Annotated in this window: 46 protein-coding genes and 2 pseudogenes; 21 read left to right on the forward strand and 27 right to left on the reverse strand. The window is 38.9% G+C overall.

Going from position 1 to position 53,510, the window contains the following annotated elements; all coding sequences use genetic code 11:
* The first annotated feature begins 142 nt into the window (after window positions 1-142).
* The 4 genes and pseudogenes from gacA to AC1M83_RS08465 form a co-directional block, all read left to right on the forward strand.
* Window positions 143-778: a response regulator transcription factor GacA gene (gene gacA, locus AC1M83_RS08450; protein WP_092767334.1), complete on the forward strand. Its 636-nt coding sequence runs from the start codon at window positions 143-145 to the stop codon at window positions 776-778.
* A gap of 18 nt (window positions 779-796) precedes the next feature.
* Entirely contained in the window at window positions 797-2,368 is a 1,572-nt protein-coding gene (locus AC1M83_RS08455) for a sensor histidine kinase (RefSeq protein ID WP_481590444.1), read from the forward strand.
* Between the two features lie 98 nt (window positions 2,369-2,466).
* A pseudogene (locus AC1M83_RS08460) lies at window positions 2,467-2,676 on the forward strand (response regulator); the annotation flags it as partial.
* A gap of 156 nt (window positions 2,677-2,832) precedes the next feature.
* Window positions 2,833-3,801 (forward strand): annotated as a pseudogene (locus AC1M83_RS08465) (sigma-54 interaction domain-containing protein); the annotation flags it as partial.
* 28 nt (window positions 3,802-3,829) lie between these two features.
* Here AC1M83_RS08465 and AC1M83_RS08470 read toward each other — a convergent pair.
* The 4 genes from AC1M83_RS08470 to lptF all read right to left on the reverse strand — a co-directional run bounded on the left by AC1M83_RS08470 (window position 3,830) and on the right by lptF (window position 8,864).
* On the reverse strand, window positions 3,830-5,005 hold the full coding sequence (locus AC1M83_RS08470) for a S41 family peptidase (RefSeq protein ID WP_228143113.1): 1,176 nt from the start codon (window positions 5,003-5,005) through the stop codon (window positions 3,830-3,832).
* Between the two features lie 20 nt (window positions 5,006-5,025).
* Window positions 5,026-6,570, reverse strand: coding sequence for a 2,3-bisphosphoglycerate-independent phosphoglycerate mutase (gene gpmI, locus AC1M83_RS08475; protein WP_092767340.1), 1,545 nt, complete (start codon window positions 6,568-6,570; stop codon window positions 5,026-5,028).
* A gap of 123 nt (window positions 6,571-6,693) precedes the next feature.
* Window positions 6,694-7,764 (reverse strand): LPS export ABC transporter permease LptG, encoded by a 1,071-nt coding sequence (gene lptG, locus AC1M83_RS08480; protein ID WP_035263894.1) that lies wholly within the window; start codon window positions 7,762-7,764, stop codon window positions 6,694-6,696.
* Window positions 7,764-8,864 (reverse strand): LPS export ABC transporter permease LptF, encoded by a 1,101-nt coding sequence (gene lptF / locus AC1M83_RS08485; RefSeq protein ID WP_481590445.1) that lies wholly within the window; start codon window positions 8,862-8,864, stop codon window positions 7,764-7,766. Before lptF ends, lptG begins: the two co-directional genes overlap by 1 nt.
* Window positions 8,865-9,007: 143 nt before the next feature.
* Here lptF and AC1M83_RS08490 point away from each other — a divergent pair, with 143 nt between their 5' ends.
* The 4 genes from AC1M83_RS08490 to AC1M83_RS08505 all read left to right on the forward strand — a co-directional run bounded on the left by AC1M83_RS08490 (window position 9,008) and on the right by AC1M83_RS08505 (window position 11,821).
* Window positions 9,008-10,447 (forward strand): leucyl aminopeptidase, encoded by a 1,440-nt coding sequence (locus AC1M83_RS08490; RefSeq protein WP_092767344.1) that lies wholly within the window; start codon window positions 9,008-9,010, stop codon window positions 10,445-10,447.
* A complete protein-coding gene (locus AC1M83_RS08495; RefSeq protein WP_481590446.1) occupies window positions 10,447-10,854 on the forward strand; it encodes a DNA polymerase III subunit chi in 408 nt (135 codons plus the stop codon). Before AC1M83_RS08490 ends, AC1M83_RS08495 begins: the two co-directional genes overlap by 1 nt.
* Window positions 10,855-10,884: 30 nt before the next feature.
* A complete protein-coding gene (gene blhA, locus AC1M83_RS08500; protein WP_092767349.1) occupies window positions 10,885-11,493 on the forward strand; it encodes a cell division protein BlhA in 609 nt (202 codons plus the stop codon).
* Window positions 11,494-11,602: 109 nt separating this feature from the next.
* Window positions 11,603-11,821: a hypothetical protein gene (locus AC1M83_RS08505; RefSeq protein WP_035263886.1), complete on the forward strand. Its 219-nt coding sequence runs from the start codon at window positions 11,603-11,605 to the stop codon at window positions 11,819-11,821.
* A gap of 44 nt (window positions 11,822-11,865) precedes the next feature.
* Here AC1M83_RS08505 and AC1M83_RS08510 read toward each other — a convergent pair whose 3' ends face one another.
* From AC1M83_RS08510 to glnK, 7 genes are all read right to left on the reverse strand, one after another.
* Window positions 11,866-12,414, reverse strand: coding sequence for a VTT domain-containing protein (locus AC1M83_RS08510; protein ID WP_092767351.1), 549 nt, complete (start codon window positions 12,412-12,414; stop codon window positions 11,866-11,868).
* 111 nt (window positions 12,415-12,525) lie between these two features.
* Window positions 12,526-13,185, reverse strand: coding sequence for a riboflavin synthase (locus AC1M83_RS08515; protein ID WP_092767353.1), 660 nt, complete (start codon window positions 13,183-13,185; stop codon window positions 12,526-12,528).
* A 28-nt stretch (window positions 13,186-13,213) separates the two neighbouring features.
* Window positions 13,214-14,506, reverse strand: coding sequence for a DNA adenine methylase (locus tag AC1M83_RS08520; RefSeq protein ID WP_180028158.1), 1,293 nt, complete (start codon window positions 14,504-14,506; stop codon window positions 13,214-13,216).
* Window positions 14,503-15,600: a bifunctional diaminohydroxyphosphoribosylaminopyrimidine deaminase/5-amino-6-(5-phosphoribosylamino)uracil reductase RibD gene (gene ribD / locus AC1M83_RS08525; RefSeq protein ID WP_180028157.1), complete on the reverse strand. Its 1,098-nt coding sequence runs from the start codon at window positions 15,598-15,600 to the stop codon at window positions 14,503-14,505. The genes AC1M83_RS08520 and ribD overlap by 4 nt, the downstream gene beginning before the upstream one ends.
* A 31-nt stretch (window positions 15,601-15,631) precedes the next feature.
* The gene (nrdR, locus tag AC1M83_RS08530; protein ID WP_092767359.1) at window positions 15,632-16,096 is read right to left on the reverse strand and encodes a transcriptional regulator NrdR; all 465 of its coding nucleotides are present in this window, start codon (window positions 16,094-16,096) and stop codon (window positions 15,632-15,634) included.
* Window positions 16,097-16,234: 138 nt separating this feature from the next.
* Window positions 16,235-17,629 carry an ammonium transporter gene (locus AC1M83_RS08535; protein WP_092767361.1) on the reverse strand — a complete coding sequence of 465 codons (1,395 nt, stop codon included), beginning with the start codon at window positions 17,627-17,629 and terminating at the stop codon, window positions 16,235-16,237.
* 59 nt (window positions 17,630-17,688) lie between these two features.
* Window positions 17,689-18,027, reverse strand: coding sequence for a P-II family nitrogen regulator (gene glnK, locus AC1M83_RS08540; RefSeq protein ID WP_004650081.1), 339 nt, complete (start codon window positions 18,025-18,027; stop codon window positions 17,689-17,691).
* Window positions 18,028-18,299: 272 nt separating this feature from the next.
* Between glnK and AC1M83_RS08545 the strand changes: the two genes are divergently transcribed.
* Window positions 18,300-18,527, forward strand: a complete 228-nt coding sequence (locus AC1M83_RS08545) for an accessory factor UbiK family protein (protein WP_481590447.1) — start codon at window positions 18,300-18,302, stop codon at window positions 18,525-18,527.
* Between the two features lie 89 nt (window positions 18,528-18,616).
* On the forward strand, window positions 18,617-20,101 hold the full coding sequence (locus tag AC1M83_RS08550; RefSeq protein WP_092767363.1) for a YifB family Mg chelatase-like AAA ATPase: 1,485 nt from the start codon (window positions 18,617-18,619) through the stop codon (window positions 20,099-20,101).
* Between the two features lie 43 nt (window positions 20,102-20,144).
* On the opposite strand, the gene AC1M83_RS08555 is transcribed toward AC1M83_RS08550, so the two are convergent.
* Window positions 20,145-20,885: a TorF family putative porin gene (locus AC1M83_RS08555; RefSeq protein ID WP_180028850.1), complete on the reverse strand. Its 741-nt coding sequence runs from the start codon at window positions 20,883-20,885 to the stop codon at window positions 20,145-20,147.
* Window positions 20,886-21,573: 688 nt separating this feature from the next.
* On the opposite strand from AC1M83_RS08555, the gene AC1M83_RS08560 reads away from it, so the two are divergent.
* On the forward strand, window positions 21,574-22,887 hold the full coding sequence (locus AC1M83_RS08560; RefSeq protein WP_481590448.1) for an OprD family outer membrane porin: 1,314 nt from the start codon (window positions 21,574-21,576) through the stop codon (window positions 22,885-22,887).
* A 101-nt stretch (window positions 22,888-22,988) separates the two neighbouring features.
* Here AC1M83_RS08560 and ppa read toward each other — a convergent pair whose 3' ends face one another.
* Window positions 22,989-23,525, reverse strand: a complete 537-nt coding sequence (gene ppa / locus AC1M83_RS08565; RefSeq protein WP_180028851.1) for an inorganic diphosphatase — start codon at window positions 23,523-23,525, stop codon at window positions 22,989-22,991.
* A gap of 121 nt (window positions 23,526-23,646) precedes the next feature.
* Window positions 23,647-24,045, reverse strand: coding sequence for an MAPEG family protein (locus tag AC1M83_RS08570; RefSeq protein WP_481590449.1), 399 nt, complete (start codon window positions 24,043-24,045; stop codon window positions 23,647-23,649).
* Window positions 24,046-24,145: 100 nt separating this feature from the next.
* Between AC1M83_RS08570 and AC1M83_RS08575 the strand changes: the two genes are divergently transcribed.
* Window positions 24,146-24,529, forward strand: a complete 384-nt coding sequence (locus AC1M83_RS08575; RefSeq protein WP_035268065.1) for a hypothetical protein — start codon at window positions 24,146-24,148, stop codon at window positions 24,527-24,529.
* Window positions 24,530-24,567: 38 nt separating this feature from the next.
* Here AC1M83_RS08575 and AC1M83_RS08580 read toward each other — a convergent pair whose 3' ends face one another.
* Complete coding sequence (locus tag AC1M83_RS08580) at window positions 24,568-26,241, reverse strand: long-chain-fatty-acid--CoA ligase (protein ID WP_481590450.1); 1,674 nt, start codon at window positions 26,239-26,241, stop codon at window positions 24,568-24,570.
* A gap of 150 nt (window positions 26,242-26,391) precedes the next feature.
* Window positions 26,392-28,608: a DNA topoisomerase IV subunit A gene (parC, locus tag AC1M83_RS08585; protein WP_481590451.1), complete on the reverse strand. Its 2,217-nt coding sequence runs from the start codon at window positions 28,606-28,608 to the stop codon at window positions 26,392-26,394.
* A 244-nt stretch (window positions 28,609-28,852) separates the two neighbouring features.
* Between parC and AC1M83_RS08590 the strand changes: the two genes are divergently transcribed.
* Window positions 28,853-30,583 carry a hypothetical protein gene (locus AC1M83_RS08590; RefSeq protein WP_092767373.1) on the forward strand — a complete coding sequence of 577 codons (1,731 nt, stop codon included), beginning with the start codon at window positions 28,853-28,855 and terminating at the stop codon, window positions 30,581-30,583.
* A 34-nt stretch (window positions 30,584-30,617) separates the two neighbouring features.
* Here the strand turns inward: AC1M83_RS08590 and niaP are convergent, their stop codons facing one another.
* The 4 genes from niaP to AC1M83_RS08610 all read right to left on the reverse strand — a co-directional run bounded on the left by niaP (window position 30,618) and on the right by AC1M83_RS08610 (window position 34,894).
* Window positions 30,618-31,937, reverse strand: coding sequence for a niacin transporter NiaP (gene niaP, locus AC1M83_RS08595; RefSeq protein ID WP_481590452.1), 1,320 nt, complete (start codon window positions 31,935-31,937; stop codon window positions 30,618-30,620).
* A gap of 143 nt (window positions 31,938-32,080) precedes the next feature.
* Entirely contained in the window at window positions 32,081-32,725 is a 645-nt protein-coding gene (locus AC1M83_RS08600) for a trimeric intracellular cation channel family protein (RefSeq protein WP_035268119.1), read from the reverse strand.
* 61 nt (window positions 32,726-32,786) lie between these two features.
* The gene (locus AC1M83_RS08605; RefSeq protein WP_481589185.1) at window positions 32,787-33,254 is read right to left on the reverse strand and encodes a YchJ family protein; all 468 of its coding nucleotides are present in this window, start codon (window positions 33,252-33,254) and stop codon (window positions 32,787-32,789) included.
* A gap of 53 nt (window positions 33,255-33,307) precedes the next feature.
* Window positions 33,308-34,894, reverse strand: a complete 1,587-nt coding sequence (locus tag AC1M83_RS08610) for a TerC family protein (protein WP_481590453.1) — start codon at window positions 34,892-34,894, stop codon at window positions 33,308-33,310.
* Between the two features lie 349 nt (window positions 34,895-35,243).
* Between AC1M83_RS08610 and AC1M83_RS08615 the strand changes: the two genes are divergently transcribed.
* Window positions 35,244-35,870, forward strand: coding sequence for an LOG family protein (locus AC1M83_RS08615; protein ID WP_481589187.1), 627 nt, complete (start codon window positions 35,244-35,246; stop codon window positions 35,868-35,870).
* Between the two features lie 89 nt (window positions 35,871-35,959).
* Here the strand turns inward: AC1M83_RS08615 and AC1M83_RS08620 are convergent, their stop codons facing one another.
* The gene (locus AC1M83_RS08620; RefSeq protein WP_481589188.1) at window positions 35,960-37,801 is read right to left on the reverse strand and encodes a choice-of-anchor I family protein; all 1,842 of its coding nucleotides are present in this window, start codon (window positions 37,799-37,801) and stop codon (window positions 35,960-35,962) included.
* A 164-nt stretch (window positions 37,802-37,965) separates the two neighbouring features.
* On the opposite strand from AC1M83_RS08620, the gene mdtD reads away from it, so the two are divergent.
* The 5 genes from mdtD to AC1M83_RS08645 all read left to right on the forward strand — a co-directional run bounded on the left by mdtD (window position 37,966) and on the right by AC1M83_RS08645 (window position 43,142).
* On the forward strand, window positions 37,966-39,357 hold the full coding sequence (gene mdtD, locus AC1M83_RS08625; RefSeq protein ID WP_179998909.1) for a multidrug transporter subunit MdtD: 1,392 nt from the start codon (window positions 37,966-37,968) through the stop codon (window positions 39,355-39,357).
* Between the two features lie 88 nt (window positions 39,358-39,445).
* A complete protein-coding gene (locus tag AC1M83_RS08630) occupies window positions 39,446-40,210 on the forward strand; it encodes a glycoside hydrolase family 25 protein (RefSeq protein ID WP_481590454.1) in 765 nt (254 codons plus the stop codon).
* A gap of 99 nt (window positions 40,211-40,309) precedes the next feature.
* On the forward strand, window positions 40,310-41,320 hold the full coding sequence (locus AC1M83_RS08635) for an MBL fold metallo-hydrolase (protein ID WP_481590455.1): 1,011 nt from the start codon (window positions 40,310-40,312) through the stop codon (window positions 41,318-41,320).
* A 42-nt stretch (window positions 41,321-41,362) separates the two neighbouring features.
* Window positions 41,363-42,424: a DNA polymerase IV gene (gene dinB / locus AC1M83_RS08640; protein WP_180028858.1), complete on the forward strand. Its 1,062-nt coding sequence runs from the start codon at window positions 41,363-41,365 to the stop codon at window positions 42,422-42,424.
* 364 nt (window positions 42,425-42,788) lie between these two features.
* On the forward strand, window positions 42,789-43,142 hold the full coding sequence (locus tag AC1M83_RS08645) for a RidA family protein (RefSeq protein ID WP_481590456.1): 354 nt from the start codon (window positions 42,789-42,791) through the stop codon (window positions 43,140-43,142).
* Between the two features lie 44 nt (window positions 43,143-43,186).
* Here AC1M83_RS08645 and AC1M83_RS08650 read toward each other — a convergent pair whose 3' ends face one another.
* Together AC1M83_RS08650 and AC1M83_RS08655 are read right to left on the reverse strand one after the other, a co-directional pair.
* Window positions 43,187-43,732 (reverse strand): DUF2726 domain-containing protein, encoded by a 546-nt coding sequence (locus AC1M83_RS08650; protein WP_481590457.1) that lies wholly within the window; start codon window positions 43,730-43,732, stop codon window positions 43,187-43,189.
* A gap of 429 nt (window positions 43,733-44,161) precedes the next feature.
* A complete protein-coding gene (locus AC1M83_RS08655) occupies window positions 44,162-46,558 on the reverse strand; it encodes a YgiQ family radical SAM protein (RefSeq protein WP_035268131.1) in 2,397 nt (798 codons plus the stop codon).
* Between the two features lie 326 nt (window positions 46,559-46,884).
* Here AC1M83_RS08655 and AC1M83_RS08660 point away from each other — a divergent pair, with 326 nt between their 5' ends.
* Both AC1M83_RS08660 and AC1M83_RS08665 read left to right on the forward strand, forming a co-directional pair.
* Window positions 46,885-47,910, forward strand: a complete 1,026-nt coding sequence (locus AC1M83_RS08660) for an alpha/beta hydrolase (RefSeq protein WP_481590458.1) — start codon at window positions 46,885-46,887, stop codon at window positions 47,908-47,910.
* A gap of 489 nt (window positions 47,911-48,399) precedes the next feature.
* Window positions 48,400-48,942 carry a type 1 glutamine amidotransferase domain-containing protein gene (locus AC1M83_RS08665; RefSeq protein ID WP_180028861.1) on the forward strand — a complete coding sequence of 181 codons (543 nt, stop codon included), beginning with the start codon at window positions 48,400-48,402 and terminating at the stop codon, window positions 48,940-48,942.
* Window positions 48,943-48,983: 41 nt separating this feature from the next.
* Here the strand turns inward: AC1M83_RS08665 and AC1M83_RS08670 are convergent, their stop codons facing one another.
* From AC1M83_RS08670 to AC1M83_RS08685, 4 genes are all read right to left on the reverse strand, one after another.
* Window positions 48,984-49,295 (reverse strand): ankyrin repeat domain-containing protein, encoded by a 312-nt coding sequence (locus AC1M83_RS08670; protein WP_481590459.1) that lies wholly within the window; start codon window positions 49,293-49,295, stop codon window positions 48,984-48,986.
* Between the two features lie 31 nt (window positions 49,296-49,326).
* On the reverse strand, window positions 49,327-50,148 hold the full coding sequence (locus AC1M83_RS08675) for a hypothetical protein (protein ID WP_481590460.1): 822 nt from the start codon (window positions 50,146-50,148) through the stop codon (window positions 49,327-49,329).
* Window positions 50,149-50,258: 110 nt separating this feature from the next.
* Window positions 50,259-51,608, reverse strand: coding sequence for an aromatic acid/H+ symport family MFS transporter (locus tag AC1M83_RS08680; protein WP_481590461.1), 1,350 nt, complete (start codon window positions 51,606-51,608; stop codon window positions 50,259-50,261).
* A 372-nt stretch (window positions 51,609-51,980) separates the two neighbouring features.
* Window positions 51,981-53,231 carry an esterase-like activity of phytase family protein gene (locus AC1M83_RS08685; RefSeq protein WP_481590466.1) on the reverse strand — a complete coding sequence of 417 codons (1,251 nt, stop codon included), beginning with the start codon at window positions 53,229-53,231 and terminating at the stop codon, window positions 51,981-51,983.
* Window positions 53,232-53,510 lie beyond the last annotated feature (279 nt).

A 53,510-nucleotide genomic window follows, 5' to 3' on the forward strand; every position in this document is an offset into this window, starting at 1 on the left:
ACGTGATTAATATTAAACCACGTGATTATGCACAGTATTTTAGTAAAGATTAGGAATAGCATTGCTATTTTTGTTAGTCCAATGCAAGCAATTTTTGCATCATGTAACAAAAAAGTAAGAATAGATTTCAGAGGAGGTGTTTGTGATCACGGTATTAGTGGTAGATGACCATGAGTTAGTTCGTACAGGTATTTGTCGTATGCTTGAAGATCAAGCAGATATTCAAGTCATTGGTCAAGCAGAGTCCGGTGAAGAAGCAATTAGTCTTGTTCGTCAACACCACCCTAATGTCGTCTTGCTCGATGTGAACATGCCTGGTATCGGTGGCGTAGAAACCACTCGCCGTTTATTACAAACAGCGCCTGACACCAAAGTTCTCGCCGTCAGTGGTCTAGCGGAAGAACCCTATCCATCACTACTGTTAAAAGCCGGGGCTCGTGGTTATATCACGAAGGGAGCTCCGATCACAGAAATGGTGCGTGCAATTAATAAAGTCATGCAAGGTGGTAAATACTTCAGTGCAGATATTGCTGAACAGCTTGCGAGTTCTTATTTATCTGATACACAAACCTCTCCTTTTGATGCACTTTCTGAACGTGAAATGCAAGTCGCGATGATGGTTGTGAATTGTATTAGTGCCCAAGAAATTTCAGACAAACTTTTTGTTAGCGTAAAAACAGTGAATACTTATCGCTATCGTATATTTGAAAAATTAGGAATCGATAGTGATGTCAAACTGACTCATTTGGCAATTCGTTATGGTTTGATTAAGCCTTAATTTGATCTGAGTATTCCAATGACGTCTGCTGCTTCAATTTCTATTTATCAAACGATCTACCGTCTTGGAACACTATATTCAAGTTATCGTGTCATTATCGCCTTAAGCTTAACACTCATATTCCTACTGACGATTGATTCTGAACGTTATTTTTATCAATATGAATCAATCTATTTTTACGCTTTACTCCTTTATGTTGCAAGTAGCATCGTACAAACGATCGTTTTAAAATACTTACCACAAGCTATTTCTAAACAAATTATCACCTTATTTGCAGTTGACCTGCTCTTTCTAAATACCCTTACTTTTGCACTCGGTGGTCCCAATATCGCAATTGGGTTATTGTTTGTCATTTCCGTCTTTGCAGCAAACTTTTTACTCAGTAAAAACCAAGCCTTATTCATCACATTAGTCGCGGTGATTGGGGTCGTATATCAACAGTTTTTTGGCAGTTTATTCTCCATTGAAAGTCTAAATAATATTGGTGACAGTGCCTTTCTTGCTTTTTTATTTTTTGTGGTTCATGGCATTGGTCAAGTATCAATACAACGGTTTCAAGTACTCGAATCCGTCAATACACATCAAGCCAATGAACTCTTTAAACTACAAAATATTAATCGCTATATTCTTGAGCAAATCGAAGTCGGTTATCTGGTCTTAGATGATCACTGTAAAATTATCGTCTGCAATCCTGCTGCATATTCCTTACTTGGTATTTCGCCCCTGTACGCTCATGAACAATATAATCTTGCCAACTTCCAACCAGATCTCTATGAAATTCTAAAAAACACATTGGTTGCTCATGGAGAGCGCTTTCAGTTTGAATCTCATCAATCATCCTATACAGTTGATATTCGTGTTCAAAAACTGGTTACGCCTCAACAAGCGCTCACGCTATTAATTTTGGAAGATGCGCAAAAACTTAATCAGAAAGTTCAACAAATGAAATTAGCTTCTCTTGGTCAATTATCAGCCAGTATTGCACATGAAATACGTAATCCTTTAGCAGCAATCGTACAAGCCAATGAACTTAATGATGATACGGATGAAGAACAAAAACGTATGCTCAATCAAATGATTGCTAAGCAAGCAAAACGTATTGATAAAATCATCAAAGACACATTGGATATGGCAAAGAATAAAAAAACTGCCGGTGTACTGATTCATTTTGAGCAGTTTATGCATGATCTTATTCAACAAGATTTAGCAGATATCAGTTCTCATATCCAATTACAGCTTGAAGCCAATATTGAAGTTTATTTTGATGAAATCCAACTGCGACAAGTTCTGATTAATTTAATTCGCAATGCTATTCGTCATAATGATCCGACCGCAGAGTACATTTTTGTCAGAAGTAGTTGTTCAGAAAATCAAATTTTTATTGATGTTATCGATTTTGGCAAAGGCATCCAACAACATGATTTATCTCAATTATTTCAACCATTTTTTAGTACTGAAACCAATGGAACTGGTTTAGGATTATATTTATCACAAAGTATTTGTGAAGCTAACCAAGCAAAATTGAGTTATATCGAGCAAGAACAGCAAGGTGCATGTTTTCGTATTACATGCCATAAGACAGACGTTTAGATGGATAAGATCAGGTTATGGTAAAGCAACAACCTTTAGTACTTTTAGTCGATGATGAACCTGATTTATGTATGTTGATGCAAATGACCCTTTCTCGGATGGGCATTAAAACGCATATGGCACATCATTTGAAACAAGCGCTACATTTTCTAAGCGAATATAAATACGATGCGTGTATCACCGATTTCAATTTACCAGATGGCAATGGCATCGATTTAGTTAAATACGTCACCCAGCACTATCCGAAGACGCCCATCGCGGTACTGACCGCCTATGCCAATATGGAGTTGGCAATCTCCGCTTTAAAAGCAGGCGCTTTCGATTTCGTCAGTAAGCCCATTAATCAACAACATTTGCATCAATTGCTTAAGAAAGCATTACATACCCCTGCAGTGGATGATGATCTCAATCAGCTTCCACTTGAGGAACAACTGATGATTGGTGTCTCAGAACAAACTCAACAGCTTCGTACAGCAATCAAAAAAATAGCTCGATCACAAGCACCCGTCTTTATTACAGGTGAATCAGGGACTGGTAAAGAAATCGTTGCGAATCTTATTCATCAACTCAGTAATCGTCATGATCATGCCTTTGTCGCGATCAATTGTGGTGCGATGAATGAAGACCTGATGGAAAGTGAATTATTTGGTCATATCAAAGGCAGTTTTGTGGGTGCTGACCAAGACAAACAAGGGTTAATTCAAACAGCTGACGGCGGAACATTATTTTTAGATGAAATTGCAGAGCTTTCACTCGCCATGCAAGCTAAATTGCTACGAGCAGTTCAAGAAAAGAAAATACGTCCGATTGGCAGTGATAAAGAGCTTGATGTTGATTTTAGAATTGTCAGTGCAAGCCATCAAAATCTTGAGCAATTGGTTCAGCAAGGCAAATTTAGACAAGATCTATTTTTTAGAATTCATGTGATGGATTTACGTCTTACCCCACTCCGCGATAGACCCAAAGATATTCCCGTTCTAGCTCAACATTTTATTGATAAAATCAGTAGTGAATGGCGTATTGAAGCCCCTCAACTATCTCAAGATGCGATACAATTCCTTAAACAACAACCATTTACAGGTAATGTACGCGAACTTAAAAATATCATCGAGCGTGCACTTACACTTTGCGATGATAAGCTCATAGCCGTCGAGCATGTTAAAAGCCCTTCATTAGGCTTAACATCCCCACCTTTAGCACAACAACCAAATAGTCAAATTGAAGGAACTACTGATTTACCTTCTCAGACACCCAAAGGTTTGCCCGAAGAGGGATTAGAACAATACCTTGAGAAAGTAGAAAAAGAAGTTTTAATTAATGCGTTAAACTCAACGCATTGGAACAGAACCCTAGCCGCCAAAAAATTAGGAATGACATTCCGCTCATTACGATATCGTTTAAAAAAATTTGGTTTAGATACTGAAGATGAATAACTTAGCATCACCCCGATATTGATGATATTTAACGGCTTCTTAACAACAAATCGGCTGCGTGTTGGAGGTAAACCTCTTCTTTCATATCCTGCGGCCAAGGATATTCGATATTAGGGGCTATGCCTTGCCCATCAATCTCGACGCCATTGGGTGTTAAGTAATGAGATACTGTCATTTGTAGTGCCGCACCATTTTCAAGTGGAAAGAGTTTTTGCACAACACCTTTACCATAACTCTTTTCACCAATGATTACGGCGCGTTGATGATCTTTCATTGCTGCCGTAAATACTTCTGCTGCAGAAGCCGAACGTTGATTAATCAATACTCCGACTTTAAGCCCTGTAAATTCATGTCCAGGTAAAGCTTGGAATTGTTGATCACCTTCTGAACGGCTACGTGTAGATACAATCAAACCCTGATTTAAAAATAAATCTGCCGTTTCCACAGCAGAAGATAATAATCCACCCGGATTATTTCTTAGATCTATTAAAACAGCTTTGAGTTGTTGGCTATGATGCTCATCGATATAACGTTTTATTTCATTCGCAGTATCTTGCTGAAAAACTTTCACCTTTAATAGTAAAACTTGATTACTCAGCATATGTGCTTGTATATCGGCAACATCTAGTTTTTGATTTCTCACTAAAATAATTGGAGATGAGTTCGGTGATCTTTGTAAACTGATGGTTGATCCAATCGAGCCGCTGAGCAAGTCTTTGACTTGATCTTGGTTTAACAATCTAAGCTCTTGTCCATCAATTTTGTAAAGTGTAACGCCGTTGGCCAATCCTAATTTTGCCGAGTCACTATCGGGATCTAAATTTTCGATCTGCCATAAACCTCGTGAGGTATCAAAGCTAAGATCAAAATCGATACTCGCTAAATCCTCCTCGGTATATTTGAGGAGTTGGCGATAATCTTCTGGAGATAAATAGCGAGAGTAACGATCTAGCCCACTCACCAAACCTTGGATCGCTTGTAAAAATAACTGATCGTCAGTGACTTCAGTGACATAGTTTTCTTTTACTGTACCGTAAATCTGAACAAACTGCTGTATAGATTCAATCGGAACTTCTGAACTGTTTGATGACCAGTCTTCTTCTAAAGGATCAACTGCTGGACCCTTAGATCCAGCAGCGAAAGCATGAACCCCATTCAAACTTAAAGCTAGACCTAACATGAGTTTGAATAACAATGGATTCATACTGAATTCCTTCTTATTTTTTAAACTAAAGTCACTAAATTGCGACCTTTCATTTCAGCAGGAACAGGCAACTGCATTAAATTCAATAATGTCGGTGCAACGTCTGCAAGCACCCCACCCTCTGCAATTTTTGCTTGAGTTGGACCTACATAAATAAATGGCACATGCTCAGTTGTATGTTGAGTATGGACTTGACCACTTTCATAGTCCTGCATTTGTTCAACATTACCGTGATCCGCAGTGATCAACATATGACCTTTCTTCGCCATCACTGCATCATAGACACGACCTAAGCTGACATCCACTGCTTCTACTGCTTTAACGGCAGCATCGAATACCCCTGTATGTCCAACCATATCGCCATTTGCATAGTTCACAACGAGTAAGTCAAATTCACCTGAATTAATTGCATTCACTAACTCATCAGTGACTTCATAAGCACTCATTTCTGGTTTTAAATCATAGGTTGCAACATTTGGTGATGGAATCAAAATACGTTTTTCACCTGGATACTCATCTTCACGACCACCACTGAAGAAGAAAGTCACATGGGCATATTTCTCAGTTTCCGCGATACGTAATTGAGTTTTACCTAAATTAGACAGGTATTCACCAATTGAATTGACCAACGGTTCTGGCATATATGCCACCGGCGCATTAATTGTCGCTTGATAGCGCGTTAACATGACAAATTTCGCAAGCTGAGGCACAACTTTACGCTCGAAACCATCGAAGCCTTGTTCAACAAATGCTTTTGTCAATTCGCGAGCACGATCTGCACGGAAATTCATAAAAACAACAGCATCACCATCTTGTACTGCGGCTACATCCCCAATACGTGTTGCTTTCACAAACTCATCTGACTCTTCAGCAGCATACGCTTGTTCGAGACCTTCCACAGCAGACTCAACTACGCGAACAGCCTCACCTTCTGTTAATAAACGATATGCTTGTTCGACACGATCCCAACGATTGTCACGATCCATTGCGAAATAGCGACCGATCATCGTTGCGATTCGACCCTGACCTGGATATTGGGCAAATAGTGCATCTAATTTCTCTAAAGACGGCTGTGCACTTTTTGGCGGAGTATCACGACCATCTAAGAAAGCATGTAAATAGACTTGAGCACCTTTTTTTAGTGCCAACTCTGCCATAGCAACAATGTGGTCTTCATGAGAGTGAACACCACCTTCAGACAACAATCCAAAAATATGTACTGCTTTTTGATTTTCTTTTGCTTTTTCTACAGCATCAACCAATACTTCATGTTTGTAGAAATCACCAGTACGGATATCTTTGGTAATACGAGTGAAATCTTGATACAACACGCGTCCAGCACCAAGATTCATATGACCAACTTCTGAATTCCCCATTTGGCCATCTGGAAGACCAACATCTTCACCTGAACCTGAAATCAGACCATGTGGATGATTCTGTTTCATTGCAGTTAAATTAGGTGTTTTCGCTGCAAGAAAAGCATTATCTTCGACCGCTTCACGATGACCCACACCATCCATAATGACTAAAACGTGAGGGATTTTGCCAGCAGTTGCATCCGTCATGATATACACTCTTTTCTGTTTACAAATTAATCAACGTATCTTAACGAATTTTTCATTAAGACTCTATCTGAACACGATGGCTTTGATTGATCTAGACCATCTATTTTTCAATTTAAAAATTCTCTAGCGCGCTCGATATAGCAAATAGCTACCTACCGCAAAGATAAGCACAATTGGCAGAAAAACAAACCAAGCGGGAGATGGTGAATACACCAAACTCGCGTACCCTAAGAAGTCTTGTAGGTAGTAAAAACCAAGCCCTACAAATAACGCAATTACTAAACGAAATCCCATGGATTGTTGACGTAAAGGGCCAAAAATAAATGAGCAAGCAATCAGTACAAGTGCCAACAATGCAAATGGCGAAGCCACTTTTTGCCAGAATGCAAGTAAATACGTTTTAGGAACTTGACTATATTCATCCATATAGCGCATAAAACTGATCAATTGACTTGGAGCTAAATCTTCAGGATCAATCGTCACCATATGAACATATTTAGGTTGAAGCGCTAAAGCAACATCCTGCTGAGGAGTTTGAATCAGTCTCGAATAGCCTTCAGGAAAAATATCCATCTGACTGGCTTCAATTAAAGACCATTGTCCATTTTGTACAAATTGACCTTGATTCGCAGTCAAGACTGACTTCAGACGATAATCTTGATCAAAGTCCATCATCTCAACTTGACGTAACTGCCCTTGCGCATTTGCATAGTCAATATAAATAAATCGTTGACCTTCTCTAGTCCAATACCCTTTGACTTCGCCAAGCTCAGCAACAGAACGACGGTCTTTAATACTTTCCGCCCGCTCATTGGTGTAAGGAATAACATATTCACTGAGTAAAAATGAAAGCAATACCAAGAGCATTGCTGAGCGCATGACCCAACCCACAATACGCCACAGGCTAATCCCTGAAGCGCGCATGACAATCAGCTCACTATTTGAAGCCATTGAACCCAAACCGAGCACTGCACCAATCAATGCTGAAATAGGTAAAATTTCATATAAATATTGCGGTGAAGCCCATAGAACATGAATAAGCGCTTGCCAAGCTCCATATCCTTCTTTCAGGCTGCCTAATTCACCCATATAGGTAAAAAGAATTTGAAGGGCTGATAAAATCGCTGTAGCACCCAACATCGCCAGCGCTGTGGTTTTCGTCACATGTTTTGCGACAATTCGACGTGCCAACATTATGATTTCACCTGCTCAATTCGTTTTTTTAACTTAGGTGCTAGTTTTTGTTTACGCGAGAAAATCGCTGCACCCACTGCATAAACAATCAAGATAGCGGGATAAGCCCAAATACCAATCTCATCTTTACTAATTCTGGTTTTAATCGCCATTAATGCCACAATCAAACTAGCAAAAATTAAGAGTGCAGGAAATAATTTTAAATATCGTCCTTGGCGTGGAGTAACCTCAGACAATGCCGTTGCTAACATCAATGCCACAATCAATGTAAATGGCACAAATATTCTCCAGCCCAATTCACTGGCTACTACAGCATCTTCACGAGCTTCAATCAACTTCGAAATTGGTAACGCTTCTACATCACCACTTTCAAATTTCGCCTCTTTATCACTTTCAAGACGCAAACGATATGAAGCAAATTCAGTATGACTATATTTCGGACTATCTTGATAAATTTCGTAACGGCGACCTTGGGTTAAATCAACAACACTCGCTGTTTCACCGACCATTTCAACACGTATCGCTTCTTTCGCTAAAATCATGATGTCAGGTTTTTCAGGCTTATCTGCTCGCTGATAGAAGAAAATTTCTTTTAAGTTTTTACGATCTTCTGAAAGTGCACCAGCATAAATGGTATAAGGACCTGAGGAAATAAACTCTTTTGGACGTACCAAATCAAAGCCTGATCGAACCGCTTGGGTCGTCGTAAGCTTTTCAAATTCACGTATACCCCATGGAGACATCCATACCATTAATACCGTTTGAATGGCCAAATAAATGGCTGTGAGAGGTAACAATAAACGAGCCAATTGATTACGACTAACACCACTGCCATTGAGAACCGCCATTTCATGATCTACATACAGTCGGCCAAACACCAACATGAGACCAATGAAAAAACCTAAAGGTAAGATCAATGTCAAAAATTCTGGAAGACGGTAGCCAATGATGCTAAATAAAATACTTGCATCCATTCGACCCTGAGCTGCCACGCCAAAATACTTGATCAAACGCCCACCCAACATGATGAGTGTAAGCAATGAAATCACAACCACAGAGGTAGATACCACTTGTTTGACGAGGTAACGTCTTATAATCAAAGTAATCTTCCAAAATTAGGTTAAATCGGCTAGCGCTAGTTTACCCGAATGTTAAAAATATAAAACCTCATTGAAATTCTATCATTGGTAGTGTTTCAATGGTTTAATGATTTAAACGGTCTCAATAGGCACACAACAAGCATATGAAACTTTCAATTAATACATCATTGGCACAAATTTCAGAAAGCCAACATTTGGTTATTTTAGTCGACTCTGAAAACACCCATGCAGTTAAAAGCAACTATCAAATCAACAATTTAGACAGCCTAACTGAAGCAGCTCAATTCAAAGCAGGTTTTAATGAGTCTTTATCGTTATTGGGTCAAATTGAAAATCAACCGAATAGCATTCTACTTGGCTTAGGTAATGCACAAGAAGTTAAAGCTGCAAAATTAGCAAAAATTGCACAAACTATTATCAAAGCTTCACAAAAAAAATTCAAACAAATCAGTGTTGATATTTCAGCTTTGCCGAATGAGTTACACTACTTATTTGCACTTAAACTCACTCAATCTGCCTATGCTTTTGACGAGTTTAAGTCAAAAAAAAATGACTTTATACTCGAACAAGTTCATCTAATTGCATCAAACTCTACGCTAACGTCAAATCAACTCAACTTAATTCAAGCAATTGAAAGCGGTCAAAACGTTGCACGTGATTTAGCAAATCGTCCAGGAAATATTTGTTTTCCTGAATATTTAGCGGATCATGCAATTGCATTGGCAGCAGAATTCCCAGATTTATTGAAAGTAACCGTGCTAGATGAACAGCAAATTGCTGATCTTGGCATGAATGCATTTCTTGCAGTCAGCAAAGGTTCAGATCGTCCTGGACGTATCATTACTCTTGAATATCAAGGTCAACTTGAACAAGCTCCTATCGTCCTCGTGGGTAAAGGGATCACTTTCGATACGGGTGGTATTTCATTAAAACCAGGTTTAGGCATGGATGAAATGAAATACGATATGGGTGGTGCAGCTTCAGTTTTAGGAACCATGCGCTCACTCTGTGAAGCTCGCCTTCCGATTCATGTTGTAGGTGCAATTGCGGCCGCTGAGAACATGCCATCAGGTCATGCAACTCGTCCAGGTGATATCGTCACCACGATGAGTGGTCAAACTGTTGAAATTCTAAATACAGATGCCGAAGGTCGCTTAGTCCTCTGTGACACGCTGACCTATGTCAATCGCTTTAACCCAGAACTTGTGATTGATATCGCAACATTAACAGGCGCTTGTGTTGTTGCTTTAGGCTCTGTTTTAACAGGTATGTTCACACCAGATGATGAACTGGCACATGAACTTTCTCAAGCTGGTGAACAATCCTTTGACCGTGTATGGCGTATGCCTGTCTATGATGACTACCAAGAACAGCTTGACTCTCCATTTGCTGATATTGCCAATATTGGTGGTCCAAAAGCTGGTGCTGTTACAGCTGCTTGTTTCTTGCAACGCTTCACACGTGAATATCGTTGGGCACATTTAGATGTTGCTGGTACAGCTTGGACATCTGGCGCAGCAAAAGGTGCAACTGGTCGCCCAGTTCCATTATTGGTTCAATTTCTCGCAAATCGCGTAAATTAATGTCTAAAATCAGCTTCTACTTATTTGAAAAGAGTCCAGAACGACAGGTCCAAAGTGCCTGTCGTTTATGTCGAAAAATTCTGCATCACCCTGCAAAAATATGGATTCATTGTCCAGAATTGAGCATTCAAAACGAACTCGATGATTTACTTTGGAGTTTCGATCCACAGAGTTTTTTGACACATGGCATTGATGATCAATCAGCAGCTATTTGTATTTCGTCTAAGCTCCCTGAAACTCAGGAATGGATCGTGTTTAATTTTCACATTCATGCACTTGAAGATCCTTCACGTTTCAGTCACATTATCGAAATTATTGAAAACAACGAAGCTGCCAAAGAAATTGGACGAGAGAAATATAAAACCTATCGAAAATTAGATATCTCACCTCAAACACATAAACTTTAGCGCTTTGTCATTGGAAAAAGGAGAATCACGGTGGCCATTAATGTCGGTCAAGATTTTAAAAAACGTTGGTTGAAAGCGCCAGAAGCGGTTCGCCAAGCTTTTATCGACGACCTTAATCGCATCAGTGATTTACTCGAACCTCAAACTCAACCAGAGCAATGGTTAGACCATGATAATCGTGCCCAGCAAGTGGCTCAGTTAAAGGTTGAACAGGCTTATGCGGATGAAAAAGCACGATTAATTGAAGAAGCTCGTATTCGTAAGCAATTGGCTTTAGAAAAATCATTAGCAGAAAAACGTGCACTGCAAGAGGCTTATAATCAAAAGCTTCTACAAGACGAATATCTAAAATTTCAACAACAAACCGATTCGCTCGTACAGTTACGACAAGTGATTGATGCAGAGATCGGTGAATATACTGAAAAATACCAAAAAGTGACTACACCCCATCGGGACTTTTCAGGAAACTCTTCTGCGCATTTATCAATTCATCAAGATTTAGATACGATTCGTTTACGTCTCGAGCTTGAAGCTGAAACCATGATTGAAGATGCCGTACAAATTTTTAAATCAAAACTCCAAGCAGCAGCAAAAGAAGAGATCGAACTTATTTTAAAAAATATATCTCTACCCTCTTAGAGGCTCAAACGGTGGATGCTTAGTGTCATCAAAATGAAACATATTTGTCACACCATGAATGTGATTTAAATGCACTCTGCGATTTGACGGACATGAGGAAAGTATCACCATGGATCTTTTAAACAACATCTCTGAACGAATCACTCATTTGAAATCTGGCGAGCATGTCACGATAAGTGCTCAAGAACTATTGATTAGTCGAGCAGATTTTCAATCCGTTTTGGTGTATCTAAAACATGAGTCTAAAAAAGGTGACTTTTTAATTCAAGATGAAGCTTTGGTAGAGAATTGGTTTGATCGCACATCACTCACCATTAATAAAATTTAAAAGAGCCCGCTGAGGGCTTTTTTTAACAGGTTTGAAGTATCAATTTAAGCAAAAAAATCTAAAACGGCTGAGAATATATTTCCCATGCCATACCCCATACCCAGTAAAAGTGCGATCCAAATCCAAGCACCAATAATATTGTAAAACATGAAACTGCTATAGCTCATATATCCAGAGCCAGCAGCGAATGGAGCAAAAGAACGTACAAAAGGGATAAAGCGCGCAATTAAAATGGTCTTACCACCATGTTTTTCGAAATAAGCATTGGTTTTGGCAATATACTCAGGTTTTAACCAACGTGAGTGCTCGCTAAAATATTTAATACCAAGCCATCGCCCTGTATAGAAATTGAGAATATAACCAAGGACTGAGGCGATAAATAATAACAATCCCATATAGTGCAAATGAATCAACTCAGTGGTCGAGCATAAAGCACCGATGGCGATGAGCAAACTGTCCCCGGGTAAAAAAAACATGAAAACGGAACCATTTTCCGCAAATATCACTAAAAATAAAATTGCGTAAATCCATACGCCATATTGCTCTAATAAACTAGGTAAAAGCTGCTCTAAATGCAGTAAAAAATCAATCATTCTGAAGTTCTCTGAGCATGTTGCTTTCTCCTTTAGATAGATTGTATACCTAATTTATTTAAACAAAAAAACAGCCTAAAAATTTAGGCTGTTTTCTATTTTAATCATTTTTTAACGTAAAAAGCCATTCTGTGCTAAAAATTCCATGCTTAATTTAGACTCAGGTTTATGTTCAGCAGCCTTATCCCCAAGCAATAAACGTTCAATATATCGTGCAAGTACATCGACTTCTAAGTTTACTTTAGTCCCGACTTTCCACGTACTAATATTGGTCCGCTCTGCAGTATGAGGAATAAGATTTAAACTCAACACATTGCCACGTAGATGATTGATTGTAAGACTAATTCCATCAACTGTGATGGAACCTTTCTCCGCTAAATATTTTGCAATTTCAGGCGGGGCCGTTACCTCAAAATAGAGTGAACGTGCATCTTGACGTTGCACCGTAATTTCACCAACTACATCTACATGTCCACTAACAATATGACCACCAAAGCGAGTTGTTGGTAACATCGCTTTTTCTACATTGACGGTTTGCCCAACCTTCCAACTCGATAAAGTTGTACGATGAATACTTTCAAGTGACACATCTGCTTCGTACCATTGATTGCCCCATGCAATAACAGTTAAGCAGATGCCATTAGTCGCAATAGAATCACCCAAGTGAACATCAGACATATCAAGATCAGTCTGTATACGCAAGCGGATATCACCACCTACATTTTGTAAACTTTCGACTTTTCCTAAACTTTCTACAATGCCTGTAAACATAATGGGTACTCTTAAATTTGTTCTATTTTTACCATAAATCCAATTGTTCAGCGACGCCTGTAGTATCAACTCCACCCAATTCAGCATAGTGGTGTAACTGACCAAGTAACTGTCGAATTGGCGGTCCTGATTTTGCGTGCGTGTCGGTAATGACGATAAACTCAAGAACGCGCGCACGCTCAGACTGACGCTGCTTACTCACACGATATCTTGGAACATCTTGAGTCAAAATTGTGACTCGTCCACGCTCTAAATTCGCTTTAAGTAAATCGCCAGCCTCAATATTTCCATCCGTTGAATAACTGGTCAAAATATAGCGTGCATTAATGGTTTGCAAAAGCTTTTCATACGCTTCTTTGGCATGTTTAGAAGAATTGTATGGGCTTGGTCGTTCTTTACGCCAAGCACGGTCGATTCCACTCTTGAAACCCTTAGTATCTGGACTTGGTAAATCTACCTGATCCCATAAAGTCAAAGCATTCAATACATGATAGTTGCTACTATACGCATGCTGATTATAGGGTGGATCCAAATATGCCACATCGACTTCGAAACCACTCATTTGGTTTGCTAAGTGTTGAGCATCCACACACCACATTTCAGCTGCTGGGCCTGTCAGATTTGAATTTTCACAAAAACGACTTGGGGTCAGCCATAGTAATGATTCAATTCGCTCTAAAGCCGTCTGAGTTTTACCGCCCCAGCCGTGATGGAAACTCTTAAATACGCCTGACGTATTACTCACAAAACTTGCTGAATACAATAAAGGTGCAAGTAAAGCGCTCATTTCCACATCATCAATTGCACCTTGAGCTTGCCAGGTTGCAATTTGTTGACGAATTGCATCAATGCGCATGCCATTTCGACGTTTGAAGAATAAACGGTCTCGTGAAGGATCATAGATCTCATCATTACGAGGACAGAGATTGTGTGTTACCCATCCTTTGACCTCAGGCAAGCGATTAAGATAATCAATTGCTTTCTGATATCCGCCTAATTCTTTAAAAGCAGGAGCTTCAGTACATGATAATATGGCATGATTGAGTGCGTGGCTGTAAGGCTCCCAATCATTCGCTATTACTCGGTAGCCATTTTGACGAGCCAAACGAGAAACCACACCACTCCCAGCAAAAAAGTCCGCAAAGATAGGCGCTCGACCTGAACTCGTATTCAAAGTTCCAGTGCTTTCTAATGCCTCAAGAATCAAATGTAATAAACGACGCTTGTTGCCTAAATAAGGCACAAGTTGATTAAACAAATACTCATCTGTCGTACGTGCTGCATGGCGACGTTTATGATAAACCGTTGACTCTGTACTCATAGCGACTCTTGATCAGGGATTAATTTTAAACGGATGTCATCACCTAACTGAGTTACATCTTGAAGTTTAAAACGGAGTTGTTCTGCCATTTGTTTAAATTCAGCATTAAACATTGGACGAGCTGATTGACCTAATAGTGTAGGTGCAATATAACTAATCAATTCGTCTACCAAATTTTCCTGCAAAAATGCAGTAGATAGGGTTGCACCAGCTTCCACCATCACATCATAGATTTGAAAATCTTTTAAGACTTTTAGCAACTCAACTAAGGGCTGAACTTCGAATTGAATCACGCCAAGTTGTGCAAGTTCTGCTCGAAATGGTCCCATGACCATGACAGTATCAGGATTCTCTAACACTTTAGCATCTAAAGGTAAGCGACCTTGACGATCTAAAATCACACGTTTTGGCTGCACAACTCGTTCTAATTGAATATTCGGTAGAGCTCTAACATTCAACTGACAATCATCAGCCAACACTGTTTCAATACCCGTGATCACTGCACCAGAAATTGCACGCCAATGTTGAACATCCTGACGTGCCAATTCACCTGTAATCCACTTCGACTCCCCTGAAGCCATTGCTGTACGACCATCGAGACTCGACGCGACCTTTAAACGTACATAAGGTAATCCCTTAGACATAGCTTTAAAGAAGCCTAAGTTCAAAGGACGCGCTTCCAACTCACAGATCCCGACTTCAACGTCTATACCTGCTTGTTGTAGGATAGCCACACCTTTACCAGCAACCAATGGATTAGGGTCTGAACAAGCCACTATCACTTTTGCAATGCCCGCTTCGACCAAACCTTTAGCACAAGGAGGAGTACGACCATAATGCGCACAAGGTTCTAATGTGACATACGCGGTTGCACCCTGTGCTTGCTCCCCTGCTTGACGAAGTGCAAACACTTCGGCATGTGGTTGCCCAGCTTGGGGGTGAAAACCTTCACCAATGATCTGTCCGTCTTTGACAATGACACAACCCACATTAGGATTTGGTTTTGTCGAATATTGACCTTGCTTCGCCAATGCTATTGCACGACGCATCCACATTTGATCTTGATCGATCTGTTGTTGCGAGAACTCAGACATTCATAACCTTGAAGTTGAATTTGGGGCGAGATTAATGTTCTTGATCTCGGTGTTGCATTTGTTCGATTTGACGGCGAAATGCTTCTACATCTTGGAAATCTTGATATACAGAGGCAAAACGTACGTATGCGACATGATCAAGGGCAAATAAAGCCTTCATTACAATTTCGCCTATAGTACGCGAACGCACATCACGTTCACCTAGTCGACGAATTTGAAGTTGAATATCACTGACCACCGCTTCAATTTGTTCTTGTGTCACAGGACGTTTTTGTAAAGCATGCATGAGTGAACGACGAAGTTTCGCTTCATCATAAGGTTCGTTTTTACCATCGGACTTGGTGACACGAGGCATCACCACTTCAAAACTTTCAAAAGTAGTAAAACGCTCATTACAACTAATACATTCACGACGACGGCGAATTTGGCAGCCTTCAGCAGCTAAACGTGAATCAATCACCTTACTATCAGCGGCGTTGCAAAATGGACAATGCATAGCAGTTTAATTGAACAAATTCTATTTGCACCAAGTGTATCAAAAAATTCTGCTCATGTTGAGCTTTCATCAATATATAGAAAAAAAACAGCCCCAAAGGGCTGTTTCACACTATATATTGATTGTTGTGTTTAATCGTTATTCAACGCGCTCACCATGTTGACTTAAATCCAGACCCATACGCTCATCGTCTGACTCAACACGAATACCGATGATTAAATCAATGACTTTTAAGATGATGAATGTCAGGATTGCTGAATAAGCGATTGTTGCAAGAACACCTTCAACTTGTACCCATAATTGGCTTAATACGTTTGTAGGTGCTGCATCGCCCATGATGAACTCACTTGCAAAGAATGCGGTTAGAATTGCGCCAACGATACCACCAACACCGTGAAGTCCAAAGGCATCTAATGAGTCATCCGCTTTCAATGCACGTTTTAATGCTGTAATACCCCAGAAGCATACGACACCACCAATTAAGCCCATCGCTAAAGCACCACCTACTGTCACGAATCCAGCAGCTGGCGTAATCACAACCAGACCCGCTACCGCACCTGATGCGGCACCCAACACAGAAGCTTTGCCACGAACCACTTTTTCAGTGATTAACCATGAAATGGCAGCAGCGGCAGCAGCAACTTGAGTTACCACCAATGCATAACCTGCTGAACCATTTGCACCTAATGCAGAACCACCATTGAAGCCAAACCAGCCGACCCAAATTAAACTCGCACCAATGACAGTCAATGTAAGGTTATGTGGTGCCATTGATTCTTTGCCTAGCCCCATACGCTTACCAAGCATATACGCCGCAACTAAACCAGCAACACCTGAGTTAATATGAACAACAGTACCACCTGCAAAATCAAGTGCACCATCGTTACCTAACCAACCACCACCCCATACCCAATGTGTAATAGGAGCATAGACAACCACCACCCAAATTGCGATAAACGCAACAAAAGCACTGAATTTCATACGCTCAGCAATAGAACCACTAATAATGGCAACGGTAATGATTGCAAATGTCATCTGGAAGATGACAAATAAAATTTCTGGAATTGTTCCACTCAATGCTTCTGTAGTGATACCAGACAACATAAATTTATCTAGACTTCCAATAAAGGCATTACCTTCACCAAAAGCAAGTGTGTAGCCAACCACTACCCAAGCGATACTGACCACCGCAGCAGCGACAAAGCTGTGTGCCATGGTACTTAAGACATTTTTTTTACGTACCATACCGCCGTAAAACAGCGCTAAACCAGGAATGGTCATGAGTAAAACGAGTGCAGTTGAAACTAAAATCCAGGCAGTGTCACCCGTATCAAGAACTGCCCCTTCTTCAGCAGGAGCTTCTTCTGGAGCTGCTGGTAATGTTTCAACCAAATTAGAATCTGTAGATGAAGCCTCAGTTTCAACAACTGCAACTTCAGTAGAAGTTGGTTCTGACACTGCTTCTTCAGCCCATGCGACAGAACCACCTAAGAGTGCGCCAGACAAGCTCAGCGCCATTAGCATTTTTTTCATTCGTATCCCCCAACCTAGTTTTTGTGAGTTATTCGCTACTCAGCAAACTTCATGCCAAATTAAACTGCGTCAGCACCAGTCTCACCAGTACGGATACGGATAACTTGTTCTAGATTCGTCACGAAAATTTTTCCGTCACCAATTTTGCCAGTACTAGCTACACGTGTAATTGATTCAATCACTGAATCAACCATTTCGTCACTGATTGCGATTTCAATTTTTACTTTAGGTAAAAAATCAACCACATATTCAGCACCACGATAAAGTTCAGTATGACCTTTTTGACGACCAAAACCTTTTACTTCAGTTACGGTGATCCCTTGAACGCCAATTTCAGAGAGTGCTTCACGCACATCATCTAATTTGAATGGTTTTACAATTGCTGTTACGAGTTTCATGTTGTTTTCCTTCGGCTTTTTTCACCAGTAAGGTTTTATGTTCAAATTTCATGCCAAACTTCATAATGGTTGGGGATATTAATCAGCCAGCATGAACTTATTTATAACCTATTTTATACGCCTACACGGTCTTATGTTCTAAAAATATTGGGAATTTTGATGGATTTTTTTTATGTTCTTATTGGTTTAACCTATGAAATGTAGTTAACACTAGGGTCAATCTAAAACGGATGTTAAACTTCAATGTTGATGACTTATTATTCGGAAGAACTATGATTGAAACTTTATTACAGGCAATCTTAGAACAGATTGACCAACCCAAGAAAGATTTAGAAAAAAATGTGAGAGCGTTGTTAAACGAAGCGATTAGTAAAATGGATTTGGTTTCTAAAGAAGAAATTGAGCGTCAGAAAACTGCACTAAACAATGCCAATTTGCGTTTAACAGAACTTCAAACGCAATTAAAATCATTAGAAAGCTTAATTTCCGATCAAAAATAAGCAACATTGCACCAATACAGTGCTTAAACACAAAGTTAGTGATTAAAAATAAAGCAATTCTAAAAATAATATAATAATGGTTCAGTTTTATGTCATTTGCCAAAATTTATACCCGAGGTCTTCTTGGTTTACATGCACCACTGATTGAAGTCGAGGTTCATGTCAGCCAAGGATTACCTTCACTCACCATTGTAGGTCTTCCAGAAGCTGCTGTTCGAGAAAGTAAGGATCGTGTCCGTTCTGCAATCATTAATAGCGGTTTTCAATTTCCAACCAAACGGCTGACGATCAATCTAGCCCCAGCTGATTTACCCAAAGATAGTTCAAGGCTTGATTTACCTATTGCTTTGGGGATTTTAATCGCTTCAGGGCAACTACATGATCAAAATATTGACCGTTTTGAATTTATAGGTGAATTGGCACTCGATGGTCTGTTAAGACCTGTAACTGGAACTTTGACTATCGCAATGGCATGTCAAACCGCAGGTCATGAGTTAATGATTCCTGTGAGTAATTTGGATGATGCAGCCCTTCTTCCCAATTTTGAGGTGTATACAGCCAAGTCATTAAAAGATGTTTGCCAACACTTTGATCAATCGAGTCCAATTCAACCCATATTAGCGAATAAAACGATCCAACCTCAAATAAATCGATTTGATCTCGCTGATGTCAAAGGTCAATTACGTCCAAGACGCGCCTTAGAAATTGCAGCAGCTGGTGGACATTCTATTTTATTTAAAGGCCCGCCAGGCACTGGTAAAACACTGCTTGCCTCAAGATTGTCTGGCATCTTGCCCCCATTAACCAATCAAGAACACTTAGAGGTCGCAAGTATTTACTCCATTGCAAATACACCTTATCAATTTGGTCATCGCCCCTTTAGAGCACCACATCATACGGCATCCGCTGTGGCCTTGGTTGGTGGTGGATCACACCCTCGACCAGGTGAGATCACCTTAGCCCATTTAGGTGTACTTTTTCTCGATGAATTACCTGAGTTTGACCGAAAAGTCTTAGAAGTATTGAGGCAGCCTCTTGAGTCGAAAGAAATCGTCATTTCCAGAGCATCAAGACAAATTACTTTCCCAGCTAATTTTCAATTTGTCGCTGCAATGAATCCATGTCCATGTGGATATGCCTTCAATCAAGACAGTCGTTGTCAATGTTCACCTGAATCAATTAAGCGCTATCAAAATCGAATTTCTGGCCCTTTACTAGATCGGATTGACTTACATATTGATGTGCCACCTTTACCTCCCCAAGACATGCAAAGCACTACACCGATGGAGAATTCTGAAACAGTCAGAAAACGGGTGATTCAGGCCTATGAGTTGCAAATTCAACGACAAGGTGTGACAAATCAAAATCTAAGTTCTCAACAGCTTGATCAAGTGGCTCAACTAGATGATTCTGCAAAAAAGATTATCGCTATGGCTCAGCAACGTTTGAATTTATCAGCACGTTCTTACCACCGAATCTTACGTGTCGCTCGTACAATTGCTGACTTAGCGAGTTCTGAACATATACAAACAGCTCACTTAACCGAAGCACTCTCTTATCGTAAACAGGAATAAAAAAAGCGACTCAGTTGAGTCGCTTTTTTTATTTGAGTTGAGTTTAGAAGCTATAACCCAATGCTAATACCATTTTATTCTTTAAATTGTTTCCATAACGATCATCACCACCAATAATATAATTCATGCTTGCTGTGACACCTGTTTCCCCTAAAGCTTTACTTAGACCAATATCAAAGTGACGGAAATTAAAACTTTCTGACTCTGGTGTTTCTGCAACATACTTACCGTCTTTTTCATAAACATATAAACCCAAAGCTGTGTCCAAGCTAAAATCGTTTGGTAGAGGATAACTATATGTAGCTTTTAAATATGTGTCTCCAGCGTTCCCCCAACCTGTATCTTCCAACAAAGTTTGAGCAGTTACTCCAACATCTTTGTAATTCAGACCAAGTAATAATTCAAAGCCATCATAAACTGACGTTTCAACGTCATAATAATAGTAATACGTTGTACCTACAGTAAAACCAGTGTTTTCATTGATTGAACCGTTGTAACCCACATAAAAATTATTTTCCATTGGATTGGTAGTACCGTAAGCATCTGTACCTAACGTAGATGTCCACCACCCTGCGTACAATCCAGAACTATGGCTATAGTCTAATCCACCTTGTAATGTAGCTTCAGTATTTTCAGGAGCTGCCGTATTACCACGCAATATATAACTTGATAAAACACTGATATTACCCGATACAGAATGCGGTGAAGTTGGTACCTCAGCAAAACTAAATGTTGATGCAGATGCTACAACTGCTAGACCCAATGCTTGAATTGCTAATTTCATATTTATGTTCCCCCACATCATGATTAGATGCTTTTTCGGTTTATTTGTTGAACTCATATGTGAATTAGCAATAGCTATGCCAAAGTGAAAGGTGTTTAGATACAAAGAAATTAAAATAACGAGATAAAATAATTTAAATTAATGATTTTATTATTATATTTGTTTAAATTTCTTATTTTTAAAAATATTCAAAGAAATTTTTTTTGACGATTTACCTGAGTTAAAGACATATCTTTTTAGATCACACATTCATTTACAACTTGCCTCATTTTAAGGCTATTTTTTAATCAACCTTACAGTTGGAGTATCAATTTAGTGCGGCATGAAAAACCAATGATGTCTGAACCACATTAAAATTAAATGAAAATGAACTGAATAAATATCATTCTTATTTAAAATCCTTTATTCATCCTTATTTACTTCTAATGTTACAAAAAAAAACGTGCCAGATTGACTAAATTAAATAAAAAAAAGAATATCAGGTTAAAAATAAATATATGTTATTAATAGTTAAATTTAATTTTATAATAATTTTAATCTTTAATAATTCACAACTTAGTTTAATTTATATACTTTTTGCTTATGACTTTAGGTGCGAAATTGTGAATAATAGAGCCAATTTTGTTATACATTACGTATACAAATACTAAACATTAACCATAATCATTTTGTATGAGGCTCTCTCCCAATGCAAAAATTCCAAAAACTAAGCTTAGCAGTTCTTATTCAAACTGCTTTAATTTCTACTGCATTTGCGAGTGAGCAAAGTGAATCAAAGGGATTCGTAGAAGATGCTGAAGGATCAGTATTATTCCGTACAGGTTTCTTGCATCGTGATAAAAAGAACGGTGTCGAAGATACCAGCTCAGCAGCTCAAACAGCCATGGTTAAAATTGAGTCTGGTTTCACGAAAGGTATCGTTGGTTTCGGTGTTGGTGTTATTGGTGATGGGTCTTTCAAATTAGGTGATAATGCCCATACCGGTAATGACATGATTCCAGTCGATAATAATGGTCATGCTTATGATCATTGGGCAAGAGGTGGTGCTTTCATCAAAGCTCGTATGTCGAACACCACAGCTACTTATGGGACTCAGATTTTAGATTTACCTGTTCTTGCAAGTAATACAGCTCGTTTGGTACCTGAATATTACACTGGCTTGTTAATCCAAAGTAATGAAATCGATAATTTGACTTTGGTTGCTGGTAAATTTACTGAAAACCAACGTTCTAGTCAAATCAATACCGATGGAAATGAATTAGATCGCGCGGTTGTTTGGGGCACTAAATATAACTTTGGTGATGCTCTCAATGCGTCTTATTATGGTACAGACATTAAAGATCGTTTAGAACGTCACTATGTGAATGCCAACTATAGTTATGCCGTGGCTAAAGGTAAGTTGACTCACGATTTCAGTGCATATCGTACTGAATGGGATGCTGCACCAAATAATACAGCATATACTTATTCTCATACTTCAAATGATTTCAACAACTTAAGCAATAATATTTGGGCAATTTCAACAACTTACAATACTGGTCCACACAATGTAATGCTTGCTTACCAACAAAATACAGGTAATACAGGTTATGACTATGGTTTGGGCAAAGGTGTTGGTGATGGCCATCAAACGATTTATATGCCTAACTCGTATTTATCTGATTTTATTGGTAATGATGAAAAATCCCTACAGCTACAATATACCTATGATTTTGGTGCTTTAAATGTTCCTGGCCTGTCATGGACTTCGGCATTTGTTTATGGATGGGATATTGATGTATCTGCAGGGGATACTGACCGCTCAGTATTGCTAACCAATGATGCACAGGAACGTGAATTCTTTAATCAAGTGAAATATACAGTCCAATCTGGTTTTGCTAAAGATGCAAGCTTACGTGTTCGTCACTCTTACTACCGTGCAAGTAATGAATATCAAAGTGCTTATATCGGCGACACCAACGAATGGCGTATTTGGTTAGACATTCCCGTGAAATTATTCTAATTTTCAACTAAAAAGATCAATAAAAAAACCTGCACTTTGTGCAGGTTTTTTATAAAAGCTACAAGATCAAAGTTTGTAGCTTTATTTATACATCAGGCAAATTATTTGTTTGCTTCTGCATAAGCAGCAATTGAGCTTAACACTTCTTGTTTAGCAACTTCTGCACCTTCCCAACCACTTAACTTGACCCACTTACCTGGCTCTAAGTCTTTGTAGTGTTGGAAGAAATGTTCAATTTGACTAATCAATAAAGGAGGAAGGTCAGTATATTCTTGAACATCTTTATAGATTGGCGTTAATTTATCGTGTGGTACAGCGACAAGTTTCGCATCAACACCACCATCATCTTCCATATTTAATTTACCCACTGGACGGCAACGGATAACCGAACCTGGTTCTACAGGATGTGGAGTAACAACTAATACGTCTAATGGATCGCCATCAAGAGATAATGTATTTGGTACATAACCGTAGTTTGCTGGGTAGAACATTGCAGTACCCATGAAACGATCTACGAAAAGTGCATCTGAATCTTTATCAATTTCATACTTAATTGGTGCTGCATTTGCAGGGATTTCGATAATTACATAGATATCGTTTGGTGCATCTTTACCTGCAGGGATATTACTGTAGCTCATAGCAAACTCTTTACTGTCAGTGTTCATTAAAATGGGGTTGATTATAACGCTTTATTCAGCAATCATCATTCGATTATACAAGCTGAAGATGTATTTTAGGTATGGTGTTAGTCTGTTTTTCTTAGAGCAATCGAATAATTAATAAAAGCAATAAGATCGGACAAAGCATTGATAAGAACCAAACAATTGATCTAAGGGTCGCCCAATTACATAAATAACAAATCCCATAGATGATTCGTAAGACGATATACGCCGAACCTAATAGAATCACCAATTGTTGTTGAACAACCATATACTCAGCCATCAAAACTGCCGCAATAAATAATGGCAAACTTTCAAAGCTATTTTGCTGAGCTGCATTTGCTCGAGCCGCTAAGCCTGTGGTTTTAGACATGAATTCACGCGGATTTTGATTATCCTGCCCTTTGAAACCACCTGCAATTTTAGCAATGACTGTAAATATATAAGGGAGTAAACAAGCAATTAAAATAAGGTAAATAACACCTTCAATACCGTGCATGGATTTCAGTCCAATGATTTAAGCTGGTTTTATCTTAGCATGATGTTTGTGCGATAATTTTAGTTAAATTATTTTGTTTATTAAAATTCTGAGTAATGGCATGACCAATTCTGACCAAAAAAAGTTATTTGATGTTCTCGAGTTACAAAAGCAACATCAAAAACGTGTCGATCGTGTGCTTTATATCGTTCTTCCGATTATGGCTTTCTTGATCAGCGTAATTTGTGCCAATATGAATTGGCAATCGACTCTCGGCACATTACTGGTTCTCATCATCGCCTTTATCGCGGTAGGGATTAAACGAGCAAATAAATGGATCTGGCTGAGCATTATTTCAGTATATAGCTTAGTTGATATTTACTTCAGTTATTCAGGACAGTTACCGAGTTCTGCTGTAGGGCGTCATTTAGGTACAATGCTGACATTCACATTTATTATTGCAACAGCGCGACCTTATATCGACCGTTGGCTAATGAAAGAATAAATTAAAAAAGCGCCTTACGGCGCTTTTCTGAATTTGAATTATTTGCGTAAATCTTTACGAAGGATTTTACCGACATTCGATTTTGGCAATTCATCCATGAATTCAACATAACGAGGACGCTTATATCCTGTTAAGTTTTCTTTCGCAAAAGCTAATACTTCTTCTGTTGTTAATGATGGATCTTTCTTCACAACAAACAGCTTAGGCACTTCACCCGATTTTTCATCAGCTACACCAATCGCTGCAACCTCGAGTACTTTAGGATGTGTTGCAATCACTTCCTCGATTTCAGATGGGTATACGTTAAAGCCTGATACCAAGATCATATCTTTCTTACGATCAACAATCTTGAAGTAACCACGAGCATCCATGATACCGATATCACCAGTACGGAAGAAACCATCTGCGGTCATCACCTTAGCTGTTTCATCTGGTCGGTTCCAATAGCCTTTCATGACTTGAGGACCACGGATTGAAATCTCACCTTGCTCACCTTGTGGAACTTCATTGCCATCGTCATCCAAGACAGCGACATCCGTTAAAGGTAATGGGATACCAATCGTACCGCTAAACTCTTCAGATGCTGGTGGGTTTGCCGTTGCAATAGGTGAAGTCTCAGAAAGACCATAGCCTTCAATAATATTTGTACCTGTGATTTTTTTCCAAGCTGCAGCAGTTGAAGGCAATACAGCCATACCACCACCCATCGCCATTTTTAATTTGCTATGGTCAAGTTGTTTGAATTCTTCATTATGAACGAGTGCGTTGAATAAAGTATTCACTGCTGGGAAGAAACCAGGCTGATATTTGCGTAGCTCTTTAATGACTGCAGGGAGATCACGAGGGTTAGGAATCAATACGTTTGCTTGACCCTTGTACATACCATAAAGTGCACAAACCATGAATGCAAAGATATGATATAGCGGTAATGCACAGAAAATGCGATCGTCGCTCGCACCATCTTTAGCACCAAATTTAGATTGGAAAATACCATCTGCTTGCATTAAGTTTGCAACAAGGTTGCGATGTGTTAATTCCGCACCTTTTGATACGCCTGTTGTACCACCTGTATATTGCAATACAGCAGTGTCGCTCAACGTTGTTGCTGGGCGCTTATAATTTGCAGAACTGCCTTTAGACATCGCAGTCGTGAATTTCACATGTCCTGGGATACTCCAAGCTGGAATTTGCTTACGCACTTTACGTAAAACAAAATTCACGAGTGTACCTTTTAGGGTACCTAACATATCACCTACTGTCGCCACGATCACATGCTTAACTGGCGTTTTACCAAGAATTGATTGATAAACAGAAGCGAAGTTTTCAATAATCACAAGCGCTTCAGTGCCTGAGTCATTCAGTTGATGCTCAAGTTCACGAGCTGTGTAAAGTGGGTTCACGTTGACAAGGACTAAGCCCGCACGGAATACACCAAGTGCCACCACTGGATATTGCAGTACGTTTGGCATCATGACCGCTACGCGAGAACCTTTTGCTAAACCAAGGCTTTGAAGATAGGCTGCAAATTGACGGCTCGCCGTATCAAGTTCATTGAACGTTAATGTTTTATCCATAAAGATAAAAGCATCACGCGAACCAAATTTCTGGAAGTTTCTCTCAAAAATATCAACAAGAGAGGTATTTTCTGGTGGTAATTCTACTGTTTGTGGAATTCCAGTTTTTTGGTATTCAGCGAACCAAATCTTTTCCATAATGCCATATTCTCCAATTAGTAATACTTGGTTTTAAACTCTTATTTTCGATAATGTATTGAGCATCTTATTTAATTTATTGCTCAATAAAGCATCCATAGCCATAAATACATTTCATATATAACGTATTTTGTCGACTAGATGCTAGCTTTATCTTTGAATGAAGAGTTTATTTGCTTTTTGATAACCTCGTGGTAATACCTGCCCTTTTGAAGCACGTTTACCGATGTATTTCAGCAGATCATCACCTTTTAATTTCAATTGTTGTTGTCCAGCAACGACCTGAAGCACATCATCCAAGTTAAGTGTTGTCATAGACACAATGCGTTCCTTTGCATCCAACTGCATCAATTTATTACCTTTTCCTTTATTGAGCATTGGTAATTCTGTCAGCTCTGTCAGTAATAATCGTCCAGAACTGCTGAGTACAGCAATATGTGTACCATCAATTTGTTGCAATGGCATTGCGCTTGCGTCATCTGCAAGCGTTAAAAACGCTTTACCAGCTTTAGCATTGGTGTCCAATTGTTTCGCTTGCGTCTTAAAACCATATCCTTTGGAGCTGATCGCGAGTATTTCCACCTCATCTTCGGCAATCAGAATTTGTTGGAAATTTACTCCATTTGCTGGCGATAATTTCGAGCTTAATGGTTCACCTAAGCCACGTGCTGAAGGTAATCCTGTAATTGGTAATGCGTAACTTCGACCAGATTGATCTAATACATACACTTTTTGATTAGATTTACCTTGTGCATGACTTAAATATTGATCCCCTGCTCGGAAATTGACTTTATCTAGATCGATCTCATGTCCTTTCGCACAACGAATCCAACCCGCTTCAGATAAAATGACAGTGACAGGATCAGCCGGCATCAAATCTTGTTCACTAATCGCGGTCGCTTCTTCACGCTGAACAATTGGAGATCGACGATCATCACCAAACTTTTTCGCATCTTCTTTTAATTCTGAAATAATCAGATTTTTTAAAGATTCAGGATTCGCCAATTGCTCACGAATCACGGCTGCTCGAGCCTCAAGCTCTTCTTGTTCACGGCGAATCTCCATTTCTTCGAGACGCGCCAAATGACGTAATTTAAGCTCTAAAATGGCTTCAGCTTGAATTTCATCAATACAGAAATGTGACATTAAGACTTCTTTCGGATGGTCTTCCTCACGAATAATGCGAATTACCGTATCAATATCTAAATAGGCAATTAAAAGTCCCGCCAGAATATGTAGACGTTTTTCAATTTTATTCAAATGGTATTGCAAACGTCTCGTCACAGTCGTTTTACGAATTTCAATCCATTCCAATAAAATACGACGGATTGATTTTACTTGTGGACGACCATCAGCACCAATCATATTCATATTGACGCGGTAGCTCGACTCAAGATCGGTCGTGGCAAATAAATGGCTCATGACCGCATCTGCATCGATACGATTTGAACGCAAGACAATTACCAAACGTGTTGGACATTGATGATCTGATTCATCTCGTACATCACTTACCAACGGTAATTTTTTTGCCTGCATTTGATCAGCAATTTGGCTGATAATTTTAGAGCCAGAAACCTGATATGGTAATTCACTGATGACAATTTCATTTTTTTCAACCGAATATACCGCACGCATGCGATAACTGCCGCGCCCAGTGCTTTGTAATTTCAGTAATTCATCAGCAGGTGTAATAATTTCTGCTTGAGTCGGTAAGTCTGGACCAGGAATATATTCAGCAACTTTTTCATCAGACAAATTCGGGTTACGAATCAGTGCAATGGTACCCTTAACAACTTCCCGTAAATTGTGTGGTGGAATATCTGTTGCCATTCCCACCGCAATTCCCGTCGTACCATTTAAAAGAATATTCGGTACGCGTGCTGGTAAATTTACAGGCTCTTTTAATGAACCATCAAAGTTATCTTGCCAGTCGACAGTTCCTTGACCTAACTCAGAGAGCAGGACTTCACTATATTGTGATAGTTTGGCCTCGGTATATCGCATTGCAGCAAACGACTTTGGATCATCTGGTGATCCCCAGTTGCCCTGCCCTTCAATAAATGGATAACGATAACTAAATGGCTGTGCCATTAAGACCATTGCTTCATAACAAGCAGAATCACCATGCGGATGATATTTACCTAAAACATCACCAACTGTACGTGCTGATTTTTTGGGTTTACCACTATGCTTTAGACCAAGCTCGCTCATCGCATATACGATACGGCGTTGTACAGGTTTTAATCCGTCACTAATATGAGGCAATGCACGATCCATAATCACGTACATCGCATAGTTTAGGTAAGCTTGTTCTGTAAATTCTGCTACAGAACGATTCTCTGTCGCTTGGTGCGCAAGGCTTGTCATTGAATCGTGAAATCCTAATGAATGAATAGTTTAAGGGTGTATGCTAGTCTCCCAAACTGCGAAGAACAAGCAAGGTTGGACACTTTGTAAAGATAAAATAACAAAAAAAAGGCCAGTTGGTTTTATTTCATTTTAAATTGCACTTTTTTCTTGTATCCAATTAATTTTATTGAATATACAATAATCAAAACACAACTTTATAACGAATGCTTTTACATACGCTCATCGTATGAACGGAACAAACATGCATAATTACATTCCTTATGATCTTCGCTCAAAATTATTTCAAATTGACCCTAATCTAGATGTTCATTGGCAAACGCGTTTAAAAAATATTTTTAATAGTGTTCCCGCACCAATACAAGGTCTGATCCAGGAACAATTCCTGACTGCGAAGAATATTTACTGGGATCAACATCGACAATCATTCACTTTTAAGGGCATTGTTGGTCTTCAGGATTTAAGCAGTCATTTAATCTCACCGAAAATGCGAACTTTGGCTGAAAAGATCGCAGCCACTTTAGAAACGCTTAAATCATATCAAGACGTAATTAAAATCGCCGATTACTTAGAAACTGTACAAAATCAAATTGATCGTATTGAAACAGAAGAAGATCAAAGTTTTCTTAGAGACAAACAACTCCTACGAAAAACTTTTTTATATGATGCTGCAAATATCATCAAAACACTCGACTTAAATGTTCCTGATAATTGCCGACATTTAACAGCTGAAGAAATTCGTACTTTTATTCTTGAAGTTCATATTAAACATCAAATTTTAGGCTATTGGTTCAAAACCATCCTCCCGAGACAACTGAAGCAAATTAGCCATCCATTATTCCAAGACTTTATTATTCAAGAACAAAAAATTCGTGATTTTGATGTCATTGAAAGCAGTCAGTATTTATATCTGGTCGCGACCATTCATGACTTTAGACAGAACCCATATTCTATCCGCCGCTTTTTAATGGAAGAAAAGCTAGGTCTTGAAGATCGAGTTTACCTAAATGGCGTGGTGTTGGATAAGAAACGTTTAAATGATCCAAGTTATTTAGAACAATTTAAATGGCAAGTCAGTCGAATTATTACGATTCAACGACAGATCACGACTCCTATTTTGGATCTGATGGAAAAATTTCATAACGTCAATTTTGATCTGTTGTTACCGTTACTCAAAAAACCGCTCGATGCCTCTGGATTTTCAGTCGAACAAGTCATTAACGAGCGCCTTTTAGATTTCGAAAAAGCTTTAACTCTTGAGATCTTGCAACCTTTTCAATATGCACTGCGTCATTCAATTCGTCACCCTGATGAGTTTGATTATTGTTTTATCAGTATGCATCGTCTGTTCTCTGATATTGCGAGTTTTTATAAAGACTTTTCAAGTGAACCCATTATCGCCTTCAATACTCAAGCTCAAATTTTCGAATATAAAATTTTATCCTATTTAAAATTGATGGAAAAAAGACGACATACTATTTTTGTGAGTTTAGACGCAGAGTCTTATGCGGCAAGTCATAGCAAATCTCAAGCAGCGATTGAGCAAGTTAAAACAATTATTGCCGATGCTCTAGACCAACATAAAGTCAATCAAATTGCTTTCAATCAGAAAAAAAGAGAACTCGAAAGCCAATCAAACAAAGGATTCTTTCAAAAAATGTTTGATAAAACTGAAAAGTTAAAATCGGATCTTGAAGCGCTTAAATTGGCTGGAATTAATAATCGACGAATTGCATATTTAGATCTCGTGAAAGTGCCCAAAAAACATGATGAAACGACGGTGTACCTTGAGTTTGAAAGTTTGATTTCAATTAATCAGACTGAGCGTCACTATGCTTTTGTCAATGGCGACAATGGGGTATCAGCTTTGCCTATTTTAATTCAACTCCCTGAAGATAAAGAAAAATTCAATCTTCAGCAAGTGTCAAACACATTACATTTTGACTTAACTAAAGCACGTCAAAAATGGGTCTAAAAAAGAGGAGCTTAGCTCCTCTTTTTTCACAGATTTACATCCCCATAGACTCAAGTGTCTTACCTTTGGTTTCCTCACCGAGCACCAAGATCACGGCTGCAACTGCCAATAATACAGCGGTAAACATCATAAATACTTGGCTAAATCCATTTGAAGCCACCATCATATGGGTAACCACTAAAGGTGCAACAATCCCACCAATACGCCCAATTGCTGCTGCCCATCCTGATCCGAAAGCACGAATATTTGCAGGATATTGTTCAGGCGTGTAGGTATATAAAACGCCCCATGCACCAAGATTAAAGAATGACATCAAGCATCCCCAGAACATGATCATCGCTACGGTATCAGCCTGCCCAAAGAAATATGCTGATACTGCACACATTGCAATAAAGCCTGAAAGCGTCGCTTTACGCCCTAACTTTTCGACGAGCCATGCCGCGACAATATAACCTGGCAATTGTGCTAAAATCATCCCGAGAACATATTCAAAAGACTGCACAATGGTATATCCCTCTTTGACTAAAAGACTTGGTAACCACGTGAAAATACCGTAATACGAATAAACAATCCCAAACCAAATTAACCACAGCATTAAACTGCGCTTAGCGAAACCGCTTGACCATAACTGACCAAAACTGACATATGAATGTGTTGAAACTGGTTTCACTTCAATTTTTTCGATGACTTCGACACCACACTGTCGCTCGATTTTTTGCACAATCTCGTGCGCTTCATCAATACGACCTCGATTGATCAAGTAAGGAATAGATTCCGGAACTTTTTTTAGAATAACGAAGACATAAAGTGCAGGCAAACCACCCAATAAAAATGCAACATGCCAATCAAATTTAGGGATGACGAAATAAGAAACCAGTGCAGCACATAACCAGCCTAGCCCCCAGAAGCTTTCAAGTAACACAATAAAGCGCCCACGAACATGGGCTGGAATGTATTCACTCACTAAAGTCACGGCAACTGGTAACTGTCCGCCTAAGCCTAAACCTACAATAAATCTAAAGATTAATAACCATGTTAAATTTGGTGCGAAAGCACAAAGAGCTGTTGCTATACTATAGATGACCAATGTTGTAGCAAATACTGCTTTACGTCCGATTCGATCTGCCAGTCCACCAGAGAACACCGCACCTATCGCCATCCCCACAAAGCCGATGGATACAACCCAACCTTTTTCAGCAGGCGTCATTTGCCAGTCTTCAGCCATCTTCGCCAAGATAAAGGAAATTAGTCCAGTATCCATTGCATCAAACATCCAGCCTAATCCAATCACCCACAACAAGGTGTAGTGAAATTTACCAATAGGTAAACGCTGTATTCGTGAGATTAAATCCATAGCATGCTCTCTGTGAGGAGTGATTTAAATACAACCAATGACAATCGCTGTTTTCTCAACACTGCTTATTTTTATTTTCTAAAGAACCATATAAAAATGACCGATCACATTATCGGCCATTTTGAAAGATGAGTGTAAAAAGTTTAATTTACATCTTTTGATGACGCCGACTGTTCATCATCATCTTTATAAATAAATTTTGGCATTTCAAGGCCAAAGTAAATTGCGATACAACGCAATGTGAAACCAAAAACAAGAGTAGAAATAATGGTGATATCTTGTGAAAAACCGACTTCGATACAGCCCCAATAGAAAATGACCGCAACAAAAGAAATACTGGCATAAAGTTCGCGACGGAAGACTAAAGGCACATCGTTACATAAGATATCTCGTAAAATACCCCCTGAAACGCCTGTCAATACACCTGCCACTGCACAAACCACGAAACCCTGTTCCATTTGAATCGCAATTTGACAACCAATAATGGTAAAACCTATCAGACCTAAGGCATCTAGAAGTAAGAATACCGAACGTAGATGTCGCATCCATTTTGCGATAAAAATCGTAAATAATGCTGCACAACATGTAAGTACTAGATATTCAGGATGTTTCACCCAAGTTAAAGGATAGTGCCCTAGCAAAACATCACGAACTGATCCTCCGCCCAAAGCAGTCACACAGGCAATAATAATGACACCAAACCAATCCATACTTCGTCGACCTGCAGACAAGGCGCCTGTCATCGCTTCCGCAGTAATCGCAATAATATAAATAACGGTGAGTAACATTGCCCTACTTCCAAATGAGGGTTTTTAATGCGCAATATTCTAAGTTAATTAAAAATTAATTCTAGAGAAATCGCGCACAACATTGCTTAAATTTTTTCCCTGATCCACAAATACAAGTCTGCTTCATCGTCACAGTTTGATCTGTCGTTGGGTCTAAAAAATACCACTGTCTATTGATGAGTACGAAATTTGAGGTTTCATGATGGACATGTACCTGATCGACATGTTGGTAATGTGCTTTGAATTCAACTTGAGCATGGGTTTTATCCAGACGAGGTAAATGCTGAATAACCTCTAATTTTAACCACTGATTGCTCATCGCCCAATCCCGAATGGCAGCAATGTCTAAATGACTTTGCTGACCTGATGCTGTGGTACTCACAATATAGTCGATTTCATGTTTAGCGAATGCACTATAGCGAGAACGCATGAGCTGTTCAGCACTTTCTGCAACACGCTGACCACGATGTAAAGGTTCACAACAGTGTGTATAAATTCCATGCCCGCAAGGACAATTGAGTTCGGACATCAATATTCCAAAAAAATAGCACCTAATGAGATGCTATTTTAACTGAGTTTAAATCATTCTGATGGGTCTCGTTTTACGATGGGTACAATATGTACTTTTTCGATTTTATGACCATCCATTGTAACCACCTCAAATAGATATCCTTCTGCTTCAAAGGTTTCTCCATTTTCAGGTAAATGTCCTAAATGGAATAAGATATAACCAGACAGTGTAGAATACTGTTCTGACTCATCAACTAAATCACGATCAAGCAATAATGAAATATGACGAATATCAGTTGAACCCTCGAGCATGAGTGAACCATCCTCTAAGCTTTCAACTGCAGTTTCTATTTCATTTTCGTTCGGGAATTCACCCGCAATCGCTTCTAAAATATCAATCGGTGTTGCAATACCCTCAATGGAACCATATTCATTGAGCACAATCGCCATTTGTAAGGGTGCCTGACGCAATTGATCCATCACCATTAAGACTTGAGCGCTTTCATGGACAATGACAGGCTCTCGAATGTGTTTTTCGAAATTAAAATCGCCTGATTCAATATAGTCATTCAAAACGTTATGCGTGAGCACCACCCCAGCAATATTGTCTAGCTCGCCATGTGCAACGATCAAACGTGAATGTTTCATAGAAAGCACTTGATGTTTAATACTTTCAGGATCGTCATCTAAATCGATCCATTCGAGTTCTGGACGTGGGGTCATTAATGATTTGACTGGTCGCTCAGATAAACCTAATACTCCTTGCAACATCACGCTTTGGTATACAGCATTCTCATCCGAGAACATTTCCTCTACCAACGCTTGGGTAGCCAAAACATCATCCGTATTTGCCGATTGAGCATCTGCCGTTTTTGACTTACCACCAAGCATACGAATGACGGCAGATGCTGTTTTGAAACGTAAATCAGTCGTTGTTACCGTTTTTTCTTGGTTACGGCGCATCAATTGATTTAAAAACTCAATCAGGACAGAGAAACCAATTGCAGCGTATAGATAACCCTTCGGAATGTGGAAGCCTAGGCCTTCGACAACCAATGAGAAACCGATCATCATCAAGAAACATAGACACAGAATCACCACAGTTGGATGCTTATTCACAAAGTCCATGAGGGCTTTAGAGGCCCATAGCATGATTCCTATCGCAATAATTACGGCGATCATCATGACCGAAAGATCTTTGACCATACCGACTGCTGTAATCACACTGTCGAGTGAGAACACTGCATCCAATATCACGATCTGTACAATGACCATCCAAAATGCAGCATGAACAGGATTTTCTTCTTTAACATGAACTTTACTTTCTAGACGTTCATGTAGTTCTAAAGTTCCCTTCATTAACAAGAAAATACCGCCAAAAATCAAAATAAGATCTCGGGCTGAAAATGGATGATCAAAGATATGGAATAATGGATTCGTTAACGTGATAATCCAAGCGATTGACGCCAAAAGGATTAGGCGCATGCCAAGCGCGAGCGTTAAGCCTAAAATTCTGGCTTTATTGCGTTGCTCAGGCGGCAGTTTTTCCGCCAAAATCGCGATAAAGACGAGATTATCAATCCCGAGAACAATTTCTAAAATAATTAAAGTTAAGAGTCCCACCCATGCGGAAGGATCAGACATCCATTCAAAAATCATGAGTTACACTCCCACGTTTCAGGAAGATGGGATTCATTTAAACCAAAGTGATGAGGCAAAGTTATAAATGCAGTATTTAAATTTAGAAAATAAATAATATTTTGTTCTATTGAGCGATGTCGATCACTACTCATATTGATGTATTGGTTGCCGAACAGATTTTCAGTATAGAAAAGATTTTATTGCAATTCACTATTTTTTCGGTGAATCAAGATTGGCTTTATCAATCATTTTGGAATGAAACTACAAAATATTTCAAAAAAATCTTATTTATCTATACAGTTGTCACCTTTCTTGCTTAGATTAAACTACATGATGAAGTTAATTTAAAAAAGGTGAGTAAATAAATATGAATACAAGCATTCTTAATAACACCTTAGAGACCGATACATCAGTTAAATCAAAAGCAACTCAATGCCTTATTGCACTTTATTGTGGTTCTCGTTTTGGCAATAATCCTATTTACCAACAAAAAGCCATTGCTTTGGCTGAAAAAATTGCAAGGCAAGGATTTGGCATCGTATATGGTGGTGCAAGTATCGGATTAATGGGACAAGTCGCAGATACAGTCATTGAAAACCATGGTGAAGTTGTTGGTGTTATTCCTGAATTTATGCTTGATTACGAGGTTGCCCATAATCAGTTAACAGAACTTCACGTGGTAAGAACAATGCATGAACGCAAAGCCATGATGGCTGAACGTGCTAGTGCTTTTGTTGCGCTCCCGGGAGGTTTAGGTACATTTGAAGAAATCTTAGAAATCGCAACTTGGGGACAGTTAAATCAACACCAAAAACCAATGATTATTTATAACGTCAATGGATTCTATAATGCCTTGATTGCACAACTCGATCATGCAGTACAAGAAGGTTTTCTACCTGCTCAACATCGTGCAAAAATCATCGTATGCGAGCATTCACATCAAATCATCAATGCCATCGCAAACTTGAAATGCCCTGAACAATTCGTGGTCTAAATTCAACAAGACTTTAAAGCATTACGCATGACGAGTAAAAAATAAAAGAGCCATATGGCTCTTTTATCATACATCTACACGATCAGGCTCTATTTCAACGTGATCTGATACGTTGCTGTAGTACCACTGACTTCATTCCCTACAATCAGTAAAGGCATACCCGTTGGAGATTCTTTTGCTGAAACAAAGGTTAATCCTTCAGGACCTAAGTCTCCTGCCTGACCTGCCTCGATATCGGCAGTGGTTGCATCAAGTTTTCGTGAATGAATATATTGCACAAATTGGGGTTGGGCAGGATTGGAGATGTCATATACCATCACGCCTCCAGCTCGTTCTAAACCAATAAATGCATAAGTTTTCTGACCGATTTGACCTATCACCACGCCTTCTGGCTCTGGGCCTTTATTGTCACTACGATTATCGATCCCTGCTTCTTCATGGTTTGCATTAAAGATCTCAGGATGGTGCTGAGCAATATATTGTTCAAAATCATCACCCGAATCCCAAACCAGCTCTAATCCTGTTTGTGCATCATTTTCTGTCCAAATACTGACAGATCGTGCCCCGAAGCTATATAAATGATCATAAACCAAATTGCCTCGAGCATTGAGTTTAGGTGTGCCATTAGTATTCTTTTGATAACCTTCAGTCCAAGTGATATTCAAACGACCAAGCATCTTGTCTTCACGGCATCCTTTAGCATCTCCATCGATCGCTCCACAATATGCAAAATGCAGAGGATTCAATTCAGCACCTTTCGCCAGTGCTCTTAATTGTGGTGGCAGATCTTCCCCTTGTCGTCTATCGAAACCATCTTTATGGACTAGATGCTTCACACGCCATTCTTCAACAAAACCCTTTTTAATATTACCTTGAGCACTCGGATTATCCTTTAATTTTTCTCCCCAATATTCAGGATCATCTTCACCCCAAGCACGAGCATCCCCTTCATTGGCAGTGACAATATACGTTTTACCATTGACTTCGTAACTTGAGATCGCATCTGGCATATATAAGCCACGAACATGCTGCCAAGTTTGAATATTGATCTTCGCAAGACCATTTTCACCATCGGCATCACTGACATCTAAACCATGACCTTGTAAGCCATGATCTTTAAAACCGAGCGGATAAACAGCCATGACTTTGGCATTTAAAACATCCACCTTAGCTAAGGCATTATTTTCCTGTAATGCGACCCATGCAATTTTGCCATCTGCGCTGAGTGTGATGTATTCAGGTTCAAAATCTTGCGCTACTGTTGCATTTGGACCATAAATTCGCACACCTTGATTACGTAATAGCTGTGCTTGACTGTTAAAGGCTTTGAAGTCAGCTGTTTTTGCAACTGGTTTGTTCAAATTTGAGAGATCAATGATTGAAATCGAACCTTCGGGATCAATCGCATAATCATGAGATGGCTCTCCTTCATTCGCCACCAATAAGGTTTTACCATCTGCACTAAAGGTCAGCATATCGGGTAGAGAACCCACTGGAACTTGGGCAATAAAGCTCGAATCATTGGCATTAAAAAGTGCCACGATTCCTGGATCTGTTTTATCTTTGGCTTGTACAGCCAAGGCAACAATTCCATTTTTTACAGCAACACTATTTACTTCTGAGTCTGTTAAATATGATTTAGCATCTAAAGAGCCAATCCATTTAGGTTGCTGAGGTTGGCGATAATCAAAAATATCAACCACGCCTTCTTTTGCGTTTACAACAAACAATCTTTGGCTTTGTGCATCATAGGCAGGTATCTCTGCTGCGCTGACCGCAAAACCACGACTGTCTGTACGACTGAGATAGGTGAGTTCAATCGATTCAGGCGTAATATCTGGTACTGATGTGATATTGTTAGTGTCATCATTGCATGCCCCTAGCCCCAATGCACACATTGCGATCACAAGTGCGTTAGACTTTAGCTTCATTTTTTTAATCGTCTTATGATGTTGTTGGCAACAACTCTATGACCATGCGATGACAATGCTGTGACCATTAGATTGCAATTTTGTTGCAAATCCTTCGTAAATAAACCACAAGTGATACTGAGAAACTGTTTTAAAATATTAACTTACTAATATGATCCTACAAGATGAGCAGCACAGCACACCAACCCTTACAGCCTGAGTTTAGATTATTGGTGTTTTTGGTTTCGATCGGCTTTTTTATGCAAGGTCTAGACACAACTATCATCAATACTGCGATTCCTGCAATCGCTCATCACCTCAATGAAGATCCTCTACACATGCATAGTGTCGTGGTGGCTTATGTATTGTCAGTCGCAGCCTGTATTCCACTCAGTGGTTGGCTGGCTGACCGATTTGGTGTCCGAAATGTTTATTTTTCTGCAATTATCATTTTCACTTTGGCATCGCTCGGATGTGCATTTTCTTCTAATTTAAATGAGCTTTTATTTTTCCGAGTGATTCAAGGGATTGGAGGTGCTTTACTGCTTCCAGTTGGGCGTCTTGCAATGTTGAAAATCATTCCTAGAACCCAATTCCTTGCAGCCATGTCTCTGATGAGTCTTGCAGGTCTGATTGGCCCCTTAATCGGTCCTACTCTTGGCGGATGGCTAGTGGAGTACGTGACTTGGGAGTGGATTTTCTTAATTAATATTCCTATTGGACTCATTGGAGTTTTTCTCACATTTAAAGCCATGCCAAATGTGACCGAGACCCATGTTGCTAAATTTGATTTTTTTGGCTTCTTGTTATTAGTCATCGCGATGGTTGGCTTAAGTTTAGGGATTGAAAATTTTGCTAGCCCCTATCTTCCACTATGGTGGAGTATTGTTCTTATTGTGTTTGGTTTATCTGCAAGTGCTTGGTACATGGTGCATGCCCATACCCACCAAAATGCTCTATTTCGTGGGAAACTATTCAAAAATCAAATTTTCGCGATTGGTATTGTAGGCAACTTTTTTGCCCGCTTAGGCGGCAATGCGATGCCTTTTCTTATCCCATTAATGCTACAAGTTGCTTTTGGTTTTGAACCATTTATTACCGGTTTACTTATGATTCCAACGGTATTGGGTTCACTGGCATCAAAACCGATCATTCGCCAAATTATTCAACGATTTGGGTATCGTCGGGTGTTATTAGTCAATACCTGCCTTATTGGCTTATGTATTGCAAGTTTTGCCCTCACCTCAGCCGAAACACCTTTATGGCTAAGAACATTACATTTCTTCATTTTTGGTATGTTGAACTCATTGCAATTTGTTTCTATGAATACGCTAACCTTAAAGGATTTGCCTCAACAAGATGCTAGTAGTGGTAACAGTTTTCTCTCGATGATTATGATGGTGTCCATGAGTATTGGTGTAGCGCTTGCAGGTACACTGGTCAATGTATTCACCGCTTATCTTGGTACTGCACAAATGCAACAGGCCTTCCAATGGACATTAATTTTAATGGGCTCAATTAATATTATTACCATGTTTATTTTTTGGAAAATTCCGAAAGAAATGGATGATGACTAATGAATATGGATTCTAGATACTGTCGCTACCATTTACGTTTATTCGCGTTATGATATTAATCATATTTCGCACCAATCTTTAAGTGCTCATGAATTCAAAAAATAAGCAGCATATCTATTCGCAGAAGATTATCTTGTGGACCTCCCTTTTAGGTGCAGCCCTGATCGCACTCATGGTCGGATTATTGAGCTTTTTCTTTTTGCCGTTTCAACCAGCAACAGCTCAAGAGTATCCAATCAAAGGATTTGATGTCTCACATCATCAAAAAGAGATTCGCTGGTCGCAAATTCCAAAAAAGGAATATCAATTTGTCTACCTCAAAGCAACAGAAGGTGGCGACTTTAAAGATCGAAAATTTCAGGATCATTGGCTTAAAGCACGCGAGCATGGTTTTAAAGTCGGAGCGTATCATTTCTATCGACTTTGCCGTGATGGAAAAGTTCAGGCATTAAATTTCATTGATTCTGTGCCACGTAAAGAAGATGCCCTTCCCCCAGTCATTGATTTGGAATACGACAGCAATTGCATCAATACCTATAGCAAAGAACAACTGTTACATGAAATCGATGTTATGCACGATTTGCTGCATCAACATTATGGCAAACAACCTATCTTTTATGTTTCTAAAGCCTTCTATAACATCGTACTTGCGGGTGCTTTTACGAATACCCCACTCTGGGTACGTGAATACACCGCTCAACCTGAATTAAAAGACAATCCAGATTGGATCTTTTGGCAATACACCAATAAAGGTAAAATTAAGGGTATTTCTACACCAGTGGATTTGAATGTATTTAATGGCGATCAAAACGACTGGATAAAATTTCTAAAATTAAATCAAATTGAGCCATAAATCTTAAGCAGTCAGTACGTTACAACTAAAGAGATCTAACTAAAAAATAGAGTGCAACTGGGCTCAAGCAAGCGAGTTACGCTTTATAAGGATGACATGATGTCGCTTAAAAAAGGGATTTTAACAGTGGTTGGTCTTTTGGCTGTCACGCTCATGGCTGCGTTTTTTTATTTATGGCAACCATCAGGAAAGCTCTCCGAATTTAATCAATGGAAGGCTAAAATAGACCAACCCGTCAGTGAACAAAAATTAAATGTTCGCTTTTTTGGCGTTTCCACATTGCTATTTGATGATGGTAATTCACAAATTCTAATTGATGGTTTTTTTAGTCGACCATCTCTCATGAACATTGCTTTACAACGCCTCTCCAGTGATCAAGCACTGCTTCACAATATGATTCAGGACCATGAGCTTAAACGCCTCAAAGCCATATTGGTGACCCACAGTCACTATGATCATGCTTTGGATATTTCAGTGCTCGGAAGTTCACTCCCAAAAACTCACATCATTGGTTCGTTGAGTACACTAAATATAGCACGAGGCGGCAAAGTACCTGAGCATCAATTGAAACTGGCTGTGCCTTTTCAAGCACTACAATTGGGTGCATTTCGTATTACGCCTATTCCCTCACAACATACGCCACCAACAGCAGTGAACAATGATTTAGGTGAAGAGATTCTGCATCCACTGCCTCAGCCAGCACGTTTTTATGAGTTTAAAGAAGGCGGTAGCTTTGACTACTTGATTGAGCACAATAATCACAAAATTTTAGTTAAAGCCAGCACAGGTGCGCTTCCTAATCAATTTCAAAAGTTAAATGTAGATGTCTTGTTTTTAGGAATTGCTCAGCTTTCAAAACAATCACCCGAGTTTCAACAGCAGTATCTCGCTGAAACCATTGATCAGTTACAACCGAAAGAAGTCATACCAATTCATTGGGACAATTTCTTTAAACCACTTTCACAGCCTTTAGAATTTCTACCACGAATAGCAGATCATTCTCCGAAAAGCCTACAACTCGTGATTGATCATGCACAGCATCAAGGTCGAAAGGTGACTTTACTGACGGAGCCTTACGCATACCCAATAACCAGCTCAACGACGCCTTAATTATGGGTTAAAATTAAGGTATCTCATGATTGATTGAACATTTTGCGAAAGATAATTCATATCGATATGGATGCTTTCTACGCTTCTGTGGAGCTTAGAGAGCGTCCAGAATTACAACACTTACCTGTGGTCATTGCATCTCATCACCCACGGGCCGTCGTTGCAGCAGCATCATACCCAGCTCGTGAGTATGGCTTACGTTCTGCCATGTCGATGACACAAGCTAGAAAACTTTGCCCACAAGTGATCGTCATTGAGCCAAATTTTTCTAAATACCAACATGTTTCAGCTCAAATTCATAAGATATTTCAAAAATATACCAGCATCATCGAACCCTTATCGTTGGATGAAGCATATTTAGATGTGACTGAAAATTTACAGCAGATCCCAAGTGCCACTGAAGTTGCAATGTATATTCGTGATGAAATATTTCAGCTTACTAGATTGACCGCCTCAGCAGGCGTTGCACCAAATAAGTTTTTAGCCAAAATTGCATCTGATTGGAATAAACCGAATGGCATTTGTGTGATCAAACCCAATCAGGTGCAACAGTTTATCTATGATCTTCCACTCAAAAAAATCCCTGGTGTAGGAAAGGTCACACAGGAAAAATTAAAAGCTTTGCAACTCGAAACACTTGGGGATTTACAGCAGGTGGAAGAAAAATTTCTCACTCATCATTTCGGAAAATATGGCAAACAATTATTTCTCTATGCTCAAGGGATTGATGAGCGACCTGTTCAAAGCGAACGCCAAAGACAGCAAATTTCTAAAGAAACCACGTTTGATGAAGATCTTTTTTTAAACCAATGTGATCAATTTTGGACTTCACTGCTTTCTCGTGTTTGGCAAAATCTTCAAAACAAGGAAATGATCGCTAGAGGTATCAGCGTCAAACTCAAACTTAAAAATTTTCAAGTTTTACAACACTCTAAAAGCTTTAAACAACCTTTCAATCACATAGAGGATTTGCAACTGGCACTCAAATTATTGTTAATGGAAATGAATATTCCTGATGAATATCAGTTTAGACTCATTGGTGTTGGGGTGTATCAACTTTCAGAAAAACAACAAGACACGCAACTCAATTTATTCGGATTGTAAATTTCGTCTAGTTTTCATGCAAAAGAACAAAATTAAGTCAATTTTTTTCGCCTTTTTTTCCTTTTTAGAGTAATCTAATCGCGCAATACATTTACCCATGTGTCTGCTGAGATGTTGTTAGAAGACCTATATCTAACACATTTGTCCTGTGATTGGCGTGACAATCCATCCGAATATTACAGGGCACTCTAATCTGAATGGGTACAATCTCTTTTTCCTCCAAATATTTCTGATCTCCTCCCATAAAAATAAACTTTCAGAGATACAGCAATTAAACCGAATTCATAGTTCCACTTCCCCTATACTTTCTAAATCCTATACGGCATTTCATAATCTATATTTATATCTATAAGGGATGAGCTTTATGTCTGTTCAACGTTTACACGTTCAAAAACGTTTTTCTGAGGTTGCTATTTTTGGTCACTTCGTTCATCTGGCAGGTCAGTTAGCAGAAGATACGTCTCTCGACATTCGTGGACAGTCACAACAAACCTTTGACATTATTGACCGTTTATTGGCTGAAGCAGGTACAGATAAAAGCCATATCATGTCTGTGACAATTTATCTAAAAGATATTGAAAAAGATTATGCAGCATTCAATGAAGTTTGGGATGCATGGGTTTCTGATATTAAAGCTTTACCGCGTACATGCGTAGAGGCTAAACTGTATCATCCCGATGTTCTTGTTGAGTTAACGGTAATTGCTGCGAAACCTTGATTAAAAAAAGCATGCCTGAGCATGCTTTTTTATTTCAAAGATGATTAGCTAAATGCGCGAATATCTGCCAATCGCCCAGCACTATACTTTTCTAATTTATGCTCAATCACGGATTCGTTTACCCATTCAATTGGCATTTCCTCAGTGTATTCATCCAAAAAATCACGTCTTAACTGCACATATTCTGGGACAGCATGGTAAGAGATCACTTTGTATCCCGCTGTTTCAAGTAATGCATTTTGAAACTGTAAAGTATGTCCACGTTTGAATGAAAATTTATCTTCTAAACTGACAATGGCAAGTACTTTACAATCCTTATTCATCACCACAAAATCAGCAAACATTGACTCATATTTACGACGTGTACGCGGTAACTTTGTGGTCAGTAAGGCGTCAAAAGAGACATGTGCCAAAATATGCGCATTTGGCATGATTTCTTTAAGACGATTGAAAGTTACTTGCTGATAGGGGCTAAACACTGCTCTTTGACGGAGCATGCTATCAGAGGGTTGTTGATGCTTTAATCCTTTATAAGCAATGAACAACACCACAGCGAGTATGATCACACTCGCGATGATCATGATATCCATGACTAGTATCCTTATTTGAATTCTTATCGTTAATTTCTTTTTTAAACTACTTCAAAAAAACACAACTTTTATTATTGTTTCATTATGCTGATGTTAAACATCGCATAGTCCAAGTGAAAAGCGCTTCAGACCAAGCTTATATTAAACATGTTCTGCACTTATTGGCTATAGTTTAAAACATGAACCACATCACACTATTACATAATTGTTGGACAATGATGAAAATCTCATTTGATGATAATACAATATCACCTGAAATGAAAAACTCAAAACCTCACTAAACTACTAATTTAAATGATTATTTTAAAATAAAAAAGAGACTTACCCAAATCAAGCCCAATATTCCGATAAAATGAGCATTATCGAAAATATTGTATAGAAAATGTTCAAAAAAGGACGCCGCAGCGTCCTTTTAAAAGAAATTATCATTTATGCACGAGACTTGGGTTTGGATTTACCCTTAGGTTTCCCCTCGCCAAAAGGTTTTTTGCGATCTCCAGTCTCACGTGGTGGCAAACCAGTGTGCTGTGTCAAGATTTGGCCTTTCTTCGGACGATTATTTTGTCCTTGTGATTGACCACGATTAGCAGTTTGACCCGTACGTTTTTGTGAATCACCTGCAACAGTTGAATTTTTCTTACGTGCAGATTGATATTGACCATCCGTGCCCTGAGGCTGATACGTCGGAATCAAATGTTGCTTAGAATTACCAATTAAGTCCTGACGACCCATTTCTTTCAAAGCTTCACGCAGTAAAGGCCAGTTATTTGGATCATGGTAACGTAAGAAAGCTTTATGTAAACGGCGGCGTTTTTCACCTTTTACAATGTCGACATCTTCAGTATAACGTGCCACTTTCGCAAGCGGATTTTTACCGGTGTAGTACATGGTGGTCGCAGTTGCCATTGGTGATGGATAGAAGGTTTGTACTTGGTCAGCACGGAAACCATTCTTTTTCAACCAAATTGCAAGGTTCATCATGTCGTAATCGGTTGTACCCGGATGCGCCGCAATAAAGTAAGGAATAAGATATTGTTCCTTACCTGCTTCTTTACTGAAACGATCAAACATCTGCTTAAAGCGATCATACGTCCCGATACCCGGCTTCATCATTTTATTGAGCGGGCCTTTTTCGGTATGTTCAGGTGCAATTTTTAAGTAGCCACCGACATGATGCGTGACTAATTCTTTCACATATTCAGGGTTCAAAACTGCAAGGTCATAACGTAGACCCGAACCAATCAAAATCTTTTTAATACCCGGTAAAGCACGAGCTTTACGATATAACTGCGTAAGAGGTGCGTGATCAGTATGCAAGTTTTGACAAACACCTGGGAACACGCACGATGGCTTACGACAGTTCTTTTCAATTTCTGGATCTTTACATGCCAAACGATACATATTGGCTGTCGGACCACCTAAGTCCGAAATAATGCCTGTAAAGCCCGGCGCCGTATCACGAATCTTTTCAACTTCACGTAAGATCGACTCTTCAGAACGGTTTTGAATAATTCGACCTTCATGCTCCGTAATCGAACAGAAGGTACAACCACCGAAACAACCACGCATGATGTTCACAGAGAACTTGATCATGTCAAACGCTGGGAAACGCGCATCGCCATAAGATGGATGTGGTAGACGTGCATAAGGCAAGTCGAACACATAATCCATTTCTTCTGTGGTTAGTGGGATTGGCGGTGGATTAATCCAGACATCACGCTCACCATGCTTCTGCACGAGTGCGCGCGCATTCCCTGGATTGGTTTCTAGATGCAAAATACGGTTTGCATGGGCATAAAGCACTGGATCATTGGCAACTTCTTCAAAAGAAGGTAGACGAATCACAGCCAATTCACGTGGTGGCAACTTATGCTTAATCGCCTTAGATGATGGCTGTAACTGCACGATTTGCGTATCTGCATCCAAATTGTCGCCTTCACGAACAATCGGATTGCTGACCACTTCTTTTTGGAAATTCTGATACTGCGTTAAGCTGTTGCCTTTGTCTTTCTCAATTTCACAGCCATCAATATCTTCGGTCATCACATATGGATTGATGATTGGATCAACACGGCCTATGGTATCGACATCATTTGATGCGATCTCAACAAATTTAGCTTTCGCTGCACGGTTATGCTTATTAATAATAAATGCAGTACCACGAACATCAGTAATGTCTGTAATTTTTTCGCCTTTGGCTAGACGGTGCATCACTTCAATGATTGAGCGTTCACCATTACCATACATCAATAGATCGGCTTTTGAATCCATTAAAATAGAACGACGAACTTTGTCAGACCAATAGTCATAATGCGCGATACGACGTAATGAACCTTCGATACCGCCTAGCAGAACAGGAACATCAGGGAACGCTTCACGACAACGTTGACAATAGACTGTTGCTGCACGGTCAGGACGTTTATTCGGTTGGTTATCTGGAGAATAAGCATCATCTGAACGGATCTTACGGTCAGCCGTATAACGGTTGATCATAGAGTCCATGTTACCTGCCGATACGCCCCAAGCAATATTTGGTTTACCAAGTACACGGAATGCTTCAACATTCGTCCAGTCTGGTTGGGCAATAATACCAACACGGAAACCTTGCGCTTCAAGCACACGGCCAATGATACCGGTTACAAATGATGGATGATCGATATAAGCATCACCACAAACAAAAATAAAGTCACAACTATCCCAACCGAGTTGGTCCATTTCCTCGCGTGACATCGGCAAAAAAGGCGCGGGTTCAAAACAAGACGCCCAATATTTGTCGTAATCAAACAACGCTTTTGGCGCAGTCTGAGCGGTATAAGCAGTAGACATGGCTAGCAATTCTCGGCTGGCAGATGGAAGATCAAAAAATAGATCAAAGATGAAAGCCGATCATTTTACCATGAATTCAACTCAACTTGCTTGATTAAAAAACAATCAAATACAACTGCTTAAATTTTCTATTCATCACTGATGACCTAAGACCTATTTCTGTACATTTAACATACAACCAAATCTAAACAAAAAATAATATGCATTTAATTTCAGTAACTTGAGCTTAGCAATTGACTCGATTCCTTTACGATTGATGATTTGGGTAATAAACAAAGTTGCTTTTCATTTTTATAGTGTTTGAAAAAAACGAAAGGCGTTTAATCGTGCTCAAAATAATACTCACAACCGTTGCCACCATGATGGCTTTATTAATTTCCAATTTGGCTTGGACTCAAACTAAAATTCCACAGTCTTACCAGCAACAAGCAGCTTGGCAACAATTACAACAAAGACTCCCTTCGAAATTTCGACTCAATGACCAAAACAAACCACATGAGTACTACTGGAGTTGGAATGATTACCGTGTACATGTCGATGCTTATCCCAATACTAAAGCGCCAGCCAAAGTCATTTTATTACATGGCGTAGGTACAAATGGTCGTCAGATGAGTTTAATTCTTGGGCGTCCACTTGCCCAAAAAGGGTATGAAACCTTCGCATTGGATTTACCCGGTTATGGTCTGACGCAATACCCTTCAAAAAAAGAAATTCGTTATGATCATTGGGTGAAATTGGTCAATGATTTTGTGAACGAACAAGCGCAAAAAGATGATCGTCCTATTTTCCTTTATGGACTCTCAGCAGGTGGAATGCTCACGCTACATGTGGCCATGCAGAATCAACATGTCGATGGCATCATCGGAATGACCTTTCTCGATCAAGAATTTAAAGACGTTCAAAAAGGAACTATGCGTTTTAGTGCTCTAAGCCCTGTTCTTTTGCCGAGTATGAAAGCAGTAGCACATACCCCTTTGAAGCAAATCGCCTTACCTATGTCCTTGGTATCAAAGATGTCAAAACTCACCAATGACCCTGAAGCCTTACGCATCATGCTGGCTGACAAGACATCCGCAGGTAATAGCATGAGCGTGGAGTTTTTAAACAGCTATATGCATTACCAAAAACCATATCCTTTGACTCAATTTAATCAAGCACCTGTGTTACTGACTCAACCTGAACAGGATCAATGGACTCCTTTAAAATTGAGCCAACCTGTTTTGAAACAGTTGAAAGTACCTTATCGTGTGATGACTTTACAAAATGGTGGGCACTACCCTGTTGAGCAACCTGCATTAGATCAGCTGGTAAAATACAGTGATCAATTCATTCGTGAAAATATAAAACGCTAAATTGATCTATTGAGCGATAAATGAATCACTTAGACAGTTTTGTAAGCATTTTCCTACAATCATCTCTTCTATTGTCGGCTATGCATATCAACGTCACTGCACTATTCTTAAACCATCAGGAAACAGGAAGTTTCCCAAACAAAAAACAACAATAATAAGTTTGAGCATCAGGACGTGAGGTACGACAGGAGTTATACCTACAAGCAGCCGATACGAAGAAAAGCCCATCAGGAAGATGGGCTTTTCTTTTTCTTACACATAGAATTTTTTAAGCACACTACACGTTGTCACGCTTGTAAAACAATTATTCATCATGCTTTTTCGCTTTCACAACACTTTCATGAATTCCATTTGTTAATTTTAAAGTGTGTCACGCAACAACTCTGACTGTAATTTCCAAAGTGCAAGCGACTTATGCTGTTCCTACAATACGGAATATCCTAGTGCAAACCGCTTACATACAAAATTTTAAAGATTGAGGATGTGAACATGGCAAAAGCTTTATTTATTACTGCAAATTTTGGTGTTGAAAAAGATGAATTAATCAAACCCTTAGCATTTTTAAAATTAAAAGGGATTGAAACCTATCATGCTGCTGAAGAAAAGAAATCTGTTCAGACTGTGGTTGGGGATCAAGAGCCTTCAGATCAAGTTCAACCTGACATAAGCTTTGATGAAGTCAATGCAAACGACTATGACATCCTGATTATTCCTGGGGGAACGGTGAATGCGGATAACTTGCGAATTCATCCACAGGTTCAAAAATTGATTCAAAGTTTTGCTGACCATCAAAAACCAATCGCAGCTATTTGTCATGCGCCTTGGACATTAATTGATGCGCAACGTATCAAAGATAAAAATCTGACGTCTTATAAGTCAGTAAAAATTGATTTAGAAAATGCAGGCGGTAAATGGGTCGATGAAGAGGTGCATCGTTGTAATACTGGCGGCTGGCCGCTCATTACATCTCGTTGTCCTGATGATATTCCTGCATTTAATGAAGCCATTTATAAAGAATTGACGCAGTCTTAAACGATTAAAACCCCTTTTTTTGGGGTTTTATTTTGCATGTTTTACAGACTTTTTAAGTAATCTACAATTTCTTGCTCGCCTGCCATTTCAGCAAGTTCTAAAGCTGTAAATTGACCTTTGTAAGCTACATTTGCACCTTTTGCGACTAGCAGTTGTACTACATCTAAGTACCCGTTCTCTGCAGCTGCTTGAAGTGCGCTATAACCTTCATCATCAATTTGGTTTACATCAGCTCCGTTATTTAAAGCTGTTTCAACTTCTGTGATTTCGCCTAATGAAGCCCAATAGATGAGTTCAGGAAGATGAAGTTCGCTATCATCTTCAGGGAGTGGGGCGAATGAATTGAGTTTCATAATATATTCCTAATCAAGATTAATCAGAATTTTAGGCTAAGTCTTGCGAAATATATTCTATTTCATCTGCTTCGAATTCAGAGATTTGTTTTGTCTCTACCCCAAATTTATACCGTGGATGCCCTTTAAAGCAATAAATGGGATTTCTTTCTTTTAAATAACGAATTTGGTCAAAATCTTCTTTGCTTAACCACACAGAAACAGCACTTCCACCAGATCTTCTAATTCCAACTAGATTACTATTAGGATAGAACTTGTATACACTTCCTTTTATTTCGTTATAAGCTCCTAGATAATATTCATCTTTAATAGAAGCTAAATAATCTTTAGTATTTGAATCAAATGCAGCTATAGTTTCACGACCTAATAAAGGTGAACCTATACTAATCCCCTCTACCCCACCAATAGTATCAACTCTATTTACAATATTTGCGACCTCTGTATGAATTGAACCAATAAAAATTTTTTTATTATCGTCTTTTTCTTTTTTTAATCTATCAATTACATCACCAGTATAATATCCAACTATGCCAGAAATCACATAATCAAATGCTTTTTTTAAAACATCATTAATATTAGGATCAGAAATTAAAGGAACTAAGGCAAATAAATCTGATCCCTTTTTTCTAGAGCCTAACTGTAAAGCTAATTTTTCTCTTATTTCTTTTTTTGGATAAGAACCTTTGTACAATCGATTCTCTTGTGCTAGATATGCTTTGTGAATAATTCTTTGTATCGCTAACAAGCATTCAGCTAAATCGTAAATACTCACTCCATGCTGATCTAAATCATCCCCTGTAAATTTTATACTTAATAAACTTTTCTCAAATTTTTCATGTGTGTACCAATCCATATTTTTCCTTTAATACATTTTTACAATAATTAGTATAAATAATAATCTAAAAAATAATTCTATAATAAAAAGCCCCCTTTCGGAGGCTTTTATTTTTTTAAAACTAAGACTTATGCTTTAGCTACAATTGGCTTACTCGCATTAATCTTTTCAGATTCACTTTCATTCATAATCAGAGCCACTGCAATTGCGGTAATCAACACAGGTAAACCTACTGCCATAAAGTTAAAATGCGCTGGTAAGTTCATCCCTAGTAAGCCACCAATCAAGATCGGACCTACAATTGCTCCCATACGACCAATCGCAGATGACCAGCCAATCCCTGTTGAACGAACTGCCAATGGATAGTACTGAGCTACGTAGCTATATAACAACATCTGTGAACCAATCGATGCAGCACCTGCCAAGAACACCAAGATGTAAAGTAACAGCATATTCGACTGGAAGCCCATTAAGCTCATCACAATCGCACCCATTAAACCTAAGAACATCAATACAGGTTTTAAATGGTAACGGTCTGCCAAGATACCACCGCCAACGATCCCCACTACCGCACCAACATTCATGACCATCATGAACATCAAGCTATTATCCATTGAGTAGCCCGCAGCCATCATCAATTTCGGTAACCAGCTGCTGAGAGCGTACATGGTTAATAAGCATGTAAAGAATGCAACCCAGAATAACAATGTATTTACAGCGCGACCACGACGGAACAAGCTGACAACAGTTGCCGATTCAGGCTCATCTACATGATCCAGCTCGAAAGTTGTATCTTTCTCAACTTTTACTTTAGGTTCAATCTTCGCCACGATTTGACGAGCTTCTTCCTGACGATTTTCTTTTACGATGAAAGTTAAAGATTCAGGTAAGAATTTCCAAATAATTGGAAGTAAAAGTAATGGAATACCTGCGATAAAGAACATGATTTCCCAACCAAAACTTGGTGTAAACCATGAACCTAATAATGCAGCCATCACACCACCTACCGCATAACCACTAAACATAGTAGTTACCAAGGTGCTACGCATTTTTTGAGGTGCATATTCTGAGGTCAAAGCCACAAGGTTTGGCATAACACCACCAATCCCTAAACCTGCCAAGAAACGCAAAATACCGAACTCAGTTGGATTGGATGCAAAACCACCCGCAAAGGTTAATCCACTGAATAAAATAATACAGATCATAATGACTTTTTTACGGCCAATCTTATCTGCTAAAGAACCAAAAATCATTGCGCCAAACATCATCCCTGCAAGTGCAGTACTTGCGAGCATGCCTGCTTGAACAGCACTTAAACCCCATTCATCCATCAATAATGGTAAAACTACGCCATTAATTGCTAAGTCATAACCATCAAACAGGATAATGAGTAAACACCAAGCGACAACATTGAAGTGAAATGGTGTGAATTTAGCATGGTCAATAATTTTATTGACGTTCATTGCTTGCTGTGACATTCCTCACCTCCTGTGAGAGATCGTATTTCAATAATCTTTAAGCACGATCCAACCAACTTTGAATTTAATTGTTGTGAGCGACGCATCAAAATCGTGTGCTTAAAGTCTGTGAGGTAAATTTCACATAATTCTGTGTTAATAAAAATTGAACGTTAGTCTAAAATCCAATCAAAATTAGGCTTTTTATCTAAATATCGCATTAGACCAAAGTTAGTTTGACTTATGAAAATCAGTGTTTCCATCATTTTATTGGTGAGTAATGATGATATCTCGCTCAAATACGAATTTATTAAAGTACTTATTTCATTATGATATTTTTCACTTATTTTAATAAAAAACCTCATAGATCAAAATCCATGAGGTCTCGAACAATTAATATAACTTTTTGTCTAATTTAATCTGAATAATTTCATTATCATCTGCAAGTTTTGCATTACGCCCACTTGAACCTGGAAAATTATTGTCATTCAACACTGTAATTAAATCAGGTCCTTCAATCACAATATCTTCAATGGTAAAGAATGGAAAACCGAAACGCTCACCCGTCATAATATCGCCCTCACGTGGCGTACCATATAATAAATTTGGATTCGCAATATCCATTAAATTGACCAAGTCAGTCTTATTAACCAACTGCTTCGGTTCATTCAGTTGTATGCGAACTAATTTCTTAAAACCACCAATATTATTTTCAGTATCATCACGCTCAATCACAACCCCTTCATTTTGACTAAATAACTGGAAATCACCAATTGCTGTAGCTTTAGGGTCGAGCTCAAAATAGTAATGGTCATTTGTATATACTTTTTTAGCAATATCAAATTTTGAAATTAATAAATGTCTTTGCACATTCTTGCTTAATGGTTTTTCCAGCATTGGATATAAATATTGACCATCTGGAGAAATAGCCATGCCTTCAAATCCACCACTTCTTTGCACGAGCGCATTTTCTATTTCAGCCGCACTTTGATGAAGTTGATTTTGTGGAGATCGAAGCTCTTCTCCTTCTTTTTCAGGATGAGGCAATGCAATCGGAGCACTCTTTAAAACACCATCAGCACTAAAATGCAGTAAAAATGGACCGAATTCATCTCCGATCCAAATATCGCCATTTTTATCACGCTGTATAGATTCCGGATCAAAATCAGCACCTGTTAAAAGTCGTTCTGGCGTACTCTCATTGACAATTTTGAATGGTACTAACTTATTCGGATCACGAAGCTGTATATGAGACAGTACTTTAACGTTATTTGAGTTGGTCTTAGCAGTTCTAAAATCTACTGAAATATTATAAAGACGTAATAGATAGTCTGCTGAGTTATCTTGTGCCCCAAATCCATTATCAGACATTACAAGATACGTTCCATCAGCATTTTTTAATGCCCCAGAAAATCCTTGAACTGGCTGACCTTTAAATGGCGGATAAATACCATTTGCACCTTTAACATAAAGTCCTGAATCTGGTCCATCGGCATAGGTAGCCACATCAAGCTTTGCAAATGAAACAAGTGTAGGTTCATTTATTTGATTTTGTTGATCTGAGGTAATCTTATCATCAGAATCATTACAACCGCTAAGGGCTAAAAATGACAATAGTACTGTGCTTAAAAGTGTCTTCTTCATAAATCCATATGTATCACTTAAGTAAGGACTCATGATTAAACGGCATGATGGTGTCATTCCTCTGACAGATCAATGAAGATTTGATGAAGGCTTTTATTATTAGTTCCTCACTATATAAAAATCTTTATCAGTGAGTTCTAAGATACATTTCCCTTTATATTTAATTCTTTATTTCAATTTATATATATATAAAAAAACACCCCCTTGTATTGAAGGGGGTGTTTAGAATAATGAGCTGGCGATGACTTACTCTCACATGGGTAACCCCACACTACCATC

It is taken from the genome of Acinetobacter sp. 25-47-130 (assembly GCF_056779705.1).

Excerpts from the sequence above, each read along its gene's own strand:
- AC1M83_RS08455 (WP_481590444.1), top strand. The coding sequence starts at position 797 with ATGACGTCTGCTGCTTCAATTTCTATTTATCAAACGATCTACCGTCTT.
- AC1M83_RS08470 (WP_228143113.1), bottom strand. The coding sequence starts at position 5,005 with ATGAATCCATTGTTATTCAAACTCATGTTAGGTCTAGCTTTAAGTTTG.
- gpmI (WP_092767340.1), bottom strand. The coding sequence starts at position 6,570 with ATGACGGATGCAACTGCTGGCAAAATCCCTCACGTTTTAGTCATTATG.
- lptG (WP_035263894.1), bottom strand. The coding sequence starts at position 7,764 with ATGTTGGCACGTCGAATTGTCGCAAAACATGTGACGAAAACCACAGCG.
- AC1M83_RS08490 (WP_092767344.1), top strand. The coding sequence starts at position 9,008 with ATGAAACTTTCAATTAATACATCATTGGCACAAATTTCAGAAAGCCAA.
- AC1M83_RS08495 (WP_481590446.1), top strand. The coding sequence starts at position 10,447 with ATGTCTAAAATCAGCTTCTACTTATTTGAAAAGAGTCCAGAACGACAG.
- AC1M83_RS08505 (WP_035263886.1), top strand. The coding sequence starts at position 11,603 with ATGGATCTTTTAAACAACATCTCTGAACGAATCACTCATTTGAAATCT.
- AC1M83_RS08510 (WP_092767351.1), bottom strand. The coding sequence starts at position 12,414 with ATGATTGATTTTTTACTGCATTTAGAGCAGCTTTTACCTAGTTTATTA.
- AC1M83_RS08515 (WP_092767353.1), bottom strand. The coding sequence starts at position 13,185 with ATGTTTACAGGCATTGTAGAAAGTTTAGGAAAAGTCGAAAGTTTACAA.
- AC1M83_RS08520 (WP_180028158.1), bottom strand. The coding sequence starts at position 14,506 with ATGAGTACAGAGTCAACGGTTTATCATAAACGTCGCCATGCAGCACGT.
- ribD (WP_180028157.1), bottom strand. The coding sequence starts at position 15,600 with ATGTCTGAGTTCTCGCAACAACAGATCGATCAAGATCAAATGTGGATG.
- nrdR (WP_092767359.1), bottom strand. The coding sequence starts at position 16,096 with ATGCATTGTCCATTTTGCAACGCCGCTGATAGTAAGGTGATTGATTCA.
- AC1M83_RS08535 (WP_092767361.1), bottom strand. The coding sequence starts at position 17,629 with ATGAAAAAAATGCTAATGGCGCTGAGCTTGTCTGGCGCACTCTTAGGT.
- glnK (WP_004650081.1), bottom strand. The coding sequence starts at position 18,027 with ATGAAACTCGTAACAGCAATTGTAAAACCATTCAAATTAGATGATGTG.
- AC1M83_RS08545 (WP_481590447.1), top strand. The coding sequence starts at position 18,300 with ATGATTGAAACTTTATTACAGGCAATCTTAGAACAGATTGACCAACCC.
- AC1M83_RS08550 (WP_092767363.1), top strand. The coding sequence starts at position 18,617 with ATGTCATTTGCCAAAATTTATACCCGAGGTCTTCTTGGTTTACATGCA.
- AC1M83_RS08555 (WP_180028850.1), bottom strand. The coding sequence starts at position 20,885 with ATGAAATTAGCAATTCAAGCATTGGGTCTAGCAGTTGTAGCATCTGCA.
- AC1M83_RS08560 (WP_481590448.1), top strand. The coding sequence starts at position 21,574 with ATGCAAAAATTCCAAAAACTAAGCTTAGCAGTTCTTATTCAAACTGCT.
- ppa (WP_180028851.1), bottom strand. The coding sequence starts at position 23,525 with ATGAGCTACAGTAATATCCCTGCAGGTAAAGATGCACCAAACGATATC.
- AC1M83_RS08570 (WP_481590449.1), bottom strand. The coding sequence starts at position 24,045 with ATGCACGGTATTGAAGGTGTTATTTACCTTATTTTAATTGCTTGTTTA.
- AC1M83_RS08575 (WP_035268065.1), top strand. The coding sequence starts at position 24,146 with ATGACCAATTCTGACCAAAAAAAGTTATTTGATGTTCTCGAGTTACAA.
- AC1M83_RS08580 (WP_481590450.1), bottom strand. The coding sequence starts at position 26,241 with ATGGAAAAGATTTGGTTCGCTGAATACCAAAAAACTGGAATTCCACAA.
- parC (WP_481590451.1), bottom strand. The coding sequence starts at position 28,608 with ATGACAAGCCTTGCGCACCAAGCGACAGAGAATCGTTCTGTAGCAGAA.
- AC1M83_RS08590 (WP_092767373.1), top strand. The coding sequence starts at position 28,853 with ATGCATAATTACATTCCTTATGATCTTCGCTCAAAATTATTTCAAATT.
- niaP (WP_481590452.1), bottom strand. The coding sequence starts at position 31,937 with ATGGATTTAATCTCACGAATACAGCGTTTACCTATTGGTAAATTTCAC.
- AC1M83_RS08600 (WP_035268119.1), bottom strand. The coding sequence starts at position 32,725 with ATGTTACTCACCGTTATTTATATTATTGCGATTACTGCGGAAGCGATG.
- AC1M83_RS08605 (WP_481589185.1), bottom strand. The coding sequence starts at position 33,254 with ATGTCCGAACTCAATTGTCCTTGCGGGCATGGAATTTATACACACTGT.
- AC1M83_RS08610 (WP_481590453.1), bottom strand. The coding sequence starts at position 34,894 with ATGATTTTTGAATGGATGTCTGATCCTTCCGCATGGGTGGGACTCTTA.
- AC1M83_RS08615 (WP_481589187.1), top strand. The coding sequence starts at position 35,244 with ATGAATACAAGCATTCTTAATAACACCTTAGAGACCGATACATCAGTT.
- AC1M83_RS08620 (WP_481589188.1), bottom strand. The coding sequence starts at position 37,801 with ATGAAGCTAAAGTCTAACGCACTTGTGATCGCAATGTGTGCATTGGGG.
- mdtD (WP_179998909.1), top strand. The coding sequence starts at position 37,966 with ATGAGCAGCACAGCACACCAACCCTTACAGCCTGAGTTTAGATTATTG.
- AC1M83_RS08630 (WP_481590454.1), top strand. The coding sequence starts at position 39,446 with ATGAATTCAAAAAATAAGCAGCATATCTATTCGCAGAAGATTATCTTG.
- AC1M83_RS08635 (WP_481590455.1), top strand. The coding sequence starts at position 40,310 with ATGTCGCTTAAAAAAGGGATTTTAACAGTGGTTGGTCTTTTGGCTGTC.
- AC1M83_RS08645 (WP_481590456.1), top strand. The coding sequence starts at position 42,789 with ATGTCTGTTCAACGTTTACACGTTCAAAAACGTTTTTCTGAGGTTGCT.
- AC1M83_RS08650 (WP_481590457.1), bottom strand. The coding sequence starts at position 43,732 with ATGGATATCATGATCATCGCGAGTGTGATCATACTCGCTGTGGTGTTG.
- AC1M83_RS08655 (WP_035268131.1), bottom strand. The coding sequence starts at position 46,558 with ATGTCTACTGCTTATACCGCTCAGACTGCGCCAAAAGCGTTGTTTGAT.
- AC1M83_RS08665 (WP_180028861.1), top strand. The coding sequence starts at position 48,400 with ATGGCAAAAGCTTTATTTATTACTGCAAATTTTGGTGTTGAAAAAGAT.
- AC1M83_RS08670 (WP_481590459.1), bottom strand. The coding sequence starts at position 49,295 with ATGAAACTCAATTCATTCGCCCCACTCCCTGAAGATGATAGCGAACTT.
- AC1M83_RS08675 (WP_481590460.1), bottom strand. The coding sequence starts at position 50,148 with ATGGATTGGTACACACATGAAAAATTTGAGAAAAGTTTATTAAGTATA.
- AC1M83_RS08680 (WP_481590461.1), bottom strand. The coding sequence starts at position 51,608 with ATGTCACAGCAAGCAATGAACGTCAATAAAATTATTGACCATGCTAAA.
- AC1M83_RS08685 (WP_481590466.1), bottom strand. The coding sequence starts at position 53,231 with ATGAAGAAGACACTTTTAAGCACAGTACTATTGTCATTTTTAGCCCTT.